Origin of the sequence: Nostoc sp. 'Peltigera membranacea cyanobiont' 232 (assembly GCF_002245985.1) — a bacterium.
Taxonomy (GTDB): domain Bacteria; phylum Cyanobacteriota; class Cyanobacteriia; order Cyanobacteriales; family Nostocaceae; genus Nostoc.
In genome coordinates, this window is sequence record NZ_NOLK01000021.1 from 1 (window position 1) to 57671 (window position 57671).

Consider the following 57671-nt stretch of genomic DNA (forward strand, 5'->3'; position numbering starts at 1 on the left):
GACAAGGAGAGAAACAAAACTCCTAACTCCTAACTCCTAACTCCTAACTCCTAACTCAGCACTCAGCACTCAGCACTCTTTAGATATTTACTGGCTGTTTATTATCGGCTGATGCGTAATAAATGTTGCGATCGCTAATTCCGAACTGCGTGATTGATTCTTGTCCTGTAATTAATCTTGCTCCGCGATTACGGGTGAAATAGTTCCATGCCCACTGAATCATTACTACTAATTTGTTGTTAAATTCAATTAGGAAGTAGATGTGAATCAACAGCCAAAACAGCCATGCAAAGAAACCTTTCAGCTTGATAAAGCCCAAATCGACTACAGCAGAATTGTGCCCAATCATCGCTAAACTACCATGATCGGTATAAGCAAAGGGTGGCAAGCTTTTAGCTGCTAGCCGCTGTTGGACTAGTGCTGCTACATATTCACCTTGTTGCTTCGCTACAGGTGCAACACCAGGTAAGGGTTTACCATTTTGATGAGAAAAATTCGCTAAGTCGCCAATTACAAAAATATTCGGATGTCCCTTAATAGTCAAGTCAGATTCGACGATAATCCGTCCAGCGCGATCGCACTGGGCACCTGTGCGTTCTGATAGCACTTTTCCCATTGCTGAAGCTTTTACACCTGCTGCCCATAGTACCGTTTTTGAGGCAATTTCTTTAACTTCTTCACCTTGTTTGAGGGTAACAGTATCATTTTCAATATTTGTTACCAGTGTTTTTGTCTGGACAATCACCCCCAATCGCGTCAGAGATGCTTCCGCTTCTTGTGATAACTCTGGTGCAAAGGGTGGCAGAATGCGATCTAGCCCTTCTAATAGCAAAATCTTGGCTTCTGATGTGTCGATGTTGCGGAAATCGTCTTTGAGGGTTTGATTTGCCAATTCTGCGATCGCACCCGCTAACTCTACACCAGTAGGGCCACCACCAACAATTACAAAAGTTAACCAAGCCCGGCGTTTTTCTGGATCGGTTTCTTTTTCTGCGGCTTCAAAGGCCGAAAAGATCCGGCTACGCATTTCTAGAGCGTCTTCTACTGTTTTCAAGCCTGGGGCGAATTCTTCCCAGTTATCTTTGCCAAAGTAGGAATGCTTCGCACCTGTAGCAACAATTAACGTGTCATAAGCTATTGCTTCGTCGCCCACAGTCACTTGTTTTGCTTCTGGATCGATATTATTCACCTCTCCCAACAGCACTTTCGTATTCTTGCTCTTGCTGAGGACAGAACGCAACGGTGAGGAAATATCCGCAGGAGACAGCGCACCTGTGGCGACTTGGTATAGGAGGGGTTGAAATAGATGAAAGTTTCGTTTATCGATGAGAGTAACGTTTACTGCTGCTTTGGCGAGTGTTTTGGCCGCATACAGTCCACCAAAACCACCGCCAACAATAACTACTTGATGGGGTGGATTCTTGTCAAGTGAATTTACCATAAGAAATATTATCCGGTATCCGACTATTGTTACTATTCTTAACAAATTTGTATCAAACTTGTCATCATATATTTTGTATTGCTTCTTACATTTGAAGAATGATTAAAGTAATTAAAACTACAGGATGAATAGAACTTTTTAAGATGGAGCCTCAGACAATAAGATTTGGCACTACTTGAATCGCTCTTTTCTTATGTAAATTTACCAATTATGTATGTAGCATTTATACAAGTTTACTCAGAGCTAGTTGATTCTGGTGTTTGTGTCAAACGTGGTGAATGATTTTGCCGCCAATGCTTAAAGCCATAGACAAGTGCAGCAAAAATTAACAAATAGGGGCTGTAAACAATTAACCAAATACCCAGTTTGAGTAAGCCAACGGAAAATGCACTCAAAGAGTGGGTAGAATTGTTCCAAGTTTCCTGAACTTGCAAACCAAAGGCGGGTTGGGGACTGGTGCTAGAAACTGCTGCTTCTAGATTCAGCGTAATGGTGGAATAAGCAACTTGATTTTGTAAGCTTTTGAGTTGGGCATCAATTTGTTCTATCGTTTCTCGGACATTACTTAATTCTTGGGCAACACTAAGTACATCTCTGACAGAACCCGCCCGATCCATAATTTTTTGCAAATTGGCTTCAGTCTTCTGCAAATTGGTTAATCTAGCTTGGAAATCTACTAGGCGATCGCCCACATCTTCGGCAGTAATATTACGAGTATCGACAGTGCCCAATTTAGCTAGTTCTTCTAAAGTAGGTTCTAGACGATTTTCTGGTATCCGCAATTGGATTGTTGCTGTGTAACGCGGGTTGTCACTTTTGGGTTGTTGTTGTTTCAACCCGATTAAATCCCCTTGCTGTTTATTGATAATTTGCGAAACAGCATCAATAGTCTTATCTACAGAGTTGACAGTCAAAGAAATTGCTGCCTTTTTGATGAGTTGGGGACGAGAACGTGCTATTGGTGCAGTTTCCGCCTTTTGGGAAAGACTGCTTTCACGAGCAGGTGCAGATGCTGGATTTGCCGCGCCATCAGCTGCAATTTGAGGTAAAGCCCGATTTGCTGACCGTTCGGAAGAGGCGCAACTGGTGAAAATCACACCTCCCAATAACGCACTTAAAAATAAAGCAGATGTGCGCGGTAATTTAGTCGAAGTATACATAATCTACCCCCAGATGGATGAAGTTAACCCCAGTATTGCTGAAGCAAAACTCAAAGCCTATATTGTTGCTATTTATGTAACAGGGTTAGTCATTTTATTTACAGAGAATGAAAATTCATTTTGATGAGATATCTCAAAAAGATTATTAGCAAGTCATTTGACCATTATTTCAAAAAATATCTGCAACAAGTCTGTTTGCCAGTAGGGTCGTAAAATTGCTTGCTGGTAGTTGATATTTTTGAAATTGTTTGATTTTGAAAACAAGTTGGATCTGCGATCGCCAGTGTAAATCTGCCTTTATACCAATTCAGAATCCCCTACGGTATCTTGTCGGTCAAAATTCCCTGGCACTTTCAGCAGCCTGTCTCAATGCTAAAAAAGCTTCTTTTAGAGGTTGGCTAACGGCACTGTCTGGTTCTGTTAGCACTAGCTGTTGGTAGGCTGACAAAAATTGCGATACCTTCGGTAAGCTGCGCTAACGCAGCCGATGAAACAAATGCAGAAAGTGACGTACAAAGCTGATACAGTCCAATACCACAATCTCTATACCATCTGTACGGTCGTACATACTTGAGGCATATTCCTGAATACCTTCTTCGATCGCATCCGTCGTGATAAAAATATAGTTGTCAACCCGCTTGCCTGTGCTGTTAATTTTTTGCAAAGCACGGTCAATATCTGCTAAGGTGACGCGTCGGGTCTTCATTTCATAGCTGGTAATCACCTTCTCGTCATCAACTAAAGTAATTTCCAAATCTCCCAAAGCTCCAGTCTGCTCGTCTGCTGCATTGTGAGATTCTAGAGGTAAAAAACGCTCCCCAATATATTGTTCTGCTACTTGATAGGCAGCAGCAACAATTAGTACAGGAAGGCGGCTTGAACCTCGGCAAGCCAAATGCTGTTTCAGGAGTGTGATAATTTCCTCTGCTGACAAAGGTATTGCGTCTTCCGACTTCTTCAGGTCGGCTAGTAGTGTTTCCATACGCTGCCGCTTCTCGTTCCGAGCGATAATTAGACAGCGAATGGTTTGGGCTAGCAGTTCCTCAGCAGTTATCCTGCCTTCATGAACATTATCAAGTAATTGCAGGGCGGCTTCGTAGAGTTTGGGCGGTCGTCCCACCAGATTGACTGCTGGGGTTAAGGTGATGTTACGGTTCCGCAGGGCAGGGGTGAGGAACGCGGTAGTGGGATTACAAGGTAACTCGTGCTTGTTAATGAATGCTGTGATGTAACTTTCATCGTAGTAGCGCCCAGAGTAAGCATCTGGTGTGCCTATTTCGGTGTAAGGCTTGCGGATCATCAACATTCCCACGGTGAATTGCTGCCAAAGAGCAGGCCAGCAACAAACGAACTACAGCACGATTGCCTACATAGCGCGATACATAGTCAATTTTTTCGGCAATGCTGGGGTTGGTGACAATCGGTTGGACTATCGATGCTTCGGCTTTTTGTAAGGCTACATCAAGGATAGCTGCTGGGGTTGTGGACATGGAGCGATTTCTTCAACAGTAAGTGTGGAGGCTTGAGGGTCATAATTGAGCCAAAGTACTTCTTGCCGTAACTGCTTGATGGAATGGCAGTGTTTCACGGGCGCTTTAATGCAGTTCCAGTCACCGTACAGTTCCTGCATCAACGAACAATCATAGCCTGAAAGGGCAACTTTACCTTTAACTGAACGCAAAACATCCGCTAGTTGCCGATGCTGGTCGTCGGTCATTTCATAAGCGTAAGCCTTGCTATCCCCACGGGAATCGTGCGGGTAGGGAGGGTCACAGTAAAATAATGTTTCTGGACTATCGTACCGTCGAATAATATCAATTGCTCGGTCGTTCTCAATTTGCACGCGTAGCAACCGTTGCACGATTTCGGGCAGATCCTCAACACTACCAAGCCACCGGGAAACTGCACCAGCCATTCCAGCGCGGCTAGTAAGTTTGCAGTGCGCCCATCGTCCAACACTGGCGGTTTGTGCCAAGCCTGTTCTCACTTGTCGCGCCCGGACGAAAAATCGTCTAGCCCTTTCCAAGTCTGACAAACTCTCTTCTTCTTTGGTAATAGCAATCCGAAATTCTTCACGCGAAAATGGGGTTAACCCAATCGCCTCGATGAGTTGGTCTTTTTGGTCGCGTAGTACGCGAAAAAAGTTGACTAGCCGGCCATCAATATCATTGTAGGTTTCCACAGGTGAAGGCTCCCGGTTCAACAACACGGCTGCTGAACCGCCAAAGGGTTCGCAGTAGTGGGTCGTTTTTGACAACAAGGGTAAAAGCCAGTCTAAATGACTGTACTTGCCGCCATACCAACCAAATGCAATTTTCTTTGCCATGAAAGCCAACCTCAAAGGGATTGCTTTACCCGAAACCGAGGATAAGGGTAAAACGCAATTTATTATATAGTGTTGAGAAATAAAGTATAAACAAACAAGAATCCTGAAATCATTTTTTCAGAGAATAATCTGCCATTCTTTTTCGGTAAGGCGATCGCCACCATTGCAGTATCGCTCATCAACTTGGCCTTTTTCTCGTTGACAGTTAATCTGTGGTTACTCAATTTGAGGTACAATCGTAAGCCTGCGAATTAATGACGATGCTTGCTGACAGGAGATGCTTCTATGGCCCGGATGTATTATGACGAAGATGCCAATTTAGACCTTTTGGCTGGAAAAACTATTGCTATCATCGGCTATGGTTCTCAAGGTCATGCCCACGCTCTCAATCTCAAAGATAGTGGTTTGAATGTGATTGTGGGACTATATCCGGGTAGTAAGTCGGTAGCAAAAGCTGAAGCTGCTGGGTTAACTGTGAAAAATGTCCCAGATGCCGCCAATGCTGCTGACTTTATCATGATTTTGTTACCTGATGAAGTCCAAAAAACGATTTACAAAAACGAGATTGAACCAAATTTAGAAGAAGGAAATGTGTTAGCTTTTGCCCACGGCTTCAATATTCACTTTGGGCAAGTTGTACCACCGGCTAATGTAGATGTGGTGATGGTAGCACCCAAAGGCCCGGGGCATTTGGTACGGCGGACTTATGAAAGTGGGGAAGGTGTACCAGCGCTATTTGCAGTTTATCAAGATGCCAGTGGTCAGGCACGCGATCGCGCCATGTCTTATGCTAAAGGTATCGGTGGGACTCGCGCTGGTGTTCTTGAAACTACTTTCCGTGAAGAAACCGAAACTGATTTATTTGGCGAACAAGCGGTATTGTGCGGTGGTTTGAGTGCTTTAATCAAAGCCGGATTTGAAACTTTAGTAGAAGCTGGTTATCAACCAGAATTGGCTTATTTTGAATGTCTGCATGAAGTCAAGCTGATTGTTGACTTAGTTGTGGAAGGTGGTTTAGCTAAAATGCGAGACAGCATTTCTAATACAGCTGAATATGGTGATTATACCCGTGGCCCACGGATTGTTACCGAACAAACCAAAGCTGAAATGCAGAAGATTCTCAGCGAAATTCAGTCTGGACAATTTGCACGGGAATTTGTTCTAGAAAACCAAGCTGGTAAACCAGGATTTACCGCCATGCGTCGCAAAGAAGCTGAACACAAAATTGAGGAAGTTGGTAAAGATTTACGCGCCATGTTTAGCTGGTTGAAAAAAGCTTAAGCAAAAGAAAGGCATTTATCCAAAACCCTCTCCAAACCTCTCTTTGAAAGGTCGAGAGGCTTTGAATTCCCCCTTCCCGCGTTGAGGCTATCCATTACCCGCATCTTTATTAACAAACAGATAAAGTACTTAAAATCAGACCGAAATGATTGATAGGTTTCTTGTGTCTGAAATTCTGGGTGTACAAATAACGGCACCATTTCCACTATCTGTTGATGTTTGAATGGGATGTTAGCACCGTATTTATCATCTTGGAACCTGATTTTATAGAGTTCGGGTGTTGGCATATTATCTTGCTGTAAACAAATTAGGACTTACGCACTGTACAAATTAGTCATGGTATGCTTTCACCGAAATAGCTGGTTTCAGACTTTGACTAATTATGTTTTTACCGATAAATTAACCGTGGGGTAGGGGTTTAGCAATGCTAAACCCCTACGAGAAATCTGGTTTTTCCGCGCTACATATTTATTGTTTTCTGTCAATGCGTAAGTCCTACAAATAATAAAATTGTACAACTTTATTATTTGTTTACAAAAAGTGTAGCCAAATAATTCGGTTGAACAATTTGAGCGCCTCAGATGCTTATTATTTCGTGATAAATAAGAAATAACGGTTAAACAATTTGATTCATGACTTTCAAAGACACTTGATTCTTAGTCTAACAAACAAATAAAACGATTAAACAATTTCTCAAAAGGTTTATGTAACAACAATTTGATGGACTCTTCAAATTTTTAAACATCTTCTAATTGTATTGCTGGCATGGTAGTGTTCACAAAAATACCTCAGTGGCGATCGCACTCTATTTCATTTCATGTTGAGTTGGTAATATGTATAGAGCGATCGCCTAATCTCTCAAAACCAATTTACTTCTCTATGCCTGTCCAATCTCCAAAAAGTATAAATATTGATCAGTAATAAGGATTCGTTTAATCGGGTGATCGCTCTTAGCTATCATTAGACATCTCCAGAAATGAGGTTTTCGCCTTGACAGGATAAGGGTTTTAGATTTGTTTTCGGAGATATGTATTACCTAAACAGGATAGACATTGCTGAGTTTAGAAGATAAAAATATACTCTTAAATTTCGACGCTCTTAATTACTGCTCGGTCAACATCACCGTAAAACACAATATCAAGCTTTTCGACTACCTCTTCTGGTAAACCTGCAAATTGGCTCTTATTAGAAAGTGGTACTAAAGCTCGTAGCGCTCCGCTTTCCATTGCTAGTTGCAGTGATTCGACAATTGAAGCAGGGCCTTTGATATTCCCTTGAATTGTTAAATCGCCCAAAATTAGAGTTCCGGCTTGAATTTGACGATTCTGTATGGCTGAAATAATAGCGACAAAAAACGCTACACCGCAAGGGCATTCAACACGGCTTCCAGACAAGTCCACAGCTTCAGCATAAATGTCTTTCAATCCCAGAGTCTCGTTAAGTCCTTTCCTTTCCTTTATACTTTGAAGATAGCTGAAAGCCCTGTTTAATGATTCTTTTAAAGCTTTGTCTAACCCTGTAGGGGTTCGCAATTTTCCTGTCCCCGATGTACAAGCAACTTCCAGGCGGTAAAGACCAACTCTGGCCTCTTCATTTGCTGTGGCCGTGTACACTGTGCCTGGGGGTAAAGGTTCCTGAGAGATGATTCCAGCACTACCTTGTTCTGGTACACATACAGTCATCTCTATATCACTTTCCTGGTCGATGTAAGAAAAGCTGGTTTTGTAGAACTCAAAAGAACCTCGTTTTTTGAGTTGTTCTTTAACTCGTCTACGTCCTTCTAAGGCTAGTTCTACATACTCTGTCAGGTTCTCCTTTGTCCATTCTCCGTCTGGATGGATAATTTTAAGTAATCCACTAACGGTTTTTTTGGCAGCGATCGCATCTCGTCCTTCTACATGAGAACCAAAACGGAAGACTTTCTCGACTTCATCAAACCGATTTTGTTTTCTGAGAGTACGAAACGCTTCAGCCAAATAGTCAGTGACAAAACCATAATGTTCTGTCAGCAGATTCTTCGAGTTTTTTGGCACTTCCCATCCTGGCAAGTAGAAGTGCATCCGGTCAAGCAAAGCCAGGTCAAATTCTTTTGGTAATGGCTGAAATAAGTCTGTTGCAGTATTTTGCACTAAAGTTTCAACGGGTTGGTTAAGATTACCAATAAATACCAAGGAGGCATCAGCTAAAACTTGAGTAATCCCACGGCTAAACCGACCGTTAGCCATGTAATCTTTCATAATCTGAATTGCATCTGCATCCGTAACTTTTAAACCCCCGACTTCATCAAAAGCTACAACATCCCAATGACCAACCAAACCTACTTGACGGCGGGCATTGTTGTAAAAAAGATTCGCAGTACTGGCTTTCCCGCCAGAAATTAAGATGCTGTAAGGTGACATTTCACTATAGGCATAGGATTTACCAGTTCCTCGTGGCCCTAGCTCAATGAAGTTATAATTCTTTTCGACAAAGGGAATAAACCGAGTCAGTAACAGCAATTTCAGGCGTTGTTCTATTTGGGTAGGTTCTAAACCCACACTCCGCAGCAAAATATCAATCCATTCATCACGGGTCAAACTGCGGCGACCTTCTGCATATTCATCAATGTTAAATCTTGCTAACTGAATTGGTCTTAAGTCCGCAATGTGAAAGGGACTTGCTTTGGCACCTTCTTCTTCAGTTGGTTGAAATTCAACATCTACAAGACCCCAAATTCCACCTTCTAAAAGTCGTTCATATTGTCGATAAAATCGGTCAGCAACATGAATTCTGGAGTAACTAAAGTGATCCATTGCCGCCCAATATTTGTTTTCACTGGCGAGATAACGAACTTCTATACGGTCTATAAATCGATGTCGTCCTCGTTGTTCTACTAGTGCTTGGGCTTTGTTTGCTTCATCGTGGCGGAAGTAGTTGCTTTGCAGTGTTTCTTTGACAGCCTGAACGCCAATGCGGATTTCATCTTCATCATCTGAGGCGCAGTACTTTCCCAGAAGATATTCCAGTACATAGGATGGTACGTTTTCTCCACCCTTGATTTGATGTAGCAAGTCCTTACGTACTACCTTTCCTGGAAATATTTGATTAACTTTTTGGTCTAAGGCATCTTGAAACATGAGTTCATTCTTAATCTAGTAAGCGATTTTCTAGTTCTAACTTTGCCCAAATTACGCCAGTTTGTGGATCAATTGCTCGCAGTTCAATTTTGGAGCATGAAATGTCGTCGGATTCCAGTAGGATAGGAACTGAAATTTCTTGATTTGGCTGAAGAATAATTTCTCCAGTTCGTTCGTCTCTAGCATCGCAGTCGGTTGCTTCACCTACTCGCTTGGCTTTTATTGTTGAGCCATCGTAAGCTTCGATGCGGACTTGTATTGGTTCTGGTAGCAAATATTCATAGCAGACTCGCAGATTGATTACTTTACTGGTAAAGTAATTGAATTTATAACGCAGAAAAATATTCGGCTTACTCTGAGTAGTGATTTTGCCTTGCGATCGCAAAATTACCAATGGCACGATCGCTTCCTGCAAGCTAATGCCTTCGTGGAAGTAACCTTCAACTTGCTGGAAAACTTTAAAACCTTTGGCAACACAGAGGTCTTGAGCATCTCCTTGGATACCAACCTGCTCAGTTTTGAAGATAACTGTATTTGGAGATTCGCCTGATATAAATTGCCCTAGCAAACTCCTACGCTTAGTTTTCAACCATTCACCCCCTGGTTTGGGAATCACATCTCCTAATGGTATTTCGTCAATTAGGACGTGACCATGATCTGCACTAATGACAAAATGGGTGAACCCAATTGTAGATAATCTACGAATTGTATTTACCATTTCACTGACTACATCAGAAAGATATTTGCGAGCTTTCATGTTGCCAATACTTTCAGCAATGCGGTCAGGGTCTTTGGTGCGGACAACTAATAAATCCACAGAGGCTAACTGCTTGCCCAAGGCATTTACCTTTTTGCTGAGAATGTCTTCCGGTTCGATATCTTTGAAGCGATCGCCATATTTTTCCTGTAGCAGTCGCATCCGATGCCTGGACTCTTCCAATTTCCTTTCACCTAAGACAGGAATTAGCTCTCCGTCTGATTCTACTAGTCTGAGCGTACCATCAGCATTGGGCATCAGTGCTGCCATGCCACAAGGGGTAGTTGTGGGTAAAACAGATGCTACTGGCAAAGTTTCGACTTCGCCCAACTGTTCTAAAGCTTCTGCCAAGTCTCGCCCCATCTCGAAGCGCAGGGAATCAGCTAGAAAAAATGCGACTTTGTTGTTGTTCTGTTCCAGTAGGGGAGCTACATACTGGTCAAATACTTGGGTTTGTCGCAACACACCTTCGGGAAACCAACCTTCTTTCTGAACACAGTTAAGGAAGCGGTCTTGAATTGCTAATGCCACTTCTAAGTAACGTCGGCGGCAAAATTCGACTAAGGATTCTATCTCTCCCCCATCTCCCGCATAAGCGGTTGCACCCTGTTCAAATAGTCGCTGATGACGGTCTAGTTCTGCCCATCCCCAGCGATCTGGGGGTGCGTATGCAGAGATGATTTGGCGCAAAGACATTGACTGTAAAGATTTTTTTGACAAGTCTTCTACAGTATTGCTTGTGGCGAGAAATGTGACGCAACGCTCGACTATCATCCAAATATTACCTCGTTCCAAGTGGTTGTTCCAGATAGAATGACGGCGTTGGGTTAAAATCTTCTGGGCATCTGCTAAGTTATTCTGTTGCACATACTCCAGCACTTGGTGTAAGTATCGTTTTTCTGCAAAGGGGAAGGTATCTCTAGTACCTAGTTGAGCTAAATTTTCTGTGAGATTGCTAAGTTGTAACTGATTTTCCACTTCTACTGCTAGCTGAACATAACCCGATCGCAAGTCAGAACTATCCCGCATCCGATCGCACACTGCAAAAATTACTAATTCATGGCTAGCTTCGGCTCTGGGTAAGGCACTGAACGATTGTGGAAGTTCACAAGGCAGGTCGAGGGCAAACTCGTTGAATAGCACATACTGACCGAGTTGCTTTCTGATTTCTGTCCATGATTTAGCTTTTAATAGAGGTTTAAAGCCAATCTCCGTTGCTAGTAAGGGCAAAAATTCTTTTAAACAACCTTTGACAGAATCAATTCGTTGTGATTTTTCATCTAGGCAGAGGACTAAGGCGATCGCTTCTGATGGCGAGTCAGTACCTAGCGCCTCTAGCAGTAAAGGCGAACGGTGATGGAACTGTAATCTATCTAACATCGATAGTGTTGGACTACCTTGGGCAAATAGCCTAGTAATTTCTATAGTTCGTTCTGGTATTGCTTGTCTGGCAAGAGATTCTAACTGTTCTGCTTCTTTGTCGCCAAACGCTACACCAGCCCATGCGAAAACTTCAAACGGATCTTGCCGCTTTTCATCTTCTATTATTCCACGCTGGCGGGGTACGTAAATGAGGAGATTCAACCCAGCTTTGGCTAAGTCATCAGGCTCGTTCATCTGGCGGTAAACGGCTTCGGCTTGACGACGGGAGTTCAAAATAGACTCAACAGTAGATACGACTACACAAGAGTCAGCTTGGAAAGATTGAATAAAATCAGCAAAAGCGCGATCGCTATCGTACCAAACGACAATACGGTGCTGTTCCAATCTTTGGTGTAATTGTTGGCGAACAAAGTCTGAAACGCTCATTATACCGACTCCTGTATCGTCTTTTTACGGCTTCTGCCTTTGGTTGTTTTGGGTTGGGAATTTTCTGGGTTAGCTGCTTCGTAAACTTCTTCCAGTCCGTGGGCGATCGCAATTGATTTATCTCTTTTGCAGACTTCCCGCACTCGGTTTGTCCAAATTGTGTAGGCTAAATGCGCCCAGTCGTATTCGCCTTTTTCCAAACTTTCCCAGCATTTCTTGGTTTCTTGCGCCCAGTGTCGCAAACCAAATAAACGGTGTAGAGGTGCAGCAGTGATAATTACGCCATCATTGAGATTGGGTTTGTAAGGTAGTTGTGCGACGCGCAAAAGTTCCTGTTTCATATCCTGCAATTCACTTAGGAATTTGCGTGTTGCGTGTAAATTATCGCGTACTTGTGAAGCTTCCCGTCCAGATTTTGCCTCTAATTCTTTTTCTAAGCCACCAGTGGTACGCTCAACTTCGGTAATTTTGGGTTCAAGGTAGCGGTTGACAATTGTGTAGAGGGTTTGGTCTGTGAGGCGGTGGTAATAAATCCAGATTGTGTAAGAACCGGATGTTGTAGAAAGTGGCCAATAAATTGGTGCTTTGCGCCGACTTTTGGAGTAGCGTTTGAGGTGGTCTTGAAAGAAGTTTGCAGGACGCTGGAAGTAATCGCACAATTCACGCACACCAATTATTTCACAAGCTTCCTGTTCAATATTGCTGGCGTTGTTTTTCCAGATTATTTCTAAAACTTCATGAACACGGCGGGTAATGTCGTTCGGGTGATTGGGGTCATCTACTAAAATGCCATCCCAAGCGATGGGGATGGTATATTTTGCTGGAGTTTCTGAAAGTGGTAAACCATCAGTACCAATGAGCATTCCCGGTGAACAGACTGGTAATGGTGAAAAAGGGTCGGGAAGTTCTGGTGCTGATTTTTCACCTGTAGCAAAGCGGATATCCCAGCGACCAAAGGCACAGCCTACTGTATATGAAAGTAAACTAATAACTAGCTCTTTTACATCACATACTGGTACAGTCTCATATTCTTGCTCTAAATCTTCAATAATATCTTCACTATTTATATTCTGAAAATTGACAGTTGTCTCAATGGATTTTCGGTCTTCTTCAGAAATATTATAAAGTTTAAATGCAATCTCATCAATTTGGTCTTGATATTCTGTTAATTGACGATCAAACTCATTTATTCTATTTTTCCAAAAAACAACTTTTTCAGATAGGCTATGATTTGGAACTTGCAAAATAGCAGGTAAATAAAAAATATGGCTAGTTTCGTTAGCTGTGTCTATAGTTCGCTTAATATCTATAGCATATGCAGCTAACTTTTCTAAATTGCTCCTATTTAAATCAGAAATCTCAGGAATCGGTGTACGCTGAATTAGTCCTGCTTCATAAGAACGTGCTGCTGCATCAGCTGCTGCAACCTGAATACTAATCAATGCTCTAAATGGTAATGATTGAAGTAAACTAAGCCACTGTAATTTATTTTCTACAAAGGCTCCTAAACCTTTATCTGAAAAGATACTACCGGTTGGTAAAGCCCGAAAACTTACTTCACTTGTAGTTCTTCGAGTCCATGTTAATCCGGGGCGAAAATATAAATCAACGGATGGAATACTACGTGACCACCCAGAATTACCATAAAGCGGATCTGCCCATGCTTTCAACTCTTTTCCATCTTGTTGCCAGTTAATTACTAAATGTAGGTCAGCATAGTAAGGAGAATATTCTCCTCCTTTTGCAAAAGAAAACCATTGATAATTGCCTAAGATACAGTAGCAACCATACTGTTTATTAAGGTGGACACTAGGTACACTTAAATTGTTGATTAAAACTTCTGACCAAATACGTAAGAAGCGAAAGTCCTTTTTTGTTGAAGCTCCAACTTTAGCTATTCGATTATCTTTCTGAAATGGCTGCAATTCAATAAACAACCTTCGTATAGAATCGCTTACCCAATAGCAAAATGGTTGATTGGGAACCATTGAGAAACTTTGTGGCGAAACGATGAAATATCTAGAATCCTTTGGATTCTGTAAAACTTCAATTAAAGCATTTTCTTTACTATCTTTGCCTAATAAACGAAAACAAATTAACTGAGGATAAGTTAGAGGGATTGGAAAATCAGCTTTTTGTATTCGTTCAATATTAGTTTTGTAGCGAATATAATGACCTGGAATTAAATTAATATATTTATTTTTTTGTAACTGTTTTAACTCTTTGCTCGCCTGATGTCGCTTTAAACTTCCCCGATACTTTTGATACTGAGGAATACTAAAATTGCTGTGTTTATCTGCCGTAATATTTAGCAATTCTGGTAAAATCTCCAAAGTTAAATTTTTGTCTTCTTCTTCTGTAAGACTGCGTAAAACATAAGCGGCTGTTTCCACCATTGCATCCAGAACACCGTATCCTAAATCAGCTAGTAGTAAAGGACGGTACAAACGTAGCAATATTCTTTCCCGCCAATCACTCGATTGTCCTAAAAAGAAACCCGCTCTACTGGAAATAATTCCTAAAAATCCTCCTGGCACTAGTCTATCTTGGAAACATTCTACAAAGGTTTTATAAACATCTCCTTTAGTATCTCCATAAACTTCTTCGATGTATGACTTTGAAGGAAGGCTAGCATCACCAAATAGAGGATTCATTAATATAAAATCAAACTGCTTACGACAGATATCAACAAAAGCAAATCCCTGTACCGCATCTTCAGAAAATAACTGACGCTGGAAAACTTGTCCTGTAGTCGCTCGGTTGGCATAGTTCTGAAGTTCTTCTACAACCCAACCTTCAACTTGATTCCAGAATTGCTCATCAGTAATTCCAGCTAAATTAAATATGCTTAATTGGTTAACATTTGAATATTCTTGTAATGAAAATAGGGTGGGTTGTTCGGGGCTAGATTCAGATAACCATTGGGTTTTAGCTAGCGTTATTTCATCACGAATTTCTTCTTCAATTTTGAGTAATGCTCCAGTTTCCCCTGCCAAATTCATCTTTTCAAAAACTTTTCTCACCAATTCACCAATAATTGGCGGGCGTTTCTGATTCAATTCAGTGATAAATTTTACGAGTAATTCTTCTTCCCCAGGCATGGGTTCAGCGCAAACAATATTGATTTTTTGTATAGGTGGACGTTCAACTAGTTTAATCTTTATAGATTGGTAAGAACGTTGAGCGCGTAGCCACAAAGCAAGAGCGGCAATTTGACAAGCACGGGCATCAATATCTATGCCATGCAAATTGTACTTAAGAATTAATGTAGGTAACTGTCTGTGCAATTCTTCTAAAGTTGGGAAATCTTCTTGCAATTTTCTACCCGTAACTTCTGAGGGCGGTGAATTTTCATCGTTCCATGCTTCCTGATAAATGACTTCAAATAAGTCATAAGCGTAAAGAAGAAAATGACCGCTACCACTTGCTGGATCTAGCCCTTTGATATCACGGGGATCTTTGCGATTTCTAACTGAGAATTGCTCAGAATTTTGGACAAAATACTGGCATTCATTTTTGAGGCGAGTGTCTCCTTGGCGCATCTCATACCAAAGGCGACCAAGGGTATTTTCTGTAAGAAACTCGACTACATAACGTGGGGTAAAAAACTGGTTGCGGACAGCTAATTCCCGACTATTGCGGGGTGCTTGGGATGCTTCCCGCATTGCTCGCCGTTCTTCTGGTGGGTTAAAGTATTGGTAAATCCAGCCTATTGTTTCATCTTCAGTCCAGATACGTCGTAGTATGGCATCATTGAGTAAGTCGAAGACATCTGTTAGCACGCGATCGCTCGGAAAAATCGTTGATTGGGGCGTAGTACGGTCAAATAGTACTCCCAAATCCACCGCCAACTCGTCAAATATCGACTCGACAAATACCCGATACGTTTCGTAACGACTCCCCAAACTGCCATTAGCAAGTCTTTCAAACAAGCGAAACCCGTCAGACTCCATTCCTTTGCGGACGCATTCAATTACTAAATTCCGCTCCTCACACAAGCGCAAAGCTGCCAAACGATTGAGGATGGTAAAGGAGATTTCCAGAATTGTGCGATTGTAAGCAGATTGATAGCTTTTTTGTGGATCGCTGGCTTTGAAGTGGTTTAGCAGTTCACGTAATGCTTGCGCTGCAACCTTTTGCTCCTCTGTCAAATGCGTCAATTGGGATAACGGTAGAATTGTGCCATCTAGATACAACCCGAAAGTCTGTTGAAGTTGATTTTCCACATCTTCCGTGAGTCGTCGGCGACAAGCTGCAACCATTCTGGCCAAGGCGTTGAGGGTTTCTCGATCAAAGCTCATGTTTATCCCTTAATGCGTATATGCTTACGTAAATTCAAAATTTCTAGTAGTTTTTCTCTTATGGAAGCTAGCCAAGTATCTAGTTGCTCAGAATTTTCTATATCTACTGGCATGACAAATTCTGCTGTATCAATTGCCGTTTCTGCACTGTATTCACCAGTAGTTGTATTTACTCTTTTTGTTTCTCCTACATTTCCTACAGAGTAACTACCTGCTAGCCCATTGGTTGATTCCGCTTCATGCGGTACTGATTGTTGTATCTGCCGCCGTAAGTCCTCAACTAATCCAGTCAGTCCTAAACGGCGGGTGAGAATAACCTGGAGCGATCGCACTGGATTCTGTCCGTCAATTTGTTCGGGAAAGTCCATCTGTAAGCGATCGGCAATATGTGTTCGCTGTTCGTCGGCAAGTTTTACCCATTCTGGCTCTAACTCCAATCGATTTAAGGCTTTTTGTAAGTCGTGTTTATACTCCGTAACTTCAGTTGTGTAGTGTTCTTCTAATTGCCCCGTCAATTCTCGAACTGCTCGGCGCAACTCTGGTAGATTTTCCTGAAACCGTTCTGAGTGAAAAACATTGTAAATAGCTTCTCGATTACCTTGAGATGAAAGTTCTAGCACCTGTTTGGGAAATAAAGCCTTAAATTCATCTAAGTTATGGAGTAGCGATCGCGCGGCTTTGAACTCTGTTTCAGCACCATTGTTGAGTAGATTAACAATTTGCTTTGCCCATTGGATATCGTCAGGAATTGTGCAATTTTGGCTACCTAAAAGTGCTGTTGCATTGCTAGCATCGCCTCTGAGGATATCCGTTAAACTTGCTTGCAGTTCTTTTGCTTTTTGTTCTCCCAGCAGATCCAAAAGACGTAGGCGAACAGGTAACTCTGCAATTTGTTCTAATACTTCTGGCATCTGTTTTTGTACTGCGCGGCTGATATAGTCTTCCAACGGTACAATCTCCACAGCGAAAAGCTGTTCTAAACGCTGTGCAGCACGCTCCAAAGCTTCAATGGAAGGTTTGCTATCCCGCAATGACACTCCCACGCGGCTAAATTCCATCGTATTTTTCATTGCCTCCACAGCTAAAGGCCCCGGTGTCCGCAGTGGGCCATCGGCTTTGGGGTAGTGCAATTCAATTTCACCAGATGTCAATAATGCGGCAAATAAGTAACGGACTGTATCCTTAGTCCAACCGTAAGGGTCTGCCGAGAAAAAATCTTGTAGGAAATTTCCTTGTAGGCGACCTGAACCAGACTCATCTAATTTTGCCCGGAACACTCGCAGCACTTCCGCTAAAGCTGGATGGTTGACATTAACACGAGTATTGCTACCTTTTTTAGTTACCAAACGCAAAGGATCAAGTTGTTCTGTGATGCGATCCAAACGTTCTACGCTCAAGAACTTAGCAGCAATATCCGTTGATGGACGAATAGCTGCTAAATGATGTAGCTGAAATACTTCTTTTGCTGCATCTGCGAGAACAGCCTGCGCTCCGGTGTTTAAAGTCTGTCCTGCTTCACTGACTGGTGTGGGTTTTCCTCGAAAAATCAAAGTTCCTTCCATCAGCAAACGCTCAATTTTTTTCGCTACCTCATCTCGGTTGCGATCGCCTGAACGCCGCTCTGCTCGCAAAAACTGTGCCACATCTCCTTTATCATCTGCTCGCTCATCAATTTCTCTAACAACCCACTCAGAACGAGCTATTTCTTGCAGTAGTTCGTCTACTGTATTGTCTGATTTAGCCAACCAAACAATAGAGTTTTTCAATTCTCGCCGACTGTTTGTTTCTGCCATCAATTCAGTACGACGATTGGAGAATACCCCAGCATCAACGAATTCTAATTTGAAATCGATTGTTTCATCCCGTCCAACAACTGACTTATGCTCTAGCTTGACAATGGCTTTTACTTCCTTAACATTGTCAAGCCTTGTGGATGGTTGATCCTGAAAAATTTGCTTAACAATCTCCTCCTTAATGCGAAAGCATTCGTTAGATGTGGGAATGTGTGAGGTTCGCTTATCCCGCAAGGGTCTAACGGATTCACTGAGAAAAACATAACCACCTGCTTGCGGGTCTTCAATTAAACCGCACTCCTTCTCATTTAAAATTCTCTTGAGTGCTTGTTGAACGTCATCTAGTAAAGAAGGCGAACCCAATTCTGGGTAAAGAAGAGCAGCAATGTTTTCTGCTGTGCGTGGAAAAGTATCAATGGGCTGTAAAGCAGCTACAGCTTTAGCTACCCTATGAGCGATCGCATCATCAGAAAAAATTCTGACAACTTTATCTGCCCCACTCACAACGTGAGGATATACCTTACCGATGTCTTCGCGCAAAGTGTTGTAGAAGTCATCCACACAAGCTAGAACCCCTATAGGACGTTCTGCCAATTTAGGAGTATTCGCCGGTAAAACACGACTTTTGTCAATGAGAACATCTTGAATTACCCGAATGGCTGAACGTAAGCCAACACCTCCTGTTGACCGAGCCAGTGTGCGAATCAACTCCAGCAGCAAATCAAAGTGTTGGGGCAGGAAAGGATAAAGTTGAGCAAAGGTGGTAGCGTTAGGGTCATTTTTATAAAGGACTGTTTGAGTTAGTCGCGTGTGTGTTAGCACCGCTTGACCGTGGGTAGCGAATAAATCTTTTAATAATTGTTCTTTATCAGCTGGCTTTGTCAACAATCGCCGATAAGTAATTTCTCGAATGTCGCTAGCATCAAGGTGAATAGAGATTGGAAATCTGTCTCTGAGCTTATTGAGTTCGGCAGAGTTATAGGCAGCTTTTTCGACAATTTCGTTTAATGTTTGCTGTCCTGTGGCAATTATCCAGACTTTACCTTCACCTAACTCTTTGAAATTACGAGCCATTCCATCTAAGTTAAGAATCAATTCGCCACGAGGGGCAACGTATTGACCGGCTTCATCCAGTAAAAATAAGATATTTTCACATTTGGTTCGCTGTCGCACTAAATTAATAATTTCACTGGTGCGATCGCGCAGATTATCAGCCAGATCAAATCTCAATTCTCGAAAGTTTTTACTTGTGGGAAATTCTTTAGGTAATACTTGAGTGACAATTTCCGCAGCGCGGCTAACTCCTAGTAAGGGATCATTGTGAATTTCTTCCCATTCTTTGTTGTGTGTATCTCGATATAACTGCTGAAATTCAGCATATTTCCCTTGACGCTCTAAAGTTAACTCTAGTTGTGCTAGTTTCTTTTCTTTAGAAAAACCTGCCCACTGCAATACTTTCCAATAAAGGACTGTAGAAACGGGTGTAGCAGCGCTTTCAGAAAGTTGTTCAGAACCTAAGTCAAGGAAAATTACAACAGTTGAATGTTGTCTAACTAGAGTTAGTAGTTCAGCTTGGATAGTATTACGGTTAACAAAGCGCTCAGATAAAAGTTCCAGAAATGGCTTGCCACGTACTTTTTTTCTCTCTCCTTCTAATGCAAAGCCCAAATATTTTGTAAAAGAACTCTTGCCAGAACCATAGAAGCCAGACACCCAAATCCCAGTCTCAGTAACCCGTCCACCACGAACTCCTTCCGAAAACACATCCAGAAACCTGCGATAACATCGCTCGATATTATCGGTAATCTCATATTCAGAAATTTCTGTAGCTAGTCTGTCTTCATCCTGGGCAGAATAATCGATAACCTTCTCAATCTGTCGGTCAATGGGCCTAGTGCTGGAAAAAAGAGATTGAATTGTTGCCATCAAATACCTCCGACGATTATCGAGCGATAGTTACTGTCTTCTGCGTGGAAACCTAAAAAGCGTAGGCCGTACTGTCCCGCCCGATAACCTGGATAAAAAATTATCAATGGTACTGGCACGCGATCGTGAAGCTGGTTTTCTAGAGTCCGAGAGCGCAGATAGGGATGCAACATCTCGACCTCAGTTAAAAAGACAATTTTCGGAGGCATCAAAGAATTAATTCGTTGTGCCACCTCTTCAATAAGGCGACTTTGAGAGGTTAAAACATCACGAACGGCTTGATTTAATTCCTCAACCTCTGCTGAAGGTTCAATTTCTAGCCAGTCTTCCCATCGGCCTGATTCGTCAACAATCTGCCACAAAAGGTCAGAGAGTGATATTCGTTCAACATCAAATTTCAACTCCCTTAACTTAGCTTTCCACAGCGATAAACGCTGCTTTAGAATGAGCATATCTTCGGGTTTGTAGACGAAGTAAAAAATCGGATCACTTTTAGCAGCATTGAGGGTGTCCGGGTGGTCTAGCTTTTGTAGAAGTAATTCAAAGGTTTCATCGAGAGAGGACATTAATAAGTTCCTCCATAGAGTTAACCTTCCAAGTGATGCTGACTACTGAACCAGCTTTTTGTATGATTAATCCACGATGTTCTCCAAGTTGATCTAGGCGATCGCAAACTTGTTCACGATTTAGACCAAAAAGACTCCAGTCTCGGTGTTCACACAAAGCTGAGTTAGAAATTCCTGATTCATGGAGATATCGTGCAAGGCAAGCTATACCTTCATCAGATATGTAGTAGGGAACAATTTCTCGCTCTGATTTACCATGACTAACGTTGCGTAAAAAGCCAACATCGCGCAATGTTGCTAACAATCCCCTGGCCGTCCGCACCTGTGTTCCCTCAGACCAAGGAGAAAGAATTCGCCCATCAACAGCAGCTGACTCGAAAAAGTCTAAAACGTCTTGCGTGAAAATTTTCTTTCGTCTTTGCGATACTGCTGCCCAGTAAATATTTAGCGTAAAATCATACAATAAATTATCAGCACGACACGCAAATAAAAATAATATTTCTACGAAAGTTTTATGGGGAAGACCAGCCTCAACAATTTGTTTAAGGAGTCGAGCAGGTTTGTTATTTGGTAGTAAAAAGCGTGCTGCAAAAACTTTTCGGGCAATATCCTTTGCTCGCTGGGCAGTTTGCCGTCCCAGCAGATCCTCAGCTTGAACGCGTCTAACAAATGTATCTACATTTTCTGTAGGATGCCATTGTTGAATTAAATGGCGAGTCTCGTTCACCATTGCAGTTCCCTTACAGACAATCGCAATACTGTAACGAGGTGACTTTTGCACTGCGTCACCCGATGTCATAGCAATCACTCCTGGTCTGCCTCCATGTAGGGAAAGATGCGATCGCCTGTTTGAAAACCTCTTAGATATGCTCCTGCCATCCGTTTGTAGGTTTCCAGTTGGTATGCCTCTGCACTGCTTCCCAAACGTAATGCACCAACCGCTACCTTAGACTTTTCTGTTGTCAGTGCATTTAACATTGTCATCAACTTGTCTTTATCCCCAAGTGCAGATTTGACTTCTAACGCCAAACTTGCTCCTTGCGTCTTTGCTAGTAGGAGTTGAACTTCCCGTTCTATAGAAATAGGAAGGCGAAACAGATGGTAGATTTGGTTACTGCCAGTACTAGCATCGTGAACAGGACGTGCTGCCGTACCAGCAGCATGGATAGCTGCGGCAAAAGCTGTGCGTGGATAAATTCTTTCTAAAAATTTTAGTCCAGCAGGAGAAAGATATTGAGTTCGCCACCATGTTGAAACTTCCCCCAAAGCCAGCACAAGTACCTGAAGGCGAAGGGTTATGATAGGAATATCCGTGCGTATTACTAGAGTTTGTGCCATCAGGCATACACTTATGACAAATAAGAGTAGAAAAACATATTCAAGTCATTGTACTTTTATATACTCTTGTCCGCCACATTATGCCGTAAATACTTTTGTATATATTTCTGCTTTAAATCCTTACTTGACTTAGCTTCCGTGTTTATACTGTGTCATAACCCAGGTAGGCATCTAATTTATTAATTTGAGAATATACTAATTAATTTAGCTCGTATTTATACTTAGACAGCTAAATGTTCAGTTATTTTTGAAAACTGATACTTTTAGCAAATTAACAATCAGCCTAATATATACTTGTTTGCTACCTCTTTAAGGATTATACAATTACTCATAATATTGGCTATGACGCATTGTGTTGGCAAAACCTGCATTGTGTATCGTCTTGGATAATAGCGCTCTTATCCTAAAGGTTGGGTGCAACTTTGCTCACTTGAGATGCCTAAATCCTAATAATTTGTAAACTATAGTAGCTCAAAATTTTATTACTTGTTTACTGCTGTAGCTATTATATGGGCAATAAGGGTGAAAAAGAAACAAAAACATATATTTATGTTGCAGATGTTGTATCTGTAGTTTGGAACCAAGATAGAGGTGGAGTTTTAAAGCGATTGCGCGGTAAAAAATCACGTCAGAAATTAGCTGATGAAATTGCTGCTAGAGGTGGCGAATGCTCCCATCAAAACTTGAAAAAATTAGAATATGGTGAGTCTGAAAGCGTTTCTTTAAAAGTATTAGAATCTATTTGTACTGCATTACAAATATCGGTAAGCGAGTTTTTAAGCACGGTTGAAGTGACAAATTAAAGTTTTAGATACACTTATTGATTTTTAGCTACTAAAGTAACTAATATATTGATGAAAGCAAAAAGGCGATCGCCCTCCGTCCAAAGATTGCGATCGCCTTTTGTTAAACCCCATCAATGAGGTTACTCAGATGATTGTACAAGATGAATTTGACAACCAAGCCTCGGCTCAAGCAGAGTTTGAGGAATATGTTGACCAGTTAGCTGACGCAGTAGCGCCAGAAATTGAAATTGACTCAGTGCCAGATGATTTGGGAGAACTGTATCGAGTTTGGAACGGTTCCCAACTTCTGGGAACTTTTTACCAGAATCTTGAAGGCAAATGGATAGCGCAACCCTGTAATAGCGATAAAAGACATTGCTGTGACACTTCTGATTCAGCGCTGCTTTTGATTATTGCTGTCAACGGCTTACTGGTCGCGGATGTAGCTTAGAACTCAATATTTTTCTCATCACTTAGAGACGTGGATTTAACACGTCTCTTTTTTGTTTGAAGCTTTTGATCAACAGAACTATGATCTAGAAAGTGTTATTAACTTAATTCGGTTGCTTATAAAGCTCACTTTCTAGAGCTGCTTGTACTCTCTCAGAGCAATTTTCTCGTAGCGCAGCCAGTCTAATCACCTTCCAAGGCTGAATTTCTTCTCCGCAATCATCAAGCCGCTTAATTGCCCACTTAATACGCCGAATCTGAAAATCCTCTACAGTTTCTGTGACTGATTCTAAATAAACCTTAGTCAGTGGCATTTCTGCCAAATGTTTTTCGAGTAGTGCCAGTAAGCTAATACTTTTCCCTATCCTACAAATAGTGATTCTTGCGGGTTTTTCTGCACTCAGAAGTGTTCGTACAGCAGTTTTTACCTTTTCGAGAACTTGCTTGTCCCTTTCTGTCCAGTCAACTTTACCGACGCAAGGGAGAGGCACTTTTAAAGAAGGCGAATTTTTGTTGAGCCACTCTTTGTCGTTTCTGTATAGCCAAATATAGGTTCCCTTACCTAATCCCCTCAAAGTAGTTTTTGAGGCTTCTGGGTACTGCTGTTGTAAAGCGTTCCAAACTTCCCTGTATTTGATTTTGTCATCACTGGCTAAATTTAGATTTGAGTCTAAAACTTCCTGTGAGTCTACTAGCTGATTTTCCTCTGAAGATTTCCAAAAAGTTTTTAGCTTAAGTATGGCAGTATAACGTTTTACTGTTCTGGAATCGACCTTGAGTTGTTTTGCTGTCTCTCGTAGACCTAATTTTTGGATTTCCACCAGTTCTTTTAGCTTTTGCTCCCAGAATTGACCGTATGTTTTGACTTTACCAATTCGCTGCTTATCTTCATCAGTTTCATCAGGGCCAGTCCTGCAATAAACCATCCCACAGGAACAAGAAAAAGTACCTAACGGCTTTTTATTATCCAAACAGTGAGTGACAACAAGATTAGTTATTACTGGCTTAAGATAATGGTCTACCGCAGCATTTAGACACAGCCAAGGCCCTTCACCAAAAGGTTTGTACTGGTAATCCGTGTTGAAAAATTCCTCGATAGAATTCGTCAGAAATCTAATTATGAGTAGATGTCTGATGGGATGAAATGACTTTCTATGCTTCCTAACAATGCTGAATAGCCAGTTTTGCTCATTTTCGTAATTCACCATTGAGTTAACAGCCTCAAGCACTTCAGCACCATAAAAGAACAAGAAATTATCTAGTAGTCTCTTCTGGTTTACTCGCCCGGTTGCCGTTGCAAAATCTTTTTCAGTTAATAAAGCTATATATTTTCTTTGAAACCACTCTAGTTCTCTAGAGAAAAGATTACTAGTTATCAACCATGAAATATCTTGAGCCAGCAGTCGCAATTTCTTTAAAGTCTCTTGACTGTAAGCCTGTTGTATCGGTACAACAGGACAGTTTTCTTGGCTTGCAGCATGGTATTCATGCCTGTTAAAACCTTGTATGGGAATTGTGCTATCTTGCAAAGTCACACCATGAACTGGGCAAACCAGAACCCCTGGTGTTTGATGTAGTCTATGCCAGTAGGACTCCCCATAGTTTTGCAAATCTTCTTCCAAACATTTTGGGCAAAATCGCAGATACCTCTGCATCTTTAACGAACTCGCCATAATTCCGGTTCTGGTATGAATATCTCCTCCGAAATCTGCTTTCATAGACTCCATCACCTGACTAGCTCTTTTCGGTGGCAGAAAAACACTGTAGAAAGGATAGAGGGTATATTTATATATCAAATCTTCTACTTGATAATTCGAGATAAATTGTAGATTCTCAATCAACGAATTAAGGTTAGAAGGTAAGTCAACAGTAGCTATTACATCTTGAGAATTAAATAGCTCCCTTAGAGTTATTTTTGGACTAGTGTTACCACTCCTAATGTGGTAACGAGCCAAAATACTGTATAAAATTTCATCTGGATAAGGGGCTGGAAAAAAGCCAAGCATAGATTCTTTCTCATGTTGAAACCTGAAAAGAATATTTTTGTAAATTCCAAAGTGTTTCAAGTTTGTAGCGATCGCCTTCCACACCTTTCTCTCCACAGCAAACAAAATTATGAGGATTTTTGCCCTCTATCATAAATATTTTAGGTATTACACAACGCCTATATTATCAATAACTCAGGTATTACGCAATAACTAAATATCTTTGAGCAATTTATAGAATCTACCCGTAGTCCTTCCTGTTGACTATGATTTAGGAGGTGTGTAATAGCTGGGTACTAATGGGAAAGAAAGGGCAGAAAGGACAAAAAGACGTACCAGAGATGTACGACGAGGTGAAGAAAAGGGTTAACCTAGCCCTTACTCCCACTGGTATTGAAGGATTAGATGCGATCGCCTCCAATTTTGATATCAGCAGGTCGGAGCTTGTGGAGAGAATTGGCAGACGACTGATTTGCCTAGATGTAAATTCCTTCACTGAGGAGGAGATGGAAGCTATAAAAAAGCACTGACTGAATTGATTGCTATTTACAGCGATCAGTTGAACGATCAGGGTTTGTTTACTGGTCTTGGTGCAGTTGAGGGCGATCGTAAATTGCAACTACAAAAGCAGATTGAGCAATGGGAACAAATCCGCACAAAAATTGTTTTTGAAGTATAAGTAGGTAGGCGTAAATAATTATCGTTGGGATAAGGCAGGGAGCAGGGGGCAGGGAGCAGGGGGAAAAAGAGTTTGAGCCTTCTTTACTTTTCTTTACACAGTGTGGTTTTATTATGCCCACTTACTTAAGCTATGGCAACGAGCAGGAAAATCTTGCTTAACGTCTGACGACATCTAATATTAAAGAACTTACGTAGGGAGCGCTCTTACGCTGGAGTCGATTTCTGCTCAACGTCTGACGACATCTAATGTTAAAGAACCACGGATCTCTCGCCCAAGACGCTTCCAAAAACCCTTCTGCTCAACGTCTGACGACATCTAATGTTAAAGAACGCACTTCGCGTTTATGTTTGACAAGTCTGACAAAGACTGCTCAACGTCTGACGACATCTAATGTTAAAGAACAAGAACTTAATCAAGCTCTATTTCCCAGTGTAATTGCTGCTCAACGTCTGACGACATCTAATGTTAAAGAACTATAAGGGAAGCTTATTTTGGTTCTTTCTCTTTTCCTCTGCTCAACGTCTGACGACATCTAATGTTAAAGAACAGCGATGGCTAAACATATTAATCCATCAGGTCTTCTACATAATCTTACAAGCACCTATCATTAGGAGGCACTAAATTTGCAAAATTTAATGGGCTAGGCTAGCTTAACAACACCCAGAAGGCTTATTGTTGGAACTTTCTGAGGAATTGCAAGCATCCTTAATCATAATGAAAACGCTGAATTGCTGATTCAGTAAAGAATACCGACTTTTTATCTCTTTATGTCGGCTCAACAAGTAGATATCCTTGTAAAAATCTAAATACCCTCATTTTTCAACTAGTTTGAATCGTAGTCCACGATAAATCAGGTGGTTGCCATACTTGGGACTCTTGAAGCTCATAACACTGCCAGCGTGTTCTCTTAGACCCAACATGGTCAACCCAATAGGGTAAGGTTAGCGAACCATCTTCATCTGTAACTAACCACCACAAAGACTCACTATGATACTTCTCAGGTAAAAGGGTAACAGTATTGACTAGATCCCGACTTTCACCTAAACACAGTCCACCAAATCGATTAATAGAAGCTGGGTTCGCAAATGCCTGCTGCAAAAGTTCTGCTAAAGTAGGCTTTGCTTTGTCTGTTTTTACCCAAACTACAAACTCAATGTTCGTTAGCAACTCTTGGTAATCAGGTTTAGCATTCTTAGGGTCGTGGATATCTTTCGTTTTAAACCTGCGAAAAGTCCGAATTACAATAGATTTTTCTGGTTTAGACAAGAGCGCGATCGCTAATTGAGTTCCACAATGTTTATAACGATCTGTCTCACCAATCAGAGAAAGCAACATCCCGTACACTGTAGAAGGTGGTGGCACTGGATAGGTTTCAGCGTATTCTCTAGCACGAGATTGGCGAAAACAAGCAATAGGTACTTCAACTTTCAAAGCAACTGTCGTCATGTTAATCGCTCCCTGGTGACAACTGCAAATCTTCAGCAATGACCTGTTTTAATGCTTTGACTGCCGACTTCACTCCAGGAAACACATTTGCTCCCAAATCTTCTAAACCCTGAGAAATTAAGCCTCCAATCCATAATTCTTTGGGATCAATATCTCCCACCTCTACCTGTCGCACTAAGTTGGATACTGACAAATTTCCCAGTTCGTCTTGCTCAAAGCAATATAGAAAACGAGGGGAAAAATCATGTGTCCACCGCAGTACAATACTTTCAGGGGAGAAATCATACAAAAAGCGAGCATGATTTCCCGCCACTTCACCAATCGAAATCAAACTATCTAGAACAGCATGGATGCGAGATTTATCTTTGAGGCTATCAGGTGTCAATGCAAAACCATATTGATAACGAGTAGCATGAATCTCTGTGGCATAAAGAGAATTTTGTCTTTTGACTCCACTGACAGCATTAAAGGTAATGTCTCCCATAAAAGGTATCATTGATACTGCACGAGTAACTTCTAATACACCTCTTCTAGCTGTTATTTTCCCTTTAGGCTTTTGCTTGCCCTTACGTGGGGAAGTTTGCTTATCCTTACCTTTAGAACTTTTTTTGTTTTCATTTTGAGATGCTCCTTCGGATTCGCCTTCAGACTCATCTGACGCTTCCACTTTTGCTGCTTCTGTCTGCATAAATCCCAAAACATCATCATCAATGAAGCGTATATCATCAAAGTTGGGGTCTTGCCAAACATGATCCGCTACTGGTTGAGCATTCTCATTCCAACGTCGATTCACCGGATAGCCAACATTTTGCCAGTAGTACCTTAATGCCCAACGAATCGCCTCAGATGAAATGGTAGTATGAACTTCACCTTTCCAAATTAATTTTTGTAAGGGAGTTATATTACCTTCATTTTCCCCACGATTATTAGCTGCGGTTCCATAGCTAGTCAAAATATTACCGAATAAATGAAACATTTTAAATTGCCTATTGAATTCATTTTTTGTGTTTGATTAAGCAAAAAAATGTGTAACTATTCACTATTAGAATCAGAGATTTCCAATATTTGTTTCTCAACCATATTGCTTTTTGGATAACTAGCAAGAGCAATAAAAGTTAAATCTCTGGCAACTTTCCAATCCATTATCCCAGAAGTTAATGGCAGTAATTCTTCCCAGTGTTTTTCTAGAATGTAAAGTTGACCTGCTCTTCCCCAAAACTCCGCAATAAATTTCCGAAAATTTTCAGCATTTGTACAACGTCCTAGTTGGGATAAAATACGTATATTTTCTCGCTCAATTTGAGCATATTGACCTTCCTTTGTTCGCCCATAAATTTTAGCGTATATTTTTTTCAATGCCTCATGACAAGCTTTAATAAAGAGTTTTTGACTTTCTAGATTCCATTCAGAGTTTTGAATCATCTTATAAACTCCATCATTAGTAATGAGTTTCAATAAACTTTTATTTTTAAATATTTTATATAAATTAGCCCACCAAGGAAAACCCTTTACTAAGTTATCGGCAATTGCTCCCGTAAACACATCGCTAATGATAAGATTTTTATTTTTATATTTAATAATTTTGCGCTCTGGAAAACAAAGACGACTAAGCTTATAGATAAAATCTATTATTTCAGTCGCTTCTACCACTGCTATTTCTATGCGAGTTCTTTGCTGCTTTGACCAAATTACCGTTCCAAATAACATGACCTGGCATCGTTTTACTTGATCGGGTGTAGCCAGTTCTATAATTGTTTCACAAGTAAGGAATCTTAATGCAGCATCTCCTAAGCTAGATACATGGAAATCCTTGTAATCTAAGTTTCCCAAATTCCAGTATTCCTGGGCATAAATTTCTAAGTCAACAACTTCAGGTATAACTAGGGCATATTGTGTATCTTCCAGTTTAGTATGCGATCGCAAAACAAAATAGTGGCAAGCAACAAGAGCATATAAAAGAGCAAAAGCCAATTGTGGTTTCTCTTCAAACCTAGTTTCTTTTGTAAAAGCGACATGACGAACTACAGATCCTGGATATAGCCACCCTGCTACACCAATTGATTGTCCAAATAATTGACCTTGTTTATCACAGAGTTGTTTAGCAAAATGTTGATGAGCATAGGAAACTGCTTTCTTATACTCGACATCGATTTCTATACCATCAACTATTAATGACCAGGATTTACCGCCGTCAAATTTAAAAACTTGGTTATGTTGGAGAAACGTTCCTGTTATTCCCAAGTGAATATTAATTTGGGTTTCAATATTGATTGAATGCGTATTTAAGCCTGTCAGCGAAATTAAACCTTCTTCATTAATCTGAAAAGATTGCTTTAGCAGCCAGTCTAAAACTACGAAATCCTGCCCTTGCCATTCCAGGCTGATACTGCGAGGAGTCAGGAACCAAGTTAAATTACCAGGCAGGTATTGGGTATAGTTTTTCTAGTTGCTTGAGCGTCATCCAGAGTCCTGCTATGCCAGCACGATGTATCCAAGTTATGCTTGGATCGCCCAAATTTAACTGAATTTTGGGGTTGACAACACTAGCTACTACGGACATCTTATTTATTTCTGGGAAATACTCTCAAACTTATATTGGGTAGTAGTCAAAACCAGCTTTAACTTGCGTTTCCCTTTCTCTTCACAGGCACAAAAACGCCACAGCCCATCTTACGTTTTCCCCCAATGCCATATCTCAGTAATGTTAGCGAATCTTCATTGCTGAGATTAATGATTTCTAACCCAAAACCCACAACCGTAAAGCGCTTGATTTTGATACTTCTACGTTTTGGGCTACCATCAGTATTTTTGGTAATAAAGGCTTTTCCCTGGATACCCAGTTGTTCTAACTGACGCTGTGCTGCTGCTAAAAATGATTCTGGTTTTTGATAACCCTGGATAATCACTATACGCGATCGCAATCTCTCAGCTGGCTCAAGCAAATAAATTTCAGGAATCCCCAAGCGAATTGTATGCTTACCAATTTTCAGGGACTTCCCTGCTAACGGATAGATTAGACTGAAGGAGTTTTTGTCCACTGATACTCCCATATTCCCGTGAGGAAAAAATCCCAGTCATCATCTTGAAGCATTCTTTCCCAAATTACACTTCCTTGCCCTGTTCCTCTTCTAGCATTCCGAAAATTACCTTGTAAAATTGGAAAAGCCTCGTTTGTTCCCACTCGAATTACTGGAACTCCGATAGTGTTATCCATTTTGACTAAAAAATTTAATAAATCATCTCTATTCCTTCTTGCGTTCACTAAATTTTGCATTTCATCTATAACCAAAACTCCTAAGTGATGGGTATGAGCAATTTGGGCAACTTGAGCTAACATATAGTCTTCTGAATTACCTCTAGAACCAAATTTCTTGAAGTAGCTAGTTCCAAGAAGCCTGTCAACAGCAAGAAAAATATCAGTACACAAACCTTTCAAAGAGCGGGGACAATCAACTTTCAGCCAAACAATTTGGAAAGTAGTATATTCTGGATGAAGAATGACCTGCGGGTATAAAGACAGAATATTCAGCAGATTAGTTGACTTGCCCATTCCTGATGGGCCAATCAGTGTCAGCCCTGATGCAGAGGTAGGAACATAAACATAATTTTCCAATGTTTTACCGCCGCCATCTTTTATAGCATCATAGATTTGCCTTGACCTACGTGTATATTCTGGCTTCAAAATATTTCGAGCTATATAGCCTTGCATAATTAACACAGCAATTACCTTCTGTAGCTCGATTGTCTTATTCTGTGGATCAAAATATCTCGATAATCGTTCAATGCAATGAAATCTATACTGTGGCTCTAGCTCCGTCTCTACAGAATCATAATCAGGCACTTCTGTCACTCTTTCAACAAACTCATCTCTTGAAAGGATAGGAGGTAATGCCTGAACTAAGGGATTGATATTATATTCAGCTAACTTATGGTCACTATATTTAGCAATAGCAGCCCAATCACCATTTGGAATTTCAACCCATTCACGCTCATTCTTTCCGTCCACGTTTACGCTCCAGTCGTTTCTGCTTAAGAATATCAAGATGATTAGGTTGCAACGATTTGGGTGATTTTAAGCTTTCATTGTTCGTCTCTACAGCTTCCGTGCTAGTTGGAATTTCTGTTTTTGCTAGCTCAAATCCCTCATTTTCACGTCGTTTAGCCTTTTCAAAAGCCTTGTGTTCTCTAATACCAGCAACTTTTTTGCTCTTACTTAATGGTTCATCCTGAGCCGCCTCAGTCATGTTTTCTGCTTTACTAACTATATGTTCTATATCTGCTATTAAATCAACTTTTTCTTGTAGTGTTTTTCCTTGAGTTTTCTGCTGTTGCAATTCTTCGTAAGCAAGCATATACTCAATATCATAAAAGTTTTTGTTAATGTATCTACCTTCTAGGTCAATAAGATAACACTTTTCAAAATTTCTACCATCCTCTAATGGGAGGTAAATAAAATTAGGGTTCCTAATATCATAGGAAACTATTAACGATTTTTCTGATTTAGAAAGCATATTGCTTCTAGCTTTTTCAAACCATTGTTCCTTTTGTGCTTGATCACAGCTATAGTACATATCCTTGCCCCTGAGTTTAATGCCTTTAGCAGTGATGGTGGCTTTTTCAGTTGGCATTAGATTTAACTTGACAATATCTTCAGGAAAGCTTCTAAGTCTACCAGAGCGATTAGCGATACCCCACTTCCATAACTCTCTAGGTATAGGAGGTACATCATCAGCAATCATCGCTTCATCCCTCTCATATTCATTAAGAGGTTTATTATTGTGGAAAATAATTAAACGAATAATAATTTCAGCAAATTGGTCTATATCGAGTTTACTATCCAGTCGATAATCTCTTGCACCTCTTTGTCTAAAATCTGTATCCACATAACCAGGTAAGAAAGGCTTTACATACTCATGAATAGTACGAAAGTGCCTTTCGACTAAACCCTTCCAATCTGCTCGATAGGAAGCTGCATTTTCGATACGAACATAAAGATTAGGGATTAATGGCTCTACAGCCATTCCTGCCAATTCTCCCCTGTCTCCTAAAATTGCATCTGGCATTTGATTACAAGACCATTGTTCTTCCGCAATATCAATGTTATATTCCTGACAAAGCATGACTTTATCTGCGGCTACATTAGTTAAAGCCATCATTGCTCCTATCCAAGACGGCCCCTCTAAACCGACATAAAAACCCGTTATCATTCGACTAAAAACATCAATAATTACGTATATAACTGGTCTACCAATTATCCAGTTACGATTGTATTTAGAAACTAAATATACATCTCCGACTGTAGCATCAATTTGATATCGAGAACCGGGGCCAATAGTTTCCATTTTAGAGGTTCCCAAAATAGCTCTATTTTCTAGAGCAAATTTCTTCGCTCCTATTCGAGATGTCAAAGTTTTTGTTACATCATATTGCTCAATTTGATACCAATATTTGAATTGGGTAATTGTAGGTATTTTCTCAGTCGGAGTTAGAATAGATTTTCTAACACCATTCTCGTCATATCTGATTCCTTCTTTATAAAACTCCTTTACCATCAACTCGTAGGCAGTTGTGAAATAGTTTTCCTTTGGATTATCGTAAAATCTGCTAATAGCTATTCTAAAAATTCTCCTATCCTCTTCCGTGACATTGACCCCTTCACCAATTTCTGGGTCGTATGAATATTTTTTAGGTCTTCCTCTCTTTTTATTTGAATCTCCTCTAATTTTACCCTTGCCTGATGAATTGATAAAATCAGGGATCAAAGCATTTTTTGTTTTTCCCCTTTGCCAAAATCGTCTCATGTATCCATAAACAGTTCTTTCTACTAATTTATCTTTTTCTCTTCCTTCGTTATAGCTTTTAATAACTTGCCTTACCAGAGAACCTCGAATATTCCTATAATATATTGAAGGTTCCTGGACAACTAAAGATGAAATTATTTTCCAAGCTTTATCTCTATACTCTTTATCTCTATCTGTTAAATTTTCCTCACGAATTATTCTTGCCCAAGGGTCTTGTTTATGCTTAAATGCAAGACCTTCAGACATAGCTTCTAAAATTTCAGATACTTTCTTCGGTTCTGGCAAACCTTTTTTAGAATTAACATCAAGAACAAAGGCAATAATATAACCTTCGTCGATCCAAATAATTCTTTCAATCAGTTGAGTATTTCCATCTGATTCCCACTCAATAAGGTCATTGATAAATAAATTTTCATGCATCTTACTTACCAAGTAATTTTTCAAAATATAATTTTTTCGATAACTTTGCTGGAAGGACAAGCAGATATTTTTGTCTCTAACATATCTATAATGATTTTTTTTGCGGCAATTAAATGCTTAAAAATATAAAGTGATGTACCAGACTTGATATTCATTTCTTTATCTAGAGCGGTAGTTACTCTATTTATTGCTGTATCGTGTTCCTGAAGCCTGGATTTTAAAATAGTAGCTAGCTCATGTAATTGAGCAATATCCATCTCAGAATTTGCTTCTAATTTATAGGCAGAATGAATCCACTCAACATTTTCCGCTAATAGCCTTGGAATTTCATTTTCTGTAACAATTCCCCAGTCTATGCTTTTTGCTAAGTAGTACCGCCTCTCTAATTCCAATTTTTCAATTACTCGCTTTTTCTCTAGCTCTGTTGATTGCTTAACTGTTCGGGCAATCTGAACCTGCTTTCCATTCTGATTTACTGTAAGCATGAAATCAGTTGTTAAGACATAAGGAGTACCACTTTGTAGGTCTACAGGATACTTTATACCCATCTCCGTAGCAATACTCATCGCTAGGTCAAGGTCGTCTAAAGGGAATTGCTCTCTTGTATCTGTGACGACATCTGACCACTCAAATAAATAAAATAATCGTTTTTCTTGGTCTGACAAGAAATGATGTACTCGGTTGCTTTTCCAGCCAGGAGTCCTAGACGACCGACCTTTCGAGGGAAAATCTTGGATTGTAATCCAGGGCTTATAGTCTTTACCACTCCCCCGCCCACGACCTTCTTTTCTATAGCGCTCAAATTTGGCTTGCGTCCATTCTCCTCTGCCTCTAACCATAAAAATAACCCCTGAGAGCGATCGCATATCTGCTTAATACAAGCGTACTCTACAAAGGGTTATTGTTCAACCGAATTATTTATTGTTTGACCGAATTATTAATTGTTCAGCCGAATTATTCCTCCACAAAAAGCTCTAAGTATAACTTTATACTATTCAACGGTTACACTTTTAGCAAGGTTACGAGGCTGATCGACATCCAAACCGCGACGGGCGGCAATGTGATAAGCCAATAATTGCAAAGGAACTACTGTAAGGATTGGAGAAAGCAACTCTTCCACATGAGAGATGGGAAGAAGATCGTTAAAGATTTCCGCCGCTTCACCATCTTTAACTGGAGTCACGCCAATTAACCGAGAATCTCTGGCTTTGGCTTCTTGGGCATTAGAAATAACTTTTTCGTACACACTACCAGGGATTGCGATCGCAACTACTGGTACTTTCGCATCTAAAAGTGCGATCGGGCCGTGTTTCATCTCTCCAGCCGGATACCCTTCGGCGTGAATATAGCTAATTTCTTTTAATTTCAACGCCCCTTCCAAAGCAATGGGGAAGTTAATTCCTCTTCCTATAAAAATGAAATCTTTGGTTTCGGCGAATTCATGGGCTAATTGTTCTGTTAAACGTTCTTGATTTTCCAAAGTTGCCTCAATTTCTTTAGGAATCTGCCGCAACCCATTAATAATTTTATCTAAAATATCTTTTGAAACTGTCTGACGACGAGCCGCTAAATCTAATGCCAAAGCATAAAATGCCATCAGTTGAGCAGTAAAAGTTTTTGTCGCCGCTACCCCAATTTCAATTCCTGCTAGGGTACTGATGACATGCGGCACTAGATGACCGAGGCTACTTTCAGGTCGATTAGTAATACCCAGTAGTCGCGCTTGATATTTAGATTCTTTCCCTTGGCGACGTTCTTTTTCCATCGTTAAAGCTGCTAGGGTATCGGCAGTTTCGCCTGATTGGGTAACACCGATAATTAATGTGTTAGCCGTCACGGGTGATGGTGCATAGCGATACTCAGAAGCGTAATGTACTTGAGTTGAAATTTCTGCTAATTGTTCGATTAAATATTTGCCGATTAATGCTGCGTGCCAACTAGTACCGCAGGCGACGATCTGAATTTGTTCTAAATCAGTGTAGAAATCCGCAGGTAAACCAAGATTGATTGGCGATTCGGTAGATTCGTGTGGATTAAAGTAAGCGTCTAAACTAGCTCTTACTACTCCTGGTTGCTCGTGGATTTCTTTGAGCATGAAGTGTTTGAATCCCTGCTTTTCTACCATTGCAGGGTTGAAGTTGAGCAGGCGGGGTTGTTTTTTCAACCTGTCGCCAGCAAAATTGTAAATCTCAACGCCCAAAGGTGTAAGGCGGGCAATTTCGCCATTTTCCAGAGGTAGCACCGCACGGGTGTAAGCAACGATCGCAGGCGTGTCAGATGCACAAAAGAATTCCCCTTGCCCAAAACCAATTACCAAGGGCGCTTGTTGACGGACAACAATCAATTCATCGGGGTAGTCAGCAGAAATAACTGCGATCGCAAATGCCCCATGTAAGTGGTTAACAGCTTGGCGAATTGCTTCTAAGAAGGGCGATGAGGTAGATGAGGGGGGAATATGCTTTAAAAATTCGGCTATGAGATGGGGAATTACTTCAGTATCAGTTTCAGAAACAAACTGGTGTCCTTTTCCTTTAAGTTCTTCGCGTAAGTCGCGGTAATTTTCGATAATGCCATTTTGCACCACCGCCACTCGCTTTGCCGTATCCAAATGGGGATGGGCGTTGTATTCTTCTGGTTTACCATGAGTTGCCCAGCGAGTGTGACCAATACCAATCTGGGCAGGGGTTTCTATTTGTTCCAGTTTAGAACGCAAGTTATGCAGTTTACCCTTTGCCCGCACACAATTAACCTCACCTTCCCAAACAGTGGCGATTCCAGCAGAATCGTAGCCCCTGTACTCTAGTTTTTCCAGCCCAGCCAGTAAAATGTCTGTCGCCGCTTGAGTGCCTATATATCCAACGATTCCGCACATTGTTCACACCGCTTTTTTTCAGGATGATTAAATCCAGTATAGTGTTCAGCACAAACTTGACTTTTTGCAAATAAAAAAAGGGAGTAATATTACTCCCCAACCACTAGGTATTGTTATCGATTTTGGATTTTTACAGTGGATTACCCGTCAGGTTAAAAGCTGACGCTACAAATACGGCTTTTACGATTTGGATACCCAGAGATTTTTATCCCCAATCTAAAATTAAGATTTCGCAAAGTGGGTAGTATCCACTCTACGATGCTAAAGGTGCTTGCTATTGACACACTTCAAACTCTTAAGTTCCGAGTTCCGAGTTCTGAGTGAAGAATCAAGAAATTAGTTTTTTTGATTTACTTCTTTTTGTCTCAGCACTCAGCACTCGGCACCAACTTCTTAGTAAGCCAGACCCATACTGCGAGTTGTTTCAGCGCCCAGGTAAACCCGGATGCTCAAAAAGTCAGTGGGACAAGCGGTTTCGCAGCGCTTACAGCCCACGCAGTCTTCTGTACGGGGTGAAGAGGCAATTTGAGCAGCTTTACAGCCATCCCAAGGAACCATCTCAAGTACATCAGTAGGGCAAGCGCGGACGCATTGGGTGCAGCCAATGCAGGTATCGTAGATTTTGACAGAATGAGACATTGAAAAAACCGCTCCTTTCGAGTGTTCTTCTCTGCGAAAGAATCATAATCAACGCATAGTTTACCGCAGTGGTTGGTAGGCTGTAATCAAAAGGCTACATAACTTCAAACAATGTAATGAGTACCCTTGGTAAGTTGTTTTTCCGAGATTGCCCCTATTGCCCTATTTATTAGCAACATCAGACGAGCGGATTTTACCGACCCTTTACCATAATGGGGTTTAATCGTAAAGACAAATGAAACAAAAATAAATCTCCAAGACTAAATGCAGAAAATATCTGTGGTATTTATTGATTGGCAACTATAGCAATCCTAAATTTTAGTTGTAAGAAAATACGTATTTATGGAGTTTGTTAAAATCAAAAGTTTGACAATAAATCAATTAATGCTTTGACATTGATACCTCTGCTGCAAGTCAAGAAGCGGCAGTCCCCTCATCAGGCATTCCCAGTCGGAGACTGGGAACGAGAGAAACGAGAGAATCTATAAAAGCTGTATATTTAACTTTTTAAATCTGTCAAACTCATCATTTTTACTTTTACATATCAGAGAATTTCAGAAATTGCAAACTCATCATTTCCCACAGCAGTTTCTGTTGAAATATTTGGCTCATCAACCATCACTTGCAGTTGTTCTTCAGGATTTTTGGTATCAGCCAATTGTTCTTTTGTATACTCATCTTCTCGGATTTGTCTAGCAATACTTTCTAGCAGCCAAAGTTGTTCTTCCACAGACAAGGCACGGACGGAGCGTTCAATTTCTAGTAAATTCAGTGATATCATTTTGCTTCTGATTCCAAGCGGGATGTATTTTTCAAAGATATTATTATAAGTCAGTCTATCTGGTTAACCTAGAGCATCGCAAATTCCCCATTATTTTCCCCAAGCATATCTTTTCACAAATCAAATGAGATTGCTATAAATAACTAGAAGCCAATTTTATGACTTTTTAATTAAGTATTACTGCTGAAGCAAAATGTACGCTAAACTGACTACATGAATTACGAAACAGCTCGGAAACTCCTCATAGGTCAGACAATTACAACCGAGGAAAACCCAGATGCGCTGTTAACGCGTATGAAACAGGGTAAACCGCCGGTACCCGGTCAGATCACCTCAATTTTGTTGGCATTGAAAGTGGTGTTTGAAGCCCTTAAAGATGCCAATACCCTAGACCGAGAACTGGCTTTGGCCCTTTATCAGTTAAGCATTAAGGCACAACAGCTATTTGCCGCAGGGCGTAAAGCTGGCATAGATTGGCCGCCACTACTAAAGGAAGATTTGCTCCGAATTTCCTTAGCATCTGAAAGTATCTTTTCAGGTATATGGCAAACCCTAGCTCCTATAAGCTTAGGGAAACTATAGAACACCATTTCAGTAATTTTTGAATGAGAAGGGATAAGGGGCAAAGGAAGATGAGAGAGTGAGGGAGAATAATTAATACCTAATGTCCAATGCCTAGTATCCATTAACGAACTTGCAGTTCATTTTCTAACTTGTCTAGGTCAGTTTTGAGCAAAACCGTCATTTGACCGGTAAAAGCTTTGCCAGTCTTGGGTTGGGCAATTTCCACCCAATATACATAGCGATCGCCTACTCGTAATTCTCCCTTTAAAGCTTCCCGAATCGGAGTTTTGGCTAGACGAGCCGAGTTAACTACCTTCTGGTTGGGATACTGGTAAACTACCTGGGCGCGATCGTAGTCTTGATAAATCTCCAAGCCATAAATCACCCGCAAGGATTCTTGGAGACGCGCAAATGACATGCCGTTAATGGCATCATACATGGAAATGCGCTCACTGCGAATTGTGCCACGGTCTTTAGAAAATTCCACTCTACCAGGGGGCAATACCGACGCTTGAAAAGTGAATCGTTGAGCAGCAGTATCAGTCTTTTGCACAAATAATTTCTCCCCACTCCTCGGCTGGAGTGTCGGATGTGCTTTTATCCAAGTGCCTACTTCCTCTGTACTTTGCCCTGGTAAAGCATCCGCTTGGGAATTTCCCAGAATTCCCATAGACAGCCAGGGAATTAGAGAAATAGGCAAAATTAAAAAGTTAAGCAGAGATTTCTTGAGCATTTTTCTATTCACGACTTTCATGGGAATTTCCCAATTAGGGAGTAACCATAGTCTTCCCGTTTTTCAGCAAGATTATTTCAAGCGTCAACCCAACTTAAGACATCAGGGATCTTACTTATCAACGCTCTATCATAGAAAAAGCCAAAAATGGAATCGTTATGAGCATTACGTTCAGCCCAGAACAAGAACAAATAATTCAAGTTTTACTAGCAACAGGTAGATTTAACAGCGTTGATAAAGTAATTCAAACTGCATTACGACTTTTAGCAGAAGAGACTCTTTCTGATCAAGCATTGCTTAAAGAAACTCGCACCAAGATTGATGAAGGGATAGCATCACTTGAAAGGGGAGAAGGAATTGATGGTGAAACTTTTGTGAATCAGCTTTTAACACAGTTGAAGCAAGCAAAAGGGGCTTAGGTAGGAATGAATCGGTACATTATGTCACTCCCTGCTTCTGGTGATTTACAAGCGATCGCAGATTATTTCGCGGTAGAAAATGTTGAGGCTGGCGAGCAACTTTTATATGTGTTTAATCAAAAATGTCAACAACTCGTTAGCTTTCCCAATATGGGACGACAATACGATGATTTGCGTCCCGGTCTAAGAGGGCTTCCACTGGATGGGGATATTATTTTTTACAATTACTAGTGACGGAATTGAAATTGTCAGAGTTGTCAGTGGCAGACGTAACTTAAAATCTCTGTTTGCAAATTCAGAACAGATGTGATTTGTAACTAGTTGCTAAATATCCTATTCTGACTGGGAACACTATGAATGAGCTTGCTTACTCGCAATGATTGGTTGAACGAGAAAAGTTTGCTCCGTTAATTCCAGAAAGAAAATATAGGAGTATATTTATGGTGTCATGGCTTACAGCAGCACAGTGGAGATGCGTTCAAACTTTCACGGGACATCAAGGATTGCAGTCTGGTGTGAACTCTGTTGCTTTTAGCTCTAATGGGCGTTTGTTAGCTAGTGGCAGTGACGATAAGACAGTTAAGCTGTGGGATTTGCAAGCAATGCGTGAGATCCAGACACTCACAGGTCATAGAGGCCCTGTTCGCCAAGTCGCATTCCACAATAAAGGTGATATTCTTGCCACTGCTTCTTTTGATAGAAGTATCAATCTATGGGAAGTGACAAGTGGCAGAAAAATTAAAACGCTTTTTGGCCACTATGATGAAGTATCAAGATTTGGCAGCGTGGATAGGTTGTTAAATATAGAGTAAATTTTACTCCTGACCGGAGGTGGAGCCTCTCCGACTCCGCTTCTAAATTCTGCTATAGTTTTATGATTCAGTAAGTAAAAGCTTAAAGTAGTACAATTAAACTATAAGAAACAGAGAAATTCTTCCTAGCTCTTGCTGTGATAACTCTGTAAACTCATGTATGAGAGCGAATGAAGGCTAGCTATTATTTAGCAGACTGAAGGGGGTGGTTGTAGTGTTGTCATGTTTTAACGTAGCAGATTACTTTATCTGGTTAGCAAATGAAACAGGCTCTTTTGTCAGTAATCTCAAGCTGCAAAAGCTTGTTTACTATGCTCAGGCTTGGCATCTTGCACTCAATGACACTCCTCTATTCCCAGAGGATTTTCAAGCCTGGATACATGGGCCTGTAATACCTGTGTTGTACCAGAAGTATAAGCTTTTTGGATGGCAACCAATTTTAGAAGATGCTAACCCAGAATTACCCCAAGAGGTTCAAGAGTTTCTAGATGAGGTTGCACAAGAGTACTTTGCCTGCGATGCTTATGAACTAGAGCAGATGACTCATGCCGAGACACCCTGGAATTTGGCTAGAGAAAATCTACCATCTGATGAACCTTCCAACGAAGTTATTCAGAAACAGTGGATGAAGGAGTACTACGGATCTCGTGCCGAAGAAAAGGATTAAGAAGACTAAGGTTGCCAAAGATGGCACATCAGGTATTAAACTAACAAAGCTGAAGCCACCTCAAGGCATCAGCTTTTCGTTTAAATATTATCAGGACAGTAACAGCAAGTTTTCTTGTAGCGAAAAAGAAGTAATCTACTGGCTGACCTTGCTCGATCGGTTAAAAGCTCTATCTAGCTTAACCGCTCAAGAGTTATTAGTGAATCGTAGTAGTACGCTCAGATGTCATCCCATCAAATGGGAAGATACCAGCGAGAAGAGATTTGGTTTGCCAAATGAAGAACAATTAGTTGACATACCATATCAGTTTTCCATCTCCTCAAATGAACATGGTAGGGTTCATGGATTTTTTATTGACGAGATTTTCTACATTGTTTGGCTAGACCCAGATCATCTGCTGTATTCCGCAAAAAATTAAGGAATCATCGCCACTTTAATTACTTTACGCGCCTTCATCTCACAAAACATTTGTTCTAAATCCTTTAGCGATCGCTGTTCACTAATAAATAACTCAAAAGGGATTTTGCGACTCGCTATCAGTGCAAGCGCCGAGCGCAAGTCTTTAAGCGAACATGATGTAAAACCGTGTCCTATTTGGGGTAATAAGACACGGTTTCATAAAAGTATTTAGTTATAATATTACAAAAATCAAAGTAAGGTTTGATTTATACCAAATTAATCCATCTACTGAGATTTGTTTTCTGGTTGATTAACTTTCTCTGTTGTCGGAAAGATTTGGCGATCGTAGCTTGTCTTTTCTTGAGTCAGAGCGATCGCACTAAAGAAAATGGCACTTCCCACAGCTAAGGCTACCATTGGGCGCTTGAGCAAGACAAAATCTCTGAGAATCCTGGCTAAAGGTCGGCTTTGACGACGTAGCGACGAAGCAATCATCAATTGTCTCCAAGTAAATGGATCGCGGACATAATGACCGCTTTGACAAACTACTAGCCGTTCCTGACAATAGGGGCAACAAAATAAGCCCATGCGCGTTTTAACTGGTTTGGGTGTAGCATTTCTTTGGCAAATTGGGCAAGTAACATAATGATTATCAAAGGTGTGTATATTCATTTACCTCGTCCGCCTAGTCCATTTACTCGCTCTATAACAATAGCTATATTGAATTCCGATCGATACTTAGCAGATTTTCAAGTATGGTCTGACATCAGCCATAAATCATACATACATTGTATTACTACCAAGGATGGCTCAATGGTCGCAACACGAGTATAGCTAGATTTAAGCAAGGATGACTCCTAGTTAATGTTTGCGGGTGCGTTCACCCAGCCCACAAAAACTTTGTTGTCTCTAGAAAGAATAGTGTTCCCCACTAGCCGCAGCGATGTCCAACTAAGGCATCGCTGACCCTCAAATAACAATTGTCTCGCATTTAACCATTCTCCCCACAAAAATTTTGCACAATGACATTTTTGGCTAAAACTTTGTAAATCAAGCAAATAAAGTCTACTTGTCTGGTTGCTAAATAATGGCTCACAATGATAAGTAACAGATAAAAATTTAAATTTTTTCTTACATTTACCCCGCCTCTCAATGACTCTCTTGCCTCCCACTCAACTGAGGAAGGTAACGGAACAACCTGCCTTTCCTACACCTTCCGCTCGTTTAGCTCAACTCATTAATCGTTTTCAACCATCGCCAGAAACCGTTGTCCTGTTTTTAGCCATGCTCATTGGCGGTGGTGCTGGTATGGGTGTAGTCACCTTTCATTATTTAATCCAGTTGATTCACCAGCTAATGCTGGAAAATTTAATGGGTCAAATCGGTGTCTGGGGTGCTTGGACTTTAGCCTGCGTTCCCACCCTTGGCGGGTTAATCGTTGGCTTGATGCGATGGCGCACTCAAGATTTTGGCCCTGGACTTTCATCTCTCATCGCCGCCTCTCAGGGAACAGAGATTAAGCGACCACTACGACCAGTTACAAAAATGCTGGCCGCATCTGTTTCTTTGGGGAGTGGTGCTTCTTTGGGCCCAGAGGGGCCGAGTGTAGAAATTGGCGCAAATTTTGGGATGTTGTTCTCTGTGATCCTCAATGTATCTCAAGAACGACAACGTTTATTGTTGGGTGCTGGCGCGGCGGCTGGACTGGCGGCGGGATTTAATGCTCCGATCGCTGGAGTATTTTTTGCCCTAGAGGTGGTGATGGGAGCAACATCTTTCGCTACTTCTGCTGTGAGTGTGGTGCTGCTAGCGGCGGTGGTAGCAGCATTAATTGCCCAAATTGGTTTGGGGGCACAACCTGCTTTCGATTTACCTGCTTACCAAGTCCGTAGTCCTTTGGAATTACCCCTTTACCTTGGCTTAGGTTTAGGGGCCAGCCTAGTTTCTCTGGCTTATACTCAATCCATTCGGGTAGCAAAAGCCTGCTTTGCTGGGAAGGTTCCAGGTTTTGCCTTTTTGGGACGAATTCCTCAGCCGATTCATCCAATTATTGGCGGTGTGATAATTGGCGCAGTTGCTTTGCACTTCCCGCAAATTCTGGGCGTGGGTTATGAAACTGTAGAAGCGATGCTTCAAGATGTAGAGTTTTCACTCTCCCTATTAGTGGTGCTGTTGGTGCTGAAGCTACTGATGACTGCAATTAGTGCGGGTAGTGGTTTCATCGGCGGTTTGTTTGCACCAGCCATGTTTTTAGGCGCTTCTTTTGGTTCAGCTTACGCCAAAATTTTGGCTGTGATATTCCCCGCTATTTGCGATCAAATGGCAGCTCCCCCAGCTTATGCAATGGTAGGAATGGCAGCAGTGTTAGCTGCTAGTGTCAGAGCGCCGTTAACGGCTATTTTAATGCTGTTTGAATTAACCCGCGACTATCGCATTGTTTTACCGTTGATGGCAGCTGTGGGTTTGAGTGTTTGGCTAGTGGAAAGGATTAAACCAACTTTTAACTCTAACTCTAATCTACAACAGATTGGTCTTTCGGAATTGAAAGATGAAAAAGAGGAAATTGTGCAGCAAATTTTGGTAGAAGATGCCATGCATCCTTCTCCAAAAAAGTTACCTGCAACCCTTGGTGTGTTAGATGCAGCTGTGGAAATGATCCGCGATCGCACCCGGAGTGCTTTAGTAATTGATGCAGCCGAGCAATTAGTTGGTATACTTTCTCTGGAAGATATTAACTGTGCCCTTGCTTTTTGGCAAACGTACCCAAATTCGCTAACTGAAATTCCAGATAATTTATCCAGTCAGACCCTAATAGACATTTGTACGACTGAAATCCTCTATGCATGGCAGGATGAACTATTATCTGAAGCTTTAGACCGCATGAGTCTTCGAGGTTTGCATCAATTACCAGTAGTAGCACGAGACAAACCCGATCGCGTTTTGGGTTTACTAGAAAAAGAGCAAATTGCCTTGACCTGCAATTTAGCAGTTACACGCAAGGCACTTGGTCACTATTTACCAGTCTTACCCACCACAGATATAGTTATTAGTTATTAGTCATTAGTTATTAGTCATTGGTCATTGGTCATTGGTCATTGGTCATTGGTCATTGGTCATTGGTCATTGGTCATTGGTCATTAGTTTTCACAAAGGACAAATGACAATTGACTAATGACCATTTATTTAAGCTGTGGCTTCTATAGTTTCATCACCTTCCCGATCTTCTGGGTCTACCTGTCTCAGACGAATGTGCTTTTTGCCTAAAGTGATGATAAACTCATCTCCTGGTTTCAGGTTCATCTGTTTTGTATAAGCTGAACCTATAAGTAAGTTATTATTCGATTGCACACTAATTCTATAGCTAGCACTACGTCCACCGCGCCCATTAGCGCTGGGTGTACTGTCCAACTGAATGCCTTCAGCATCAATTAAGGCATTTAAGAACTTCATCATATTGACGCGCTCTATACCATTTTTGGTAATGGTATAGTAGCCGCACTTCTTGGCTTTGTCTTCTTTGCTCTCGCTCTCTAGCTCTTTGACTTTTTTGAGCAGTTCTTCACCGACTAGGGGTTCAATTTTTTTCAGTTTAGGCATCAACTTAGGTCGAAAATGAATGTTTGAAGTGTTGGAATCGATTTTATTTTAGCTGAGGTTGAGCTAATAGGAACATACTCCTTTAGTTTTTATCTCAACCTAGCCAAGTATATTACACTCAGATGCACAATTGTTATGCCATTAACAATATTGTCAAGACAATCTATTTCAGAGAATGCTGGCAATGCTGATAACTATATATATAGTTTGTAAATCACTGCTAGACTATAGAAGTTTTAAGTTTTCTAAACTAACGCTCAAAAGGTTATTTATTTGCTGAGGATGATAACTGAGTTACAGAATGATAAGTAAAACTGATCCTTAGTTATTGGTCGTTGGTTATTGGTTATTTACAAAGGACAAATGATAAAGGATAAACAACAAAGCTTGCCAAAATGAAACTAACTACCAGAGGACACTATAGTGTAAAGGCGTTGCTAGATTTGAGTTTACAGCCAAAATATGGGCCTGTATCTGTGAGAGCGATCGCTAAACGTCAAGATATCCCAGCTCCTTATCTCGAAAAATTACTAATAGAAATGCGTCGTGCATCAATAGTTAAATCAACTCGTGGTAGCATTGGCGGATACCAATTGGCAAGAGAACCTGCACAAATATCTATAGGACAAATTTTAGAAGCAGTTGGCGAGACTAGCCATTTGCCTCATCACACCCCAGCACCTACACAAGCTGAAGATTGGGTAACATTTAGCCTTTGGCAGAGACTCAACCAAAAGCTCAAAGAAGCTTTGTACAGTATTACTCTGGCAGACCTTTATTATGATGCTCGCAGTTGGCAAGCTTCTCTTGGAGAAGAAGCTAGTTTTGTGGTTTAGTCAAGAGTCAACAGTCTAACTAAATATTGACCCTTCACTATCAACCCTTGACTCGTGACTTATGACCAATAGTATCTATATCTTAATAATTGCTGCATTTTTAGATTACTTAATTGGCGATCCTTGGGATTGGCCTCATCCAGTGCAAGTTATGGGGTGGGTAATTTCTCGCCTGACCAAATTTTCTTTCCAATTGTGTAAAAGTTCTCTTGCACAACGCCTAGCTGGAATTGTACTAAGTATTATCCTAATAATTGGTAGCGGTCTTATTGGTTTTTTGATTATTCAAAGTGCTAGATGGATTCATCCGTTGTTGGGAATTGCAATAGATAGCATTCTTTTGGCTAGTTGTTTTGCTGGTAGAAGTTTACGAGCAGCAGCAGTGGCTGTTTTACAACCTTTAACAGCAGGAGATTTAGAAAAGGCTCGGAAGATTTTAAGTAATTACGTTGGTCGAGATACCCAAAATCTCTCACAAGCAGAAATTTTACGAGCCGTTTTAGAAACGGTTGCAGAAAATGCCACCGATGGAGTGATGGCTCCGCTTTTTTATGCAATTTTTGGTGTCTTTGTGCCAATTGTGGGGCCAACTCCCTTAGCTTTAGCATACAAAGCCAGCAGTACCCTTGATTCAATGGTGGGCTACCGAGAAGCACCTTATACTTATTTGGGATGGTTCTGTGCGCGGTTGGAAGATTGTTTAACTTGGCTACCTTGTCGGTTAACCGTCGTGACTCTGGCGCTGTTATCGGGTAAACCAAAAGATGTTTGGCGAATTTGTCGTCGGGATGCAATTAACGATCCTAGTCCCAATTCTGGCTGGAGTGAGTGCGTCTATGCGGCTTTTTTGGGTGTGCAGATGGGTGGTACAAATTGGTACCGTGGGGTAGCTAAGTACAAACCACTGCTAGGAGATGCTATTTATCCCATTACTGCAACTTCTATTCAAAATGCTTTACAGTTGACTCGATATTGTTTTTTGCTATGGTTAGGCATAGCGATCGCAATATTCTTAATACTCCCAAACAGGTAATGATAAATGTAAAGTTAGGAGTTAAGAATAAAAATTCCTAACTCTTAACTCATCACTCCTCACCTATCATTCGCTATGTCTGCCAAAGTAGTTGAAATTCTCTCATCTGAAGAAATCCGCCGCACCTTGACTCGTCTTGCTTCTCAAATTGTGGAAAGAACGCGTGATTTGTCTCAACTAGTGCTTCTCGGTATTTATACTAGGGGTGCATTACTCGCCGAATTGTTGGCGCGTCAGATTGAGACGTTGGAAGGTGTAGTCGTTTCAGTCGGCGCTTTGGACATCACATTTTATCGAGATGACCTGGACAAAATTGGATTGCGGACTCCAACGAAAAGCGAAATTCCTTTTGACCTTACCGGAAAAACTGTTGTACTCGTGGATGATGTGATTTTCAAAGGACGAACAATTCGCGCTGCTTTGAACGCAGTTAACGACTACGGTAGACCAGAAGTGATTCGTTTAGCTGTATTAGTAGACAGAGGGCATCGAGAATTACCAATCCACCCAGATTTTATTGGCAAAAAGTTGCCTACTGCTAAAGAAGAAGTTGTCAAAGTTTACTTACAAAATTGCGATGGACGAGATGCAGTGGAGTTGATTGGAGATTAAAAGTTAGGAGTTAGGAGTTGAGAGTAACTTTGTGAAGGTGACTTTTTATGGGAGAATTATCGCAGCAGCGATCGCCATCTGCCATCTAAAAACAATCGCAGGAGAACAGGGTAAATGCTGGGTCAAAGGCAAAAAAGTTACCTTGATATCATGTCCGGTTAATTAGTTGCGATCGCTATATCTGTGCAAAAACCAGAAAACCCTCTTTTCCTCTGCTGAGATATCTCGTGCGGTCTTAATCATAGGGACACGATATGACGGTGCTAATTGTAACTCCTAACTAATTACCGATATCTTCATTCCAAAGTTCCGGGTTAGTTTGAATAAACTCACCCATCATTTGTTCGCATTCGTCAAGATTAAGATCGATAACTTCAACACCGTGAGATACCATAAATTCTTTAGCACCAGGAAAAGTTTTAGATTCTCCGACGATGACTTTTTTAATGCCAAATTGTACCACTGCCCCAGCACACAGGTAACACGGCATTAAGGTTGAATACAGTGTAGTACCTCTGTAGCTGCCAACTCTCCCAGCATTGCGAAGACAATCGATTTCGGCATGAGTGACCGGATCGCCATCTTGCACGCGTTTATTGTGTCCTCTGCCGAGAACATTACCATCCTTGACAAGAACCGAACCAATAGGAATTCCGCCTTCTTGTCTGCCTTGTTTTGCTTCTTGAATTGCAGTTTCCATAAACTCATCCATATTAATTCTCCTTTTATGTCAAAACAACTTGTATTAATGGATCACGATGGCGGTGTAGATGATTATCTAGCAACTATGCTGCTATTGACGATGGATCGTATCGAACTCCTCGGCGTTGTTGTCACACCGGCTGATTGTTATGTCAAACCGGCTGTTAGCGCCACACGTAAAATTATAGATTTGATGGGATTTTCTCATATCCCGGTTGCAGAAAGTACCGTGCGCGGCATCAATCCATTTCCTACTCTCTATCGCCGTGATTCGTTTATCGTTGACCATCTTCCCATTCTCAATCAAAGCGAAACCATCACTACGCCTCTGGTTGAAGAAACAGGTCAAGATTTCACGATCGAGGTGTTGCGCGAGGCATCAGACCCCGTAACATTGATGGTAACTGGGCCGTTGACAACGGTTGCAGCAGCTTTGGATAAAGCACCGGATATTGAAGCCAAGATTCACAAAATTATTTGGATGGGAGGTGCTTTGAATGTCCCTGGCAATGTGGAAAAAAGTTTAGAACCTGGACAGGATGGTTCCGCCGAATGGAATGTTTATTGGGACGCGGTTTCGGCGGCGCGGGTGTGGAAAACGCAAATTGAAATTATTATGTGTCCTTTGGATTTAACTAATAATGTCCCAGTTACATCAGAGTTAGTACAAAAAATGGGGCGACAACGCCACTATCCCATCTCTGATTTAGCCGGACAATGTTATGCACTAGTTATCCCCCAAGATTATTATTTTTGGGATGTGTTAGCAACGGCTTATCTAGGACACCCAGAATTTTATCAACTGCGCGAATGGGAAACAGAAATTGTCACCACTGGAGTGAGCCAGGGGCGTACTAAAGTAGTTACTGGTGGTCGGAAAGTTTATGCAATGGATCGGGTTGATAAAGACGCTTTTTATGGTTATATCTTGCAGCAATGGGCACGTTAAAATAATTCGTAATTCGTAATTCGTAATTCGTAATTCGTAATTCGTAATTCGTAATTCGTAATTCGTAATTAAGTAATGCAACAGGGATTTAGACCCCACCACAAAACAAGACTTTGTTAGTTGCGGGGGACTTAAATCCCCAGAATTTATTAAATTTATTAATTAGTCAATAGTATAATCTGCATTATCTAGGCGATCGCAGTCATATCTACCTTTAATCTCTTGATTGAAAAAGCTGCCAACTGAGTCAGAGGCGTGTAAATCTTCCCAAGTATCCTCGTCTACGCCTAAGTATTGATAAACAGATCCACTTTGAAACTCAACTTGCAAAATTTGTTCGTTGCGATCGTAACCGACAGCGATCGCCATTGATGAGCTAACTGGTAACATAGCGATTGGTTCTTCTTCAAAGGGTAGTGCAGTCGTTTCAGCAATCGCCTCGTTCAGTTCTTGCAATCCTTCATAAGCTTGTATCGGTGCCGGAATTTCCAAAAACTCTAGTTCGTCGCCTCGATCGAGCAACAACTGCAAATATCCATCAGAGTGAGCGATCGCTACTAAACTGCTCAAGTCTACCTTAGATAGCTTCATTAATTTTGCTCTCCTGTTGGTGTAGTCGGGAGTATTAAAGTTTTATGCAACACTTAAGTGCTTTATTAGTACAAATATACTAATAAAGCACTTTGATGTCAAGTTTTTTCGCCAAGGAAGAATTAGTTTTACTTGTTTTTTGTTTTACATTTGTGGAAATACTCACGATTCGGCTTGGGGCAATGGGTGTGTTTGAGTCACCTTAGTTATGCAACCAAAACCGTTGTAGAGACGTAAAATTTTACGTCTCTACATGATTCATAGACGTTGTATATTTGCGGGATGATTTTGCTAGTTTTGTGGGATGGGCATCTTGCCCGTCCCTTGTATTTCATGGCGGGCAAGATGCCCACCCTACAAGAATCATCCCTTGATTCAGCAACGCATCTTAATCTACCCAGAGACAACAGCAGAGTTTATCTCATTAAAATGGGATCTCTCTGTTTGCAAATAACGATAAAGACGATTCAGGGCGTTGATATGAGCATAAGCTGCGGCTACCACGATATCAGTATCAGATGCTTGTCCAGAGAATATCCGCTCTTGATGTTTCAAGCGAACTGTGACAGTTCCTAGTGCATCAATTCCGCCAGTCACAGATTGCACGGAAAACTCAATTAGTTGATTGGGAATCTGCACCAATTGATTGATTACTTGATAGACCGCATCTACTGGGCCAGTGCCTACACTCGCATCTGTAAGAATTTTGCCATCAGGGGTAACAATTGTAATAGTTGCAGTTGGGCAAGTGCAGTCACCGCAGATTACCTGGACGTGTTCAATTTGGAAGCCACTTTCTACTTGAATCTGCGTTTCATCTCGAACGATCGCTTCTAAATCCCAATCTGAGATTTCTTTTTTCTTATCGGCGACTTCTTTGAATCGATTAAAGGCTTTATTCAAGTCCGCCTCATTCAATTCAAATCCCAATTCCTTAAGCCTTGTACGGAAAGCATTTCTTCCAGAGTGTTTGCCCAAAACAATGCGATTTTCTGGCAAACCGATCGCAGCAGCTTCCATAATTTCATAAGTTTCGCGGTGCTTGATAATCCCATCTTGGTGAATCCCAGACTCATGGGCGAAAGCGTTTGCTCCCACGATCGCTTTATTCGGCTGAATCAGCATTCCGGTTAATTGGGAAACCAAGGATGAGGTTTTGTAAATCTCCTGAGTCTTAATATTCGTCAAGGGTGTATCGGCATCAACCGAACGACCAAAATAAGGGTTGAAAAATGGTTTGCGAACCTGCAACGCCATCACAATTTCTTCTAATGCTGCATTCCCGGCTCGTTCCCCAATGCCATTAATGGTACATTCCACCTGACGTACACCATACTCAATTGCTGCCAAAGCGTTAGCTGTCGCCAAACCCAAATCATTTTGAGTATGAATGGAAAGAATCACCCGATCAATATTAGGAACATGTTCTCGAATTCCCTGAATTAGAGTTCCAATTTCCTTGGGTGTGCAGTAACCAACGGTATCAGGAATGTTGATTGTAGTTGCACCTGCTGCGATCGCTGTTTCCAAAACTTCATAAAGAAACTCTGGCTCAGTGCGGCTAGCATCCATTGGTGAAAATTCTACATCGTCTACAAAGGATTTGGCATAAGCAATCATTTCTGATGCGATCGCTAATACTTCGCTGCGAGACTTTTTCAATTGATATTTCAGGTGAATATCAGAGGTAGAAATCATCGTGTGGATTCTCGGACGAGCCGCGCCTTTCAAGGCTTCGGCGGCGGCGTGAATATCTTGGCGAATGGCTCTAGCTAAACTGCAAATGATTGGCCCGCCAGGTATTCCGACTTGTTCGGCAATGCTTTTAACAGCTTGAAAATCCCCCGGACTAGCAACGGCAAAACCTGCTTCAATCACATCGACACCAAGGAGAGCTAGTTGATGAGCGATCGCTAATTTCTCTTCTACATTCAGGGTTGCGCCTGGTGACTGTTCGCCATCCCGTAGCGTGGTGTCGAAGATGATAACTCTGTCTGGTTGAGATGCGATGCTCATAACTGTCTCCCGTGGTATTGAAGAGATGTTTAAAAAACTTACTTTGGATATTGTATACAATCTTTTGGATTTTGTATACAATATTCAATATGAACTTAAATGACTTAGCAGCCAATGTGCTGCAACAACAACGCAGTACGCCAGATTTAATTGCCGATGCTTTGCGGGAAGCGATTCTGCGGGGCATTTTTCAGGAAGGACAATCTTTGAGACAGGATGAAATCGCCACTCAGTTTGGCGTTAGTCGCATTCCCGTACGCGAAGCCTTGAAGCAGTTAGAAGCAGAAGGATTGGTGACACTGCATCTAAATCGTGGGGCGATTGTGTCGGTGTTGACAGCACAAGAGGCGCAAGAAATCTGTGAGATTCGCAGCGCTTTGGAAGTGAAAGCGATGCAATTGGCGATACCCAAGTTCAAGGAAACAGATATAGAAAAAGCGGCTGTGATTCTGGAAGCGACAGATAAAGCAACTGATGCAGGTGTGTTGGCAAAACTCAACTGGGAATTCCATGCGACACTGTACGCCACTGCTGAACGTCCCCGGTTGCTAGGGATGATTAAAACTTTACATGTTAATTGCGATCGCTATGTTCGCGTACAATTGGTAGAGATGGATTACCAAGAGCGATCGCAAAAAGAACACTATCAACTCTTAGATGCTTGTCAAAAGCAGGATACAAAAGCTGCTGTCAGGTTACTGAAACGACACATAGACACCGCAGGAGAACAGCTAATTACATACTTGCAGCAAATTGCTCAGAAACGCTGATTTTGCTGGAACTAGACGATCTACCAGAACACACTAAAGGCATTATGTAAAAATAAAATGGATGAAAAGTTGCGCTTGTTCATTGAGCAAATTTCTCCTCAATTCCAAATTGACTGGACGCTTGTTGAACCGTTTTTAGAGTCAAAAAAGGTTAGTAAAGGAGAATTTTTGTTTCGAGAGGGTGATGTGTGTGAGTTTGTCGGTTTGACCAAGAAAGGCTGTCTAAGAATGTTTTTTCTCAAAGACGGCAAAGAACTCACACTGTTTTTTCATCTAGAGAATCAAACTTTAGGTGACTATCAAAGTTTTCGGCTGCAACAACCTGTCTGTTTTTCCTGTCAGGCGATTGAAGATTCAGAAGTGCTAATTTTGAATCAACAGGTTATTCAAGTCTTGGAAGCAGCACCGGATGGTCAGAAGTTACTGCGGCTGATAGTGGAACATTTAGCTTTTAGGTTGCGCGATCGCTTACTATCTTTATACCGAGATAATCCCGAACAACGCTATTTGAACCTGTTAAAAACTGAGCCGCATTTGTTGCAACGCATCCCGCAACACTATCTTGCATCTCATCTTAATATTGAACCAGAATCCCTCAGCCGTTTGAAACGGAGACTTTATGAACGGGGTATTTCTTAACCTAAGTCAATGCAAAAGATTAAATGGCTCAAGTAGTATGAAATTGCAACAACGCCAGATAGGTTATGGATATCAACTCAAACGCACCAGCCATTGCTCGTCATACAATTATGATTAATGCCTCAAGCGAGAAGATATGGCAAGTCCTCGCTGACATCAATCATTGGAATGTTTGGTATCCGAATATTTCCGAGTCTAAATTAGAAGGACTGCTTAAGCCTGGTTCTGTATTTTTTTGGAAATCGGGTGGTATAAGTATTACATCAACTCTGCAAGAAGTTGAACCTCACCATCGAATTAGCTGGACAGGTAAGACAATAGGCACGCAAGCGATTCACGTATGGATACTTGAGCCACACGAAAAAGGTGTACTTGTTAGGACTGAAGAATCATTTGAAGGGTGGTTAGTACGTATGTTAAGAGGCATGATGCAGAAGACACTTGATACATCTCTGGAGTCATGGTTACAACATTTGAAGCATCAAGTTGAAAAATCAGCCTAACAATTTAGCATTTGCTACATAAAGAGCTACCTCTGTGTCATTACTTTTGCCTTATATGGTGTGAAATATATAGCGGTTTCCATTCAGATGCGGTACAACATTACATCACGAGGTGTAGAGTGCCCCTACGGGTATACCTCACGTAAACGAGAACCGCTATACCAATCCTAAATTATTCGTTAACAACGAGATCCCCGACTTCTTAGAGAAGTCGGGGATCTGAGTCTTGTGATTTTCAAAAATCAAATAGGATTGCTATATTACTGCTTGAAGCCAGACATTTTTGGTCTTACAAAGGAATTACTGCTTCGGGCATTAGCATTTGAAGAATCAACCGTCGGTGAACTGAGATTCAAGAAATCGATGAGTTTGAGAGTCCGTTTACGAATTTTCCAGCGTCCATTTTTGTTTACAACTTCATCTTCATAAGTACCATTAGCAACATCAATGCTAGTTTCTGAACGTTTGTGAGTTGCATGGAGATAAGAGGTCATTGATGCTTTATTATTCTCAATTGAAATGTTTATCGTACCCATCAAGTGTTGAGTAGCTGTATAACCATTTCCTTGGAATACTGAATAGACAAAATCTGCCCAAGCATCTGTCCCATAATTTGTTTGAGTTGTCCCATCAGGAAAAATGGCAGTGAGAACTGCATCTTGAGTAAAACAATCCCGATAAATATTTTTTCCCTCTAGGAGATTTCCTCTACCAATGGCATCAGTTCCCAGCGAGTAACAGGATGTTAATTTTTGAATTTCTAATTCTGCGTTAGGTTGAGTTGCACTTGCTAGTTCAAACCTACCTCCAATAAACAGCACAAGAGTGACTGCAAGCACAATCAATGTAATCTGATTTAACAAAAACGAGATAGCCTTTGAAACTATTCGCCCACCTTCTCTTCTTTTTTCCACAGGAAAACCACCTTAATTTTTACTACTTTCGCATCTTTTAACTTGCTGCAAACTAAATTTACATCTGATATTTTAGCTGATAAAGACCTGACTAAAATTCTTGCACATTTAGTTAGAGTTTACTTTGATATCAGCTAGTAAATTATAAATAAGCTACAAGATTTGATGCATATAATCAGTCATTATAATAACAGAAGTTACATAAAGTTTTAAGTGTTGGCTATGGCTAAATATGTATTGATTTGATTAAAGAAATAAGGTTGATACTTACATGGTTTTCTTAACAAGAAAGTAAATTTTATTTGAGCATATTTTTAAAACTCAATGTAATTACTATAGTAATTATGAATCATTCGTGATAAACAAAATACCCGAATCGTTTGGTAGTTTGGGTATCTACGGCTATAGCTTTGCTAATGTGTCTGTACTATGAAAGATGATTATCCCAAAATGGGAATAGAAATTATAAATTCTGTTCCTTGTCCCAAGACTGATTCACAAATCAAACTTCCACCATGATTTTCTACTATAATTTGGCGACTAATAGATAATCCTAATCCTGTACCTTTTCCTACGCATTTGGTAGTAAAGAGATTTTCAAAGATACAGGCTTTAACTTCTTCTGGCATTCCTTTAGCGTTATCTTGAATCTTAATTGTCAGATTATTATCTTTCTCTACCTTGGTTAAGATGGTAATAATATTAGGATAATTATCTTGAACTTCCATAAAGCTACGACCGATGTTTGCTTCTTCTAAAGCATCAATTGCATTTGCAATAATGTTCATAAAAACTTGATTTAATTGTCCTAAATAGCATTTTACTAATGGAATATTTCCATAATCTTTAATAATTTTAATTGCTGGGCGATTATGGTCAGCTTTCAGACGATGCTGTAAAATCAACAAAGTACTATCAATGCCTTCAGGAATATTAGCTAATACTTTAGAACTAGTATCGGCGCGTGAAAAAGTACGGAGAGAAGTACTAATGTTACGAATGCGCTGCGTTCCTACCGTCATACCATCAATCATTTTTGGTAAATCTTTTAGCAGGAAATCTATATCTATTTCTTCAGCTTTTTCTTCAATTTCAGCACCAGGATTTGGGAACTTATCTCGGTACAGTTGTAGATAGTCTATTAAATCCTTAACAGTATCTTTTGCTTGGGCTATACTACCTGTAATAAAACCAACTGGATTATTTATCTCGTGTGCTACCCCTGCAACTAAGTTACCCAGGGAAGACATTTTTTCGCTTTGAATAAGTTGTAGTTGTGCCTCTTGCAAATCTTTTATTGACTGTTCTAATTCTCTAGATTTATCTTGTTCTCTTGTGTACAATCGGGCATTTTGTATAGCAATAGCCATTTGAGAAACCAAGACTTTTAATACCTCTACTCTTTCTGGTAAAAAAGTTCCTGATGACAACTTATTTTCTAAATAAATAATCCCTGTAATTTGTGATTGATAAATTATCGGTAAGCAAAAAATTGATTTTGTTTTAGATTCCTGAATATAAATATCAAGGTTAAACGGCTCTGTAATGATTGCATCATTTAATACAAGATATTGTTGAGTGCGAAAAACGTAATTAATCACAGAGAGGGGTAAATCCTGATAAGCTTCAACAGGAATAGAGCATAGAACTGTCACTACATCATCAGTAGCATTTCCAGAAGCTTCGATATATAGTTGATTATCTTTAAGTAGGAGTAGCACTGCTTTTTGGGCGGCAGCATTTTCTAGTAAAATTTTGATGAGCTTGCTCAACAAATTTTCTAAAACAATTTCGTTGGTAATCGCTTGCGAAAACTTGATGAATGCATTAAAGTCTAGAAAATCGCTTAAACTACTATTAGTGGTTGTGGTAGTGGTAAAGTGAATTGTATCTATTTTGGAAGTGGTAGTTTCTATAGCAGTAGTTTGTCCTACTAGAAAAACATACTTTGATTCTAAGTATTTAACTTTAGCGATCGCACCCCAACGAATATAGGCATAATAGGCTTTAGTTATATAAGTTTGATGAATTAACTCTTTACCTAAAGATTGATAAAATTTTCCTGCTAATTCATAGCCTAAAGCTTCTTCTTGGAGAAAACCATTCTCTTGAGATTTGGCAATAGAGTTCTCATAGTAGTCCATTGCTTCCAGTTTTTGATCCAAAATCCGATACCTTTCTGCTTCCACGAGATAAAATCTATGTAAGTGATTCGTGGGAGCATGAGTAGCCCAGAGTTCCATTTTTTGCTGATTAGCTTGGACTTTTTCTAGAATAGCTTGCTTCTCAGACTCTTTAGCGGTATGATATATTGCCAAGTGTGCTAAAGAATCGTAAAAATAGAACATTGGAACAACAAATAATCCTGTAACACCACCTAAAGATTTTTCTGCGATCGCAGCATGTTCTACAGCTTGAAAATACTCCCCAAATATGTAAGAGAGCATTAGTTTATTTACAAATAAATGATTAATTGTGTAAAGGTCATTTACTTGCTGATGAATTGGCAGCATACTTTGCTCGTCGTAAGCTTCTCCAATTAAACAGTCTACATTTTCGTAATTCCCTTTCAAATTCAAAACTGTTTGTAAATATACTGAATTCCAAGTTAAAGCCACTCGCTGATTAATTTTTTTCAGCGATTCACAGTAAGCTATAAGTTCTTTTTCTAAAAGCCAAAGTTCTTTACCCAACCAAAATGAATGATAGGGATAAATGTAACCACAATAGCCAGCATATTCTAAATCTCCAGTTTCCAGACCACTAGCATATCCAGACATTGATGATGTTAATGTCTCCCTAACATGCTCTTTCCAGTGCATAACATGAGCGCTAACAACCGTCAGAATTTTAGCCTTGAGTTCTTGAGAATCAAATTTTGACACCAAACTAGAAGCTAATTTACCAAATTCATAGCCAGAATTAATTTCTCCTTGAACTCCACAAAGAAGTAAGCCATAAAGACTATAACCATAGGCAGATACAGCCGTATTGCCATAATTTAAAGACAAATTAACCATTTTACAGACAATAATTGGCATCATTGCAGGAGCAGTTTGAAAAGCCGCAGGAAGAACTCCCATTAAGATTTTCATGGCTGCAATCTTGTTAGGATCGGACATTAATGGTAAGTTAATTAAATCTGCGTAGATGCGTAGCGGCTTGTCGTCAGACATCGCTTTACTTTTCAAAGAAACAGCAATTTCATCCATCCCCTGCTGAATATCAGTTGATGTCGGT

The 57671-nt window shown here is 40.7% G+C and carries 54 protein-coding genes, 1 pseudogene and 1 CRISPR repeat array (1 of these 56 running past the window's edge); of the genes and pseudogenes, 22 read left to right on the forward strand and 33 right to left on the reverse strand.

The features are described 5' to 3' along the window. Window positions 1-79: 79 nt before the first annotated feature. Both CDG79_RS09605 and CDG79_RS09610 read right to left on the reverse strand, forming a co-directional pair. A complete protein-coding gene (locus CDG79_RS09605; RefSeq protein ID WP_094341934.1) occupies window positions 80-1441 on the reverse strand; it encodes an NAD(P)/FAD-dependent oxidoreductase in 1362 nt (453 codons plus the stop codon). Window positions 1442-1674: 233 nt separating this feature from the next. After that, entirely contained in the window at window positions 1675-2601 is a 927-nt protein-coding gene (locus CDG79_RS09610) for a DUF4349 domain-containing protein (protein ID WP_094341935.1), read from the reverse strand. On the opposite strand from CDG79_RS09610, the gene CDG79_RS43560 reads away from it, so the two are divergent. Together CDG79_RS43560 and CDG79_RS43565 are read left to right on the forward strand one after the other, a co-directional pair. Next, window positions 2528-2725 carry a hypothetical protein gene (locus CDG79_RS43560; protein ID WP_223278085.1) on the forward strand — a complete coding sequence of 66 codons (198 nt, stop codon included), beginning with the start codon at window positions 2528-2530 and terminating at the stop codon, window positions 2723-2725. The two genes, CDG79_RS09610 and CDG79_RS43560, sit on opposite strands and share 74 nt — an antisense overlap. 130 nt (window positions 2726-2855) lie before the next feature. Continuing rightward, complete coding sequence (locus CDG79_RS43565; protein ID WP_223278075.1) at window positions 2856-3041, forward strand: hypothetical protein; 186 nt, start codon at window positions 2856-2858, stop codon at window positions 3039-3041. A gap of 35 nt (window positions 3042-3076) precedes the next feature. On the opposite strand, the gene CDG79_RS09615 is transcribed toward CDG79_RS43565, so the two are convergent. From CDG79_RS09615 to CDG79_RS09620, 3 genes are read right to left on the reverse strand one after another with little or no spacing between them, the layout of a single operon-like run. Beyond that, window positions 3077-3901, reverse strand: a complete 825-nt coding sequence (locus CDG79_RS09615; protein WP_223278076.1) for a restriction endonuclease, SacI family — start codon at window positions 3899-3901, stop codon at window positions 3077-3079. Next, window positions 3837-4091 (reverse strand): hypothetical protein, encoded by a 255-nt coding sequence (locus tag CDG79_RS43570; RefSeq protein ID WP_223278077.1) that lies wholly within the window; start codon window positions 4089-4091, stop codon window positions 3837-3839. Before CDG79_RS43570 ends, CDG79_RS09615 begins: the two co-directional genes overlap by 65 nt. Then, window positions 4058-4927: a DNA adenine methylase gene (locus CDG79_RS09620; protein WP_094341936.1), complete on the reverse strand. Its 870-nt coding sequence runs from the start codon at window positions 4925-4927 to the stop codon at window positions 4058-4060. The genes CDG79_RS43570 and CDG79_RS09620 overlap by 34 nt, the downstream gene beginning before the upstream one ends. 285 nt (window positions 4928-5212) lie before the next feature. Here CDG79_RS09620 and ilvC point away from each other — a divergent pair, with 285 nt between their 5' ends. After that, a complete protein-coding gene (gene ilvC / locus CDG79_RS09625; protein ID WP_094341937.1) occupies window positions 5213-6208 on the forward strand; it encodes a ketol-acid reductoisomerase in 996 nt (331 codons plus the stop codon). Between the two features lie 1082 nt (window positions 6209-7290). Here the strand turns inward: ilvC and brxL are convergent. Genes brxL through CDG79_RS09665 form a run of 7 tightly spaced genes read right to left on the reverse strand, consistent with a single transcriptional unit; the run spans window position 7291 to window position 21814 of the window. After that, window positions 7291-9324 (reverse strand): protease Lon-related BREX system protein BrxL, encoded by a 2034-nt coding sequence (gene brxL / locus CDG79_RS09635; protein WP_094341939.1) that lies wholly within the window; start codon window positions 9322-9324, stop codon window positions 7291-7293. A 10-nt stretch (window positions 9325-9334) separates the two neighbouring features. Next, a complete protein-coding gene (locus CDG79_RS09640) occupies window positions 9335-11890 on the reverse strand; it encodes a PglZ domain-containing protein (protein WP_094341940.1) in 2556 nt (851 codons plus the stop codon). Next, entirely contained in the window at window positions 11890-16191 is a 4302-nt protein-coding gene (locus CDG79_RS42210) for an Eco57I restriction-modification methylase domain-containing protein (RefSeq protein WP_189524939.1), read from the reverse strand. Before CDG79_RS42210 ends, CDG79_RS09640 begins: the two co-directional genes overlap by 1 nt. A gap of 2 nt (window positions 16192-16193) precedes the next feature. Beyond that, window positions 16194-19910 (reverse strand): BREX system P-loop protein BrxC, encoded by a 3717-nt coding sequence (gene brxC / locus CDG79_RS09650; RefSeq protein ID WP_223278078.1) that lies wholly within the window; start codon window positions 19908-19910, stop codon window positions 16194-16196. Continuing rightward, the gene (locus tag CDG79_RS09655) at window positions 19910-20476 is read right to left on the reverse strand and encodes a BREX protein BrxB domain-containing protein (protein WP_094341942.1); all 567 of its coding nucleotides are present in this window, start codon (window positions 20474-20476) and stop codon (window positions 19910-19912) included. The genes brxC and CDG79_RS09655 overlap by 1 nt, the downstream gene beginning before the upstream one ends. Further along, window positions 20460-21275, reverse strand: coding sequence for a BrxA family protein (locus CDG79_RS09660; protein ID WP_094341943.1), 816 nt, complete (start codon window positions 21273-21275; stop codon window positions 20460-20462). The genes CDG79_RS09655 and CDG79_RS09660 overlap by 17 nt, the downstream gene beginning before the upstream one ends. Before the next feature lie 5 nt (window positions 21276-21280). Further along, complete coding sequence (locus tag CDG79_RS09665) at window positions 21281-21814, reverse strand: BrxE family protein (protein ID WP_143855451.1); 534 nt, start codon at window positions 21812-21814, stop codon at window positions 21281-21283. 509 nt (window positions 21815-22323) lie between these two features. On the opposite strand from CDG79_RS09665, the gene CDG79_RS09670 reads away from it, so the two are divergent. Both CDG79_RS09670 and CDG79_RS09675 read left to right on the forward strand, forming a co-directional pair. Next, window positions 22324-22617: a helix-turn-helix domain-containing protein gene (locus tag CDG79_RS09670; RefSeq protein ID WP_094341945.1), complete on the forward strand. Its 294-nt coding sequence runs from the start codon at window positions 22324-22326 to the stop codon at window positions 22615-22617. Between the two features lie 130 nt (window positions 22618-22747). After that, window positions 22748-23050: a hypothetical protein gene (locus CDG79_RS09675; RefSeq protein ID WP_094341946.1), complete on the forward strand. Its 303-nt coding sequence runs from the start codon at window positions 22748-22750 to the stop codon at window positions 23048-23050. Between the two features lie 103 nt (window positions 23051-23153). Here CDG79_RS09675 and CDG79_RS09680 read toward each other — a convergent pair whose 3' ends face one another. Then, a complete protein-coding gene (locus CDG79_RS09680; RefSeq protein WP_094341981.1) occupies window positions 23154-25055 on the reverse strand; it encodes a TnsD family Tn7-like transposition protein in 1902 nt (633 codons plus the stop codon). A gap of 278 nt (window positions 25056-25333) precedes the next feature. Here CDG79_RS09680 and CDG79_RS09685 point away from each other — a divergent pair, with 278 nt between their 5' ends. Both CDG79_RS09685 and CDG79_RS42215 read left to right on the forward strand, forming a co-directional pair. After that, window positions 25334-25564, forward strand: a complete 231-nt coding sequence (locus CDG79_RS09685; protein ID WP_094341947.1) for a hypothetical protein — start codon at window positions 25334-25336, stop codon at window positions 25562-25564. A gap of 5 nt (window positions 25565-25569) precedes the next feature. Continuing rightward, on the forward strand, window positions 25570-25713 hold the full coding sequence (locus CDG79_RS42215) for a hypothetical protein (protein ID WP_181154290.1): 144 nt from the start codon (window positions 25570-25572) through the stop codon (window positions 25711-25713). A gap of 153 nt (window positions 25714-25866) precedes the next feature. After that, window positions 25867-26263: a CRISPR direct-repeat array (repeat unit 36 nt; unit sequence CTGCTCAACGTCTGACGACATCTAATGTTAAAGAAC). A gap of 272 nt (window positions 26264-26535) precedes the next feature. On the opposite strand, the gene cas5 is transcribed toward CDG79_RS42215, so the two are convergent. The 11 genes from cas5 to CDG79_RS09735 form a co-directional block, all read right to left on the reverse strand. Then, window positions 26536-27162, reverse strand: coding sequence for a type I-MYXAN CRISPR-associated protein Cas5/Cmx5/DevS (cas5, locus tag CDG79_RS09690; RefSeq protein WP_094341948.1), 627 nt, complete (start codon window positions 27160-27162; stop codon window positions 26536-26538). Between the two features lies 1 nt (window position 27163). Next, entirely contained in the window at window positions 27164-28138 is a 975-nt protein-coding gene (locus CDG79_RS09695) for a DevR family CRISPR-associated autoregulator (RefSeq protein ID WP_094341949.1), read from the reverse strand. Between the two features lie 56 nt (window positions 28139-28194). Beyond that, window positions 28195-29586 carry a type I-MYXAN CRISPR-associated Cas8a1/Cmx1 gene (cas8a1, locus tag CDG79_RS09700; protein ID WP_223278083.1) on the reverse strand — a complete coding sequence of 464 codons (1392 nt, stop codon included), beginning with the start codon at window positions 29584-29586 and terminating at the stop codon, window positions 28195-28197. Further along, complete coding sequence (locus tag CDG79_RS42220) at window positions 29576-29722, reverse strand: hypothetical protein (RefSeq protein ID WP_189524940.1); 147 nt, start codon at window positions 29720-29722, stop codon at window positions 29576-29578. The genes cas8a1 and CDG79_RS42220 overlap by 11 nt, the downstream gene beginning before the upstream one ends. A 58-nt stretch (window positions 29723-29780) precedes the next feature. Beyond that, window positions 29781-30200: a type I-MYXAN CRISPR-associated protein Cas6/Cmx6 gene (gene cas6 / locus CDG79_RS09705; protein WP_262985787.1), complete on the reverse strand. Its 420-nt coding sequence runs from the start codon at window positions 30198-30200 to the stop codon at window positions 29781-29783. Beyond that, the gene (locus tag CDG79_RS09710) at window positions 30176-31204 is read right to left on the reverse strand and encodes an ATP-binding protein (protein ID WP_223278079.1); all 1029 of its coding nucleotides are present in this window, start codon (window positions 31202-31204) and stop codon (window positions 30176-30178) included. The genes cas6 and CDG79_RS09710 overlap by 25 nt, the downstream gene beginning before the upstream one ends. Then, window positions 31152-33383 carry a DDE-type integrase/transposase/recombinase gene (locus CDG79_RS09715; RefSeq protein ID WP_094341952.1) on the reverse strand — a complete coding sequence of 744 codons (2232 nt, stop codon included), beginning with the start codon at window positions 33381-33383 and terminating at the stop codon, window positions 31152-31154. Before CDG79_RS09715 ends, CDG79_RS09710 begins: the two co-directional genes overlap by 53 nt. 20 nt (window positions 33384-33403) lie before the next feature. Further along, the gene (locus CDG79_RS09720) at window positions 33404-34048 is read right to left on the reverse strand and encodes a TnsA endonuclease C-terminal domain-containing protein (RefSeq protein ID WP_223278080.1); all 645 of its coding nucleotides are present in this window, start codon (window positions 34046-34048) and stop codon (window positions 33404-33406) included. Between the two features lie 326 nt (window positions 34049-34374). Next, a complete protein-coding gene (gene glmS / locus CDG79_RS09725; RefSeq protein ID WP_094341954.1) occupies window positions 34375-36255 on the reverse strand; it encodes a glutamine--fructose-6-phosphate transaminase (isomerizing) in 1881 nt (626 codons plus the stop codon). A 393-nt stretch (window positions 36256-36648) separates the two neighbouring features. After that, window positions 36649-36894 (reverse strand): photosystem I iron-sulfur center protein PsaC, encoded by a 246-nt coding sequence (gene psaC / locus CDG79_RS09730; RefSeq protein WP_015175986.1) that lies wholly within the window; start codon window positions 36892-36894, stop codon window positions 36649-36651. A gap of 544 nt (window positions 36895-37438) precedes the next feature. Next, a complete protein-coding gene (locus CDG79_RS09735; protein WP_094341955.1) occupies window positions 37439-37675 on the reverse strand; it encodes a hypothetical protein in 237 nt (78 codons plus the stop codon). 213 nt (window positions 37676-37888) lie between these two features. Here CDG79_RS09735 and CDG79_RS09740 point away from each other — a divergent pair, with 213 nt between their 5' ends. Further along, window positions 37889-38257 (forward strand): Dethiobiotin synthetase, encoded by a 369-nt coding sequence (locus CDG79_RS09740; RefSeq protein ID WP_094341956.1) that lies wholly within the window; start codon window positions 37889-37891, stop codon window positions 38255-38257. A gap of 103 nt (window positions 38258-38360) precedes the next feature. Here the strand turns inward: CDG79_RS09740 and CDG79_RS09745 are convergent, their stop codons facing one another. Then, window positions 38361-38972, reverse strand: coding sequence for a hypothetical protein (locus CDG79_RS09745; RefSeq protein WP_094341982.1), 612 nt, complete (start codon window positions 38970-38972; stop codon window positions 38361-38363). Between the two features lie 158 nt (window positions 38973-39130). On the opposite strand from CDG79_RS09745, the gene CDG79_RS09750 reads away from it, so the two are divergent. The 5 genes from CDG79_RS09750 to CDG79_RS09770 all read left to right on the forward strand — a co-directional run bounded on the left by CDG79_RS09750 (window position 39131) and on the right by CDG79_RS09770 (window position 41288). Next, on the forward strand, window positions 39131-39391 hold the full coding sequence (locus CDG79_RS09750) for a ribbon-helix-helix domain-containing protein (RefSeq protein ID WP_094341957.1): 261 nt from the start codon (window positions 39131-39133) through the stop codon (window positions 39389-39391). Between the two features lie 6 nt (window positions 39392-39397). Next, window positions 39398-39622: a type II toxin-antitoxin system RelE/ParE family toxin gene (locus tag CDG79_RS09755; protein WP_317616577.1), complete on the forward strand. Its 225-nt coding sequence runs from the start codon at window positions 39398-39400 to the stop codon at window positions 39620-39622. Window positions 39623-39831: 209 nt separating this feature from the next. Beyond that, window positions 39832-40203 (forward strand): WD40 repeat domain-containing protein, encoded by a 372-nt coding sequence (locus tag CDG79_RS09760; protein WP_094341958.1) that lies wholly within the window; start codon window positions 39832-39834, stop codon window positions 40201-40203. Between the two features lie 214 nt (window positions 40204-40417). Further along, window positions 40418-40870: a Panacea domain-containing protein gene (locus CDG79_RS09765; RefSeq protein ID WP_223278081.1), complete on the forward strand. Its 453-nt coding sequence runs from the start codon at window positions 40418-40420 to the stop codon at window positions 40868-40870. Beyond that, window positions 40851-41288, forward strand: a complete 438-nt coding sequence (locus CDG79_RS09770; protein ID WP_223278082.1) for a hypothetical protein — start codon at window positions 40851-40853, stop codon at window positions 41286-41288. Before CDG79_RS09765 ends, CDG79_RS09770 begins: the two co-directional genes overlap by 20 nt. On the opposite strand, the pseudogene CDG79_RS43575 reads toward CDG79_RS09770, so the two are convergent. Next, a pseudogene (locus CDG79_RS43575) lies at window positions 41285-41428 on the reverse strand (dehydrogenase); the annotation flags it as partial. The gene CDG79_RS09770 and the pseudogene CDG79_RS43575 overlap by 4 nt on opposite strands. Before the next feature lie 126 nt (window positions 41429-41554). After that, window positions 41555-41941 carry a hypothetical protein gene (locus tag CDG79_RS09775; protein WP_094327500.1) on the reverse strand — a complete coding sequence of 129 codons (387 nt, stop codon included), beginning with the start codon at window positions 41939-41941 and terminating at the stop codon, window positions 41555-41557. A 480-nt stretch (window positions 41942-42421) separates the two neighbouring features. Here CDG79_RS09775 and CDG79_RS09780 point away from each other — a divergent pair, with 480 nt between their 5' ends. Further along, window positions 42422-44326, forward strand: a complete 1905-nt coding sequence (locus CDG79_RS09780; protein ID WP_094341960.1) for a chloride channel protein — start codon at window positions 42422-42424, stop codon at window positions 44324-44326. A gap of 126 nt (window positions 44327-44452) precedes the next feature. Here the strand turns inward: CDG79_RS09780 and CDG79_RS09785 are convergent, their stop codons facing one another. Continuing rightward, entirely contained in the window at window positions 44453-44866 is a 414-nt protein-coding gene (locus CDG79_RS09785) for an AbrB family transcriptional regulator (RefSeq protein ID WP_094327502.1), read from the reverse strand. A gap of 395 nt (window positions 44867-45261) precedes the next feature. On the opposite strand from CDG79_RS09785, the gene CDG79_RS09790 reads away from it, so the two are divergent. The 4 genes from CDG79_RS09790 to CDG79_RS44770 all read left to right on the forward strand — a co-directional run bounded on the left by CDG79_RS09790 (window position 45262) and on the right by CDG79_RS44770 (window position 47513). Next, a complete protein-coding gene (locus CDG79_RS09790; RefSeq protein ID WP_094327503.1) occupies window positions 45262-45702 on the forward strand; it encodes an Rrf2 family transcriptional regulator in 441 nt (146 codons plus the stop codon). A gap of 61 nt (window positions 45703-45763) precedes the next feature. Next, complete coding sequence (cbiB, locus tag CDG79_RS09795; RefSeq protein WP_094341961.1) at window positions 45764-46735, forward strand: adenosylcobinamide-phosphate synthase CbiB; 972 nt, start codon at window positions 45764-45766, stop codon at window positions 46733-46735. 75 nt (window positions 46736-46810) lie between these two features. Next, window positions 46811-47347, forward strand: coding sequence for a bifunctional pyr operon transcriptional regulator/uracil phosphoribosyltransferase PyrR (gene pyrR, locus CDG79_RS09800; RefSeq protein WP_094327505.1), 537 nt, complete (start codon window positions 46811-46813; stop codon window positions 47345-47347). 31 nt (window positions 47348-47378) lie between these two features. Then, window positions 47379-47513 carry a hypothetical protein gene (locus CDG79_RS44770; protein WP_262985788.1) on the forward strand — a complete coding sequence of 45 codons (135 nt, stop codon included), beginning with the start codon at window positions 47379-47381 and terminating at the stop codon, window positions 47511-47513. 114 nt (window positions 47514-47627) lie between these two features. Here the strand turns inward: CDG79_RS44770 and CDG79_RS09805 are convergent, their stop codons facing one another. Beyond that, window positions 47628-48059, reverse strand: coding sequence for a nucleoside deaminase (locus tag CDG79_RS09805; RefSeq protein WP_094341962.1), 432 nt, complete (start codon window positions 48057-48059; stop codon window positions 47628-47630). Between the two features lie 15 nt (window positions 48060-48074). Between CDG79_RS09805 and CDG79_RS09810 the strand changes: the two genes are divergently transcribed. Then, window positions 48075-48998, forward strand: a complete 924-nt coding sequence (locus CDG79_RS09810; protein ID WP_094341963.1) for a nucleoside hydrolase — start codon at window positions 48075-48077, stop codon at window positions 48996-48998. A 162-nt stretch (window positions 48999-49160) separates the two neighbouring features. Here CDG79_RS09810 and CDG79_RS09815 read toward each other — a convergent pair whose 3' ends face one another. Both CDG79_RS09815 and CDG79_RS09820 read right to left on the reverse strand, forming a co-directional pair. After that, window positions 49161-49589: a KTSC domain-containing protein gene (locus CDG79_RS09815; RefSeq protein WP_094341964.1), complete on the reverse strand. Its 429-nt coding sequence runs from the start codon at window positions 49587-49589 to the stop codon at window positions 49161-49163. A gap of 393 nt (window positions 49590-49982) precedes the next feature. Next, entirely contained in the window at window positions 49983-51605 is a 1623-nt protein-coding gene (locus CDG79_RS09820; RefSeq protein WP_094341965.1) for a 2-isopropylmalate synthase, read from the reverse strand. Between the two features lie 89 nt (window positions 51606-51694). Between CDG79_RS09820 and CDG79_RS09825 the strand changes: the two genes are divergently transcribed. The 3 genes from CDG79_RS09825 to CDG79_RS09835 all read left to right on the forward strand — a co-directional run bounded on the left by CDG79_RS09825 (window position 51695) and on the right by CDG79_RS09835 (window position 53517). Further along, window positions 51695-52375 (forward strand): GntR family transcriptional regulator, encoded by a 681-nt coding sequence (locus CDG79_RS09825; RefSeq protein ID WP_094341966.1) that lies wholly within the window; start codon window positions 51695-51697, stop codon window positions 52373-52375. Window positions 52376-52432: 57 nt separating this feature from the next. Next, on the forward strand, window positions 52433-53014 hold the full coding sequence (locus CDG79_RS09830) for a Crp/Fnr family transcriptional regulator (RefSeq protein WP_094341967.1): 582 nt from the start codon (window positions 52433-52435) through the stop codon (window positions 53012-53014). A 65-nt stretch (window positions 53015-53079) separates the two neighbouring features. Next, window positions 53080-53517, forward strand: coding sequence for an SRPBCC family protein (locus tag CDG79_RS09835; RefSeq protein ID WP_094341968.1), 438 nt, complete (start codon window positions 53080-53082; stop codon window positions 53515-53517). Window positions 53518-53777: 260 nt separating this feature from the next. Here the strand turns inward: CDG79_RS09835 and CDG79_RS09840 are convergent, their stop codons facing one another. Then, complete coding sequence (locus CDG79_RS09840; RefSeq protein WP_094341969.1) at window positions 53778-54431, reverse strand: nuclear transport factor 2 family protein; 654 nt, start codon at window positions 54429-54431, stop codon at window positions 53778-53780. A 440-nt stretch (window positions 54432-54871) separates the two neighbouring features. Then, window positions 54872-57671, reverse strand: partial view of a trifunctional serine/threonine-protein kinase/ATP-binding protein/sensor histidine kinase gene (locus tag CDG79_RS09845; protein ID WP_094341970.1) — the 3' portion only. 2648 nt of this gene lie beyond the right edge of the window; the window shows 2800 of its 5448 coding nt (coding positions 2649-5448); its start codon lies beyond the right edge, outside the window; the stop codon is at window positions 54872-54874.

Excerpts from the sequence above, each read along its gene's own strand:
- CDG79_RS09605 (WP_094341934.1), bottom strand. The coding sequence starts at position 1,441 with ATGGTAAATTCACTTGACAAGAATCCACCCCATCAAGTAGTTATTGTT.
- CDG79_RS09610 (WP_094341935.1), bottom strand. The coding sequence starts at position 2,601 with ATGTATACTTCGACTAAATTACCGCGCACATCTGCTTTATTTTTAAGT.
- CDG79_RS09615 (WP_223278076.1), bottom strand. The coding sequence starts at position 3,901 with ATGATCCGCAAGCCTTACACCGAAATAGGCACACCAGATGCTTACTCT.
- CDG79_RS43570 (WP_223278077.1), bottom strand. The coding sequence starts at position 4,091 with ATGTCCACAACCCCAGCAGCTATCCTTGATGTAGCCTTACAAAAAGCC.
- CDG79_RS09620 (WP_094341936.1), bottom strand. The coding sequence starts at position 4,927 with ATGGCAAAGAAAATTGCATTTGGTTGGTATGGCGGCAAGTACAGTCAT.
- ilvC (WP_094341937.1), top strand. The coding sequence starts at position 5,213 with ATGGCCCGGATGTATTATGACGAAGATGCCAATTTAGACCTTTTGGCT.
- brxL (WP_094341939.1), bottom strand. The coding sequence starts at position 9,324 with ATGTTTCAAGATGCCTTAGACCAAAAAGTTAATCAAATATTTCCAGGA.
- CDG79_RS09640 (WP_094341940.1), bottom strand. The coding sequence starts at position 11,890 with ATGAGCGTTTCAGACTTTGTTCGCCAACAATTACACCAAAGATTGGAA.
- CDG79_RS42210 (WP_189524939.1), bottom strand. The coding sequence starts at position 16,191 with ATGAGCTTTGATCGAGAAACCCTCAACGCCTTGGCCAGAATGGTTGCA.
- brxC (WP_223278078.1), bottom strand. The coding sequence starts at position 19,910 with ATGGCAACAATTCAATCTCTTTTTTCCAGCACTAGGCCCATTGACCGA.
- CDG79_RS09655 (WP_094341942.1), bottom strand. The coding sequence starts at position 20,476 with ATGTCCTCTCTCGATGAAACCTTTGAATTACTTCTACAAAAGCTAGAC.
- CDG79_RS09660 (WP_094341943.1), bottom strand. The coding sequence starts at position 21,275 with ATGACATCGGGTGACGCAGTGCAAAAGTCACCTCGTTACAGTATTGCG.
- CDG79_RS09665 (WP_143855451.1), bottom strand. The coding sequence starts at position 21,814 with ATGGCACAAACTCTAGTAATACGCACGGATATTCCTATCATAACCCTT.
- CDG79_RS09670 (WP_094341945.1), top strand. The coding sequence starts at position 22,324 with ATGGGCAATAAGGGTGAAAAAGAAACAAAAACATATATTTATGTTGCA.
- CDG79_RS09675 (WP_094341946.1), top strand. The coding sequence starts at position 22,748 with ATGATTGTACAAGATGAATTTGACAACCAAGCCTCGGCTCAAGCAGAG.
- CDG79_RS09680 (WP_094341981.1), bottom strand. The coding sequence starts at position 25,055 with ATGCTTGGCTTTTTTCCAGCCCCTTATCCAGATGAAATTTTATACAGT.
- CDG79_RS09685 (WP_094341947.1), top strand. The coding sequence starts at position 25,334 with ATGGGAAAGAAAGGGCAGAAAGGACAAAAAGACGTACCAGAGATGTAC.
- cas5 (WP_094341948.1), bottom strand. The coding sequence starts at position 27,162 with ATGACGACAGTTGCTTTGAAAGTTGAAGTACCTATTGCTTGTTTTCGC.
- CDG79_RS09695 (WP_094341949.1), bottom strand. The coding sequence starts at position 28,138 with ATGTTTCATTTATTCGGTAATATTTTGACTAGCTATGGAACCGCAGCT.
- CDG79_RS42220 (WP_189524940.1), bottom strand. The coding sequence starts at position 29,722 with ATGTCCGTAGTAGCTAGTGTTGTCAACCCCAAAATTCAGTTAAATTTG.
- CDG79_RS09715 (WP_094341952.1), bottom strand. The coding sequence starts at position 33,383 with ATGCATGAAAATTTATTTATCAATGACCTTATTGAGTGGGAATCAGAT.
- glmS (WP_094341954.1), bottom strand. The coding sequence starts at position 36,255 with ATGTGCGGAATCGTTGGATATATAGGCACTCAAGCGGCGACAGACATT.
- psaC (WP_015175986.1), bottom strand. The coding sequence starts at position 36,894 with ATGTCTCATTCTGTCAAAATCTACGATACCTGCATTGGCTGCACCCAA.
- CDG79_RS09735 (WP_094341955.1), bottom strand. The coding sequence starts at position 37,675 with ATGATATCACTGAATTTACTAGAAATTGAACGCTCCGTCCGTGCCTTG.
- CDG79_RS09740 (WP_094341956.1), top strand. The coding sequence starts at position 37,889 with ATGAATTACGAAACAGCTCGGAAACTCCTCATAGGTCAGACAATTACA.
- CDG79_RS09745 (WP_094341982.1), bottom strand. The coding sequence starts at position 38,972 with ATGCTCAAGAAATCTCTGCTTAACTTTTTAATTTTGCCTATTTCTCTA.
- CDG79_RS09750 (WP_094341957.1), top strand. The coding sequence starts at position 39,131 with ATGAGCATTACGTTCAGCCCAGAACAAGAACAAATAATTCAAGTTTTA.
- CDG79_RS09755 (WP_317616577.1), top strand. The coding sequence starts at position 39,398 with ATGAATCGGTACATTATGTCACTCCCTGCTTCTGGTGATTTACAAGCG.
- CDG79_RS09760 (WP_094341958.1), top strand. The coding sequence starts at position 39,832 with ATGGTGTCATGGCTTACAGCAGCACAGTGGAGATGCGTTCAAACTTTC.
- CDG79_RS09775 (WP_094327500.1), bottom strand. The coding sequence starts at position 41,941 with ATGAATATACACACCTTTGATAATCATTATGTTACTTGCCCAATTTGC.
- CDG79_RS09780 (WP_094341960.1), top strand. The coding sequence starts at position 42,422 with ATGACTCTCTTGCCTCCCACTCAACTGAGGAAGGTAACGGAACAACCT.
- CDG79_RS09785 (WP_094327502.1), bottom strand. The coding sequence starts at position 44,866 with ATGCCTAAACTGAAAAAAATTGAACCCCTAGTCGGTGAAGAACTGCTC.
- CDG79_RS09790 (WP_094327503.1), top strand. The coding sequence starts at position 45,262 with ATGAAACTAACTACCAGAGGACACTATAGTGTAAAGGCGTTGCTAGAT.
- cbiB (WP_094341961.1), top strand. The coding sequence starts at position 45,764 with ATGACCAATAGTATCTATATCTTAATAATTGCTGCATTTTTAGATTAC.
- pyrR (WP_094327505.1), top strand. The coding sequence starts at position 46,811 with ATGTCTGCCAAAGTAGTTGAAATTCTCTCATCTGAAGAAATCCGCCGC.
- CDG79_RS09805 (WP_094341962.1), bottom strand. The coding sequence starts at position 48,059 with ATGGATGAGTTTATGGAAACTGCAATTCAAGAAGCAAAACAAGGCAGA.
- CDG79_RS09810 (WP_094341963.1), top strand. The coding sequence starts at position 48,075 with ATGTCAAAACAACTTGTATTAATGGATCACGATGGCGGTGTAGATGAT.
- CDG79_RS09815 (WP_094341964.1), bottom strand. The coding sequence starts at position 49,589 with ATGAAGCTATCTAAGGTAGACTTGAGCAGTTTAGTAGCGATCGCTCAC.
- CDG79_RS09820 (WP_094341965.1), bottom strand. The coding sequence starts at position 51,605 with ATGAGCATCGCATCTCAACCAGACAGAGTTATCATCTTCGACACCACG.
- CDG79_RS09825 (WP_094341966.1), top strand. The coding sequence starts at position 51,695 with ATGAACTTAAATGACTTAGCAGCCAATGTGCTGCAACAACAACGCAGT.
- CDG79_RS09830 (WP_094341967.1), top strand. The coding sequence starts at position 52,433 with ATGGATGAAAAGTTGCGCTTGTTCATTGAGCAAATTTCTCCTCAATTC.
- CDG79_RS09835 (WP_094341968.1), top strand. The coding sequence starts at position 53,080 with ATGGATATCAACTCAAACGCACCAGCCATTGCTCGTCATACAATTATG.